Origin of the sequence: Streptomyces sp. NBC_01775 (assembly GCF_035917675.1) — a bacterium.
Taxonomy (GTDB): Bacteria; Actinomycetota; Actinomycetes; order Streptomycetales; family Streptomycetaceae; genus Streptomyces.
Window position 1 is genome coordinate 3,864,046 of the sequence record NZ_CP109104.1, and the last position, 56,440, is coordinate 3,920,485.

Annotated in this window: 53 protein-coding genes, 3 tRNA genes and 1 pseudogene (2 of these 57 running past the window's edge); 17 read left to right on the forward strand and 40 right to left on the reverse strand. The window is 68.7% G+C overall.

Annotated features, from left to right (window positions below; genetic code table 11):
• The 9 genes in view from rplP to rpsJ are tightly spaced (at most 47 nt apart) and all read right to left on the reverse strand, a layout consistent with a single transcriptional unit that may run on beyond the window.
• Positions 1–32, reverse strand: partial view of a 50S ribosomal protein L16 gene (gene rplP, locus OHB04_RS17185; protein WP_326688574.1) — the start only. 388 nt of this gene lie to the left of the window's left edge; the window shows 32 of its 420 coding nt (coding positions 1–32); it begins with the start codon at positions 30–32; its stop codon lies off the left edge, out of view.
• Positions 33–35: 3 nt separating this feature from the next.
• Complete coding sequence (gene rpsC / locus OHB04_RS17190) at positions 36–857, reverse strand: 30S ribosomal protein S3 (protein WP_326807754.1); 822 nt, start codon at positions 855–857, stop codon at positions 36–38.
• Positions 857–1,204, reverse strand: coding sequence for a 50S ribosomal protein L22 (gene rplV, locus OHB04_RS17195; RefSeq protein ID WP_326692778.1), 348 nt, complete (start codon positions 1,202–1,204; stop codon positions 857–859). Before rplV ends, rpsC begins: the two co-directional genes overlap by 1 nt.
• Before the next feature lie 42 nt (positions 1,205–1,246).
• On the reverse strand, positions 1,247–1,528 hold the full coding sequence (gene rpsS / locus OHB04_RS17200) for a 30S ribosomal protein S19 (RefSeq protein ID WP_326688576.1): 282 nt from the start codon (positions 1,526–1,528) through the stop codon (positions 1,247–1,249).
• A gap of 15 nt (positions 1,529–1,543) precedes the next feature.
• Positions 1,544–2,380, reverse strand: coding sequence for a 50S ribosomal protein L2 (rplB, locus tag OHB04_RS17205; protein ID WP_326688577.1), 837 nt, complete (start codon positions 2,378–2,380; stop codon positions 1,544–1,546).
• Between the two features lie 47 nt (positions 2,381–2,427).
• Positions 2,428–2,850, reverse strand: coding sequence for a 50S ribosomal protein L23 (gene rplW, locus OHB04_RS17210; RefSeq protein ID WP_326688578.1), 423 nt, complete (start codon positions 2,848–2,850; stop codon positions 2,428–2,430).
• Positions 2,850–3,497 (reverse strand): 50S ribosomal protein L4, encoded by a 648-nt coding sequence (rplD, locus tag OHB04_RS17215; protein ID WP_326688579.1) that lies wholly within the window; start codon positions 3,495–3,497, stop codon positions 2,850–2,852. Before rplD ends, rplW begins: the two co-directional genes overlap by 1 nt.
• Before the next feature lie 7 nt (positions 3,498–3,504).
• Complete coding sequence (rplC, locus tag OHB04_RS17220) at positions 3,505–4,149, reverse strand: 50S ribosomal protein L3 (RefSeq protein ID WP_326688580.1); 645 nt, start codon at positions 4,147–4,149, stop codon at positions 3,505–3,507.
• Between the two features lie 14 nt (positions 4,150–4,163).
• On the reverse strand, positions 4,164–4,472 hold the full coding sequence (gene rpsJ, locus OHB04_RS17225) for a 30S ribosomal protein S10 (RefSeq protein ID WP_016909683.1): 309 nt from the start codon (positions 4,470–4,472) through the stop codon (positions 4,164–4,166).
• Positions 4,473–5,014: 542 nt separating this feature from the next.
• Between rpsJ and OHB04_RS17230 the strand changes: the two genes are divergently transcribed.
• The 5 genes from OHB04_RS17230 to OHB04_RS41835 all read left to right on the forward strand — a co-directional run bounded on the left by OHB04_RS17230 (position 5,015) and on the right by OHB04_RS41835 (position 11,575).
• Entirely contained in the window at positions 5,015–5,413 is a 399-nt protein-coding gene (locus tag OHB04_RS17230) for a hypothetical protein (RefSeq protein WP_326688581.1), read from the forward strand.
• Positions 5,413–6,072 (forward strand): hypothetical protein, encoded by a 660-nt coding sequence (locus OHB04_RS17235; RefSeq protein WP_326688582.1) that lies wholly within the window; start codon positions 5,413–5,415, stop codon positions 6,070–6,072. Before OHB04_RS17230 ends, OHB04_RS17235 begins: the two co-directional genes overlap by 1 nt.
• A complete protein-coding gene (locus tag OHB04_RS17240; RefSeq protein ID WP_326688583.1) occupies positions 6,072–10,613 on the forward strand; it encodes a putative T7SS-secreted protein in 4,542 nt (1,513 codons plus the stop codon). Before OHB04_RS17235 ends, OHB04_RS17240 begins: the two co-directional genes overlap by 1 nt.
• Positions 10,585–11,163 (forward strand): hypothetical protein, encoded by a 579-nt coding sequence (locus OHB04_RS17245; protein WP_326688584.1) that lies wholly within the window; start codon positions 10,585–10,587, stop codon positions 11,161–11,163. The genes OHB04_RS17240 and OHB04_RS17245 overlap by 29 nt, the downstream gene beginning before the upstream one ends.
• 220 nt (positions 11,164–11,383) lie before the next feature.
• A complete protein-coding gene (locus OHB04_RS41835) occupies positions 11,384–11,575 on the forward strand; it encodes a S1 RNA-binding domain-containing protein (RefSeq protein ID WP_442815094.1) in 192 nt (63 codons plus the stop codon).
• Between the two features lie 102 nt (positions 11,576–11,677).
• Here the strand turns inward: OHB04_RS41835 and OHB04_RS17250 are convergent, their stop codons facing one another.
• Positions 11,678–12,439, reverse strand: a complete 762-nt coding sequence (locus OHB04_RS17250; protein ID WP_326688585.1) for an alpha/beta fold hydrolase — start codon at positions 12,437–12,439, stop codon at positions 11,678–11,680.
• Between the two features lie 131 nt (positions 12,440–12,570).
• Positions 12,571–14,457 carry an MFS transporter gene (locus OHB04_RS17255; protein WP_326807755.1) on the reverse strand — a complete coding sequence of 629 codons (1,887 nt, stop codon included), beginning with the start codon at positions 14,455–14,457 and terminating at the stop codon, positions 12,571–12,573.
• 159 nt (positions 14,458–14,616) lie between these two features.
• Between OHB04_RS17255 and OHB04_RS17260 the strand changes: the two genes are divergently transcribed.
• Positions 14,617–15,636 (forward strand): Lrp/AsnC family transcriptional regulator, encoded by a 1,020-nt coding sequence (locus OHB04_RS17260; RefSeq protein WP_326807756.1) that lies wholly within the window; start codon positions 14,617–14,619, stop codon positions 15,634–15,636.
• Between the two features lie 74 nt (positions 15,637–15,710).
• Here the strand turns inward: OHB04_RS17260 and OHB04_RS17265 are convergent, their stop codons facing one another.
• The 4 genes from OHB04_RS17265 to OHB04_RS17280 all read right to left on the reverse strand — a co-directional run bounded on the left by OHB04_RS17265 (position 15,711) and on the right by OHB04_RS17280 (position 18,153).
• On the reverse strand, positions 15,711–15,920 hold the full coding sequence (locus OHB04_RS17265) for a DUF397 domain-containing protein (protein ID WP_326807757.1): 210 nt from the start codon (positions 15,918–15,920) through the stop codon (positions 15,711–15,713).
• Entirely contained in the window at positions 15,917–16,759 is an 843-nt protein-coding gene (locus OHB04_RS17270) for a helix-turn-helix domain-containing protein (protein WP_326807758.1), read from the reverse strand. The genes OHB04_RS17265 and OHB04_RS17270 overlap by 4 nt, the downstream gene beginning before the upstream one ends.
• Before the next feature lie 208 nt (positions 16,760–16,967).
• Positions 16,968–17,519 carry a hypothetical protein gene (locus OHB04_RS17275; protein ID WP_326688589.1) on the reverse strand — a complete coding sequence of 184 codons (552 nt, stop codon included), beginning with the start codon at positions 17,517–17,519 and terminating at the stop codon, positions 16,968–16,970.
• Entirely contained in the window at positions 17,512–18,153 is a 642-nt protein-coding gene (locus OHB04_RS17280; RefSeq protein WP_326807759.1) for a hypothetical protein, read from the reverse strand. Before OHB04_RS17280 ends, OHB04_RS17275 begins: the two co-directional genes overlap by 8 nt.
• A 180-nt stretch (positions 18,154–18,333) precedes the next feature.
• Here OHB04_RS17280 and OHB04_RS17285 point away from each other — a divergent pair, with 180 nt between their 5' ends.
• Together OHB04_RS17285 and OHB04_RS17290 are read left to right on the forward strand one after the other, a co-directional pair.
• Complete coding sequence (locus OHB04_RS17285) at positions 18,334–19,446, forward strand: sensor histidine kinase (RefSeq protein ID WP_326807760.1); 1,113 nt, start codon at positions 18,334–18,336, stop codon at positions 19,444–19,446.
• A complete protein-coding gene (locus OHB04_RS17290) occupies positions 19,443–20,123 on the forward strand; it encodes a response regulator transcription factor (protein WP_326688592.1) in 681 nt (226 codons plus the stop codon). Before OHB04_RS17285 ends, OHB04_RS17290 begins: the two co-directional genes overlap by 4 nt.
• A 430-nt stretch (positions 20,124–20,553) precedes the next feature.
• Here the strand turns inward: OHB04_RS17290 and tuf are convergent, their stop codons facing one another.
• The 15 genes from tuf to OHB04_RS17365 all read right to left on the reverse strand — a co-directional run bounded on the left by tuf (position 20,554) and on the right by OHB04_RS17365 (position 40,489).
• Positions 20,554–21,747: an elongation factor Tu gene (gene tuf / locus OHB04_RS17295; RefSeq protein ID WP_326688593.1), complete on the reverse strand. Its 1,194-nt coding sequence runs from the start codon at positions 21,745–21,747 to the stop codon at positions 20,554–20,556.
• Between the two features lie 225 nt (positions 21,748–21,972).
• Positions 21,973–24,096 (reverse strand): elongation factor G, encoded by a 2,124-nt coding sequence (gene fusA / locus OHB04_RS17300; protein ID WP_326688594.1) that lies wholly within the window; start codon positions 24,094–24,096, stop codon positions 21,973–21,975.
• 39 nt (positions 24,097–24,135) lie between these two features.
• Positions 24,136–24,606, reverse strand: a complete 471-nt coding sequence (gene rpsG, locus OHB04_RS17305) for a 30S ribosomal protein S7 (protein ID WP_326688595.1) — start codon at positions 24,604–24,606, stop codon at positions 24,136–24,138.
• A gap of 2 nt (positions 24,607–24,608) precedes the next feature.
• On the reverse strand, positions 24,609–24,980 hold the full coding sequence (rpsL, locus tag OHB04_RS17310; protein WP_003948652.1) for a 30S ribosomal protein S12: 372 nt from the start codon (positions 24,978–24,980) through the stop codon (positions 24,609–24,611).
• A 315-nt stretch (positions 24,981–25,295) separates the two neighbouring features.
• Positions 25,296–25,778 carry a DUF1707 and DUF4190 domain-containing protein gene (locus OHB04_RS17315; protein WP_326692780.1) on the reverse strand — a complete coding sequence of 161 codons (483 nt, stop codon included), beginning with the start codon at positions 25,776–25,778 and terminating at the stop codon, positions 25,296–25,298.
• 238 nt (positions 25,779–26,016) lie between these two features.
• Positions 26,017–29,916, reverse strand: a complete 3,900-nt coding sequence (locus OHB04_RS17320) for a DNA-directed RNA polymerase subunit beta' (RefSeq protein WP_326688596.1) — start codon at positions 29,914–29,916, stop codon at positions 26,017–26,019.
• A 96-nt stretch (positions 29,917–30,012) separates the two neighbouring features.
• Positions 30,013–33,495, reverse strand: a complete 3,483-nt coding sequence (gene rpoB, locus OHB04_RS17325; protein ID WP_326688597.1) for a DNA-directed RNA polymerase subunit beta — start codon at positions 33,493–33,495, stop codon at positions 30,013–30,015.
• Between the two features lie 537 nt (positions 33,496–34,032).
• Positions 34,033–34,419, reverse strand: a complete 387-nt coding sequence (gene rplL, locus OHB04_RS17330; protein ID WP_326688598.1) for a 50S ribosomal protein L7/L12 — start codon at positions 34,417–34,419, stop codon at positions 34,033–34,035.
• Between the two features lie 87 nt (positions 34,420–34,506).
• On the reverse strand, positions 34,507–35,079 hold the full coding sequence (rplJ, locus tag OHB04_RS17335; protein WP_326688599.1) for a 50S ribosomal protein L10: 573 nt from the start codon (positions 35,077–35,079) through the stop codon (positions 34,507–34,509).
• 303 nt (positions 35,080–35,382) lie between these two features.
• Entirely contained in the window at positions 35,383–36,288 is a 906-nt protein-coding gene (locus OHB04_RS17340; RefSeq protein WP_326688600.1) for a hypothetical protein, read from the reverse strand.
• A gap of 213 nt (positions 36,289–36,501) precedes the next feature.
• Positions 36,502–37,224, reverse strand: a complete 723-nt coding sequence (gene rplA / locus OHB04_RS17345) for a 50S ribosomal protein L1 (protein ID WP_326688601.1) — start codon at positions 37,222–37,224, stop codon at positions 36,502–36,504.
• Between the two features lie 86 nt (positions 37,225–37,310).
• On the reverse strand, positions 37,311–37,745 hold the full coding sequence (gene rplK, locus OHB04_RS17350; RefSeq protein ID WP_326688602.1) for a 50S ribosomal protein L11: 435 nt from the start codon (positions 37,743–37,745) through the stop codon (positions 37,311–37,313).
• 1,214 nt (positions 37,746–38,959) lie between these two features.
• On the reverse strand, positions 38,960–39,934 hold the full coding sequence (gene nusG, locus OHB04_RS17355; protein WP_326688603.1) for a transcription termination/antitermination protein NusG: 975 nt from the start codon (positions 39,932–39,934) through the stop codon (positions 38,960–38,962).
• Between the two features lie 72 nt (positions 39,935–40,006).
• Positions 40,007–40,288: a preprotein translocase subunit SecE gene (gene secE, locus OHB04_RS17360; RefSeq protein ID WP_405805051.1), complete on the reverse strand. Its 282-nt coding sequence runs from the start codon at positions 40,286–40,288 to the stop codon at positions 40,007–40,009.
• A gap of 128 nt (positions 40,289–40,416) precedes the next feature.
• Positions 40,417–40,489: transfer RNA gene (locus OHB04_RS17365), tRNA-Trp, on the reverse strand.
• Between the two features lie 179 nt (positions 40,490–40,668).
• Between OHB04_RS17365 and OHB04_RS17370 the strand changes: the two genes are divergently transcribed.
• Together OHB04_RS17370 and OHB04_RS17375 are read left to right on the forward strand one after the other, a co-directional pair.
• The gene (locus tag OHB04_RS17370) at positions 40,669–41,904 is read left to right on the forward strand and encodes a pyridoxal phosphate-dependent aminotransferase (RefSeq protein ID WP_326807761.1); all 1,236 of its coding nucleotides are present in this window, start codon (positions 40,669–40,671) and stop codon (positions 41,902–41,904) included.
• 155 nt (positions 41,905–42,059) lie between these two features.
• Positions 42,060–43,097 carry an adenosine deaminase gene (locus OHB04_RS17375; RefSeq protein WP_326688605.1) on the forward strand — a complete coding sequence of 346 codons (1,038 nt, stop codon included), beginning with the start codon at positions 42,060–42,062 and terminating at the stop codon, positions 43,095–43,097.
• On the opposite strand, the gene OHB04_RS17380 is transcribed toward OHB04_RS17375, so the two are convergent.
• Complete coding sequence (locus OHB04_RS17380; RefSeq protein ID WP_326688606.1) at positions 43,094–43,732, reverse strand: TetR/AcrR family transcriptional regulator; 639 nt, start codon at positions 43,730–43,732, stop codon at positions 43,094–43,096. The genes OHB04_RS17375 and OHB04_RS17380 overlap by 4 nt on opposite strands.
• Before the next feature lie 58 nt (positions 43,733–43,790).
• On the opposite strand from OHB04_RS17380, the gene OHB04_RS17385 reads away from it, so the two are divergent.
• A complete protein-coding gene (locus tag OHB04_RS17385) occupies positions 43,791–44,465 on the forward strand; it encodes an NAD(P)-dependent oxidoreductase (protein WP_326807762.1) in 675 nt (224 codons plus the stop codon).
• On the opposite strand, the gene OHB04_RS17390 is transcribed toward OHB04_RS17385, so the two are convergent.
• The 6 genes from OHB04_RS17390 to OHB04_RS17415 all read right to left on the reverse strand — a co-directional run bounded on the left by OHB04_RS17390 (position 44,443) and on the right by OHB04_RS17415 (position 47,145).
• Complete coding sequence (locus OHB04_RS17390) at positions 44,443–45,465, reverse strand: UDP-N-acetylmuramate dehydrogenase (RefSeq protein WP_326809465.1); 1,023 nt, start codon at positions 45,463–45,465, stop codon at positions 44,443–44,445. The two genes, OHB04_RS17385 and OHB04_RS17390, sit on opposite strands and share 23 nt — an antisense overlap.
• Positions 45,466–45,645: 180 nt before the next feature.
• Complete coding sequence (locus OHB04_RS17395) at positions 45,646–46,080, reverse strand: MaoC family dehydratase (protein ID WP_326688608.1); 435 nt, start codon at positions 46,078–46,080, stop codon at positions 45,646–45,648.
• A gap of 5 nt (positions 46,081–46,085) precedes the next feature.
• Positions 46,086–46,538 (reverse strand): MaoC family dehydratase N-terminal domain-containing protein, encoded by a 453-nt coding sequence (locus OHB04_RS17400; RefSeq protein WP_326688609.1) that lies wholly within the window; start codon positions 46,536–46,538, stop codon positions 46,086–46,088.
• A 165-nt stretch (positions 46,539–46,703) separates the two neighbouring features.
• The gene (rpmG, locus tag OHB04_RS17405; protein WP_326688610.1) at positions 46,704–46,868 is read right to left on the reverse strand and encodes a 50S ribosomal protein L33; all 165 of its coding nucleotides are present in this window, start codon (positions 46,866–46,868) and stop codon (positions 46,704–46,706) included.
• A gap of 91 nt (positions 46,869–46,959) precedes the next feature.
• Positions 46,960–47,032: transfer RNA gene (locus tag OHB04_RS17410), tRNA-Met, on the reverse strand.
• A 40-nt stretch (positions 47,033–47,072) separates the two neighbouring features.
• Positions 47,073–47,145 (reverse strand) — tRNA-Thr (locus OHB04_RS17415).
• 205 nt (positions 47,146–47,350) lie between these two features.
• On the opposite strand from OHB04_RS17415, the gene OHB04_RS17420 reads away from it, so the two are divergent.
• From OHB04_RS17420 to OHB04_RS17430, 3 genes are all read left to right on the forward strand, one after another.
• Entirely contained in the window at positions 47,351–48,679 is a 1,329-nt protein-coding gene (locus OHB04_RS17420; RefSeq protein ID WP_326688611.1) for a hydrolase, read from the forward strand.
• A gap of 41 nt (positions 48,680–48,720) precedes the next feature.
• Positions 48,721–49,389 carry an NAD(P)H-binding protein gene (locus tag OHB04_RS17425; RefSeq protein ID WP_326688612.1) on the forward strand — a complete coding sequence of 223 codons (669 nt, stop codon included), beginning with the start codon at positions 48,721–48,723 and terminating at the stop codon, positions 49,387–49,389.
• A gap of 684 nt (positions 49,390–50,073) precedes the next feature.
• On the forward strand, positions 50,074–50,844 hold the full coding sequence (locus OHB04_RS17430) for a site-specific integrase (RefSeq protein ID WP_326807763.1): 771 nt from the start codon (positions 50,074–50,076) through the stop codon (positions 50,842–50,844).
• Between the two features lie 61 nt (positions 50,845–50,905).
• Here OHB04_RS17430 and OHB04_RS17435 read toward each other — a convergent pair whose 3' ends face one another.
• Positions 50,906–52,468, reverse strand: coding sequence for an MFS transporter (locus OHB04_RS17435; protein ID WP_326688614.1), 1,563 nt, complete (start codon positions 52,466–52,468; stop codon positions 50,906–50,908).
• A gap of 116 nt (positions 52,469–52,584) precedes the next feature.
• On the opposite strand from OHB04_RS17435, the gene OHB04_RS17440 reads away from it, so the two are divergent.
• The gene (locus OHB04_RS17440) at positions 52,585–53,493 is read left to right on the forward strand and encodes a TetR/AcrR family transcriptional regulator C-terminal domain-containing protein (RefSeq protein ID WP_326807764.1); all 909 of its coding nucleotides are present in this window, start codon (positions 52,585–52,587) and stop codon (positions 53,491–53,493) included.
• 27 nt (positions 53,494–53,520) lie between these two features.
• Here OHB04_RS17440 and OHB04_RS17445 read toward each other — a convergent pair whose 3' ends face one another.
• A complete protein-coding gene (locus OHB04_RS17445) occupies positions 53,521–53,697 on the reverse strand; it encodes a hypothetical protein (RefSeq protein WP_326807765.1) in 177 nt (58 codons plus the stop codon).
• A gap of 29 nt (positions 53,698–53,726) precedes the next feature.
• Between OHB04_RS17445 and OHB04_RS17450 the strand changes: the two are divergent.
• Positions 53,727–53,994 (forward strand): annotated as a pseudogene (locus OHB04_RS17450) (anthrone oxygenase family protein); the annotation flags it as partial.
• 409 nt (positions 53,995–54,403) lie between these two features.
• A complete protein-coding gene (locus OHB04_RS17455; RefSeq protein WP_326807766.1) occupies positions 54,404–55,000 on the forward strand; it encodes a hypothetical protein in 597 nt (198 codons plus the stop codon).
• Between the two features lie 482 nt (positions 55,001–55,482).
• On the opposite strand, the gene OHB04_RS17460 is transcribed toward OHB04_RS17455, so the two are convergent.
• Positions 55,483–56,440 carry the 3' portion of a hypothetical protein gene (locus OHB04_RS17460; RefSeq protein ID WP_326688618.1) on the reverse strand. The gene runs 59 nt beyond the window's last position, so only the last 958 of its 1,017 coding nucleotides appear in the window; the start codon falls outside the window, past its right edge — the gene reads right to left on this strand; the stop codon is at positions 55,483–55,485.

The window sequence follows — 56,440 nt, forward strand, 5'->3', positions numbered from 1 at the left end:
TTGCGGTGCTTGACCCTGCGAGGGATCAGCATGGGTCAGCTCTCCTTTCCGGCAGCGCTCGGCTCAGCGGCAGCACCGGCGGGCTCGGCCGACTCCGGCTTGGGAGTCTCGGCCGCCTGCTGCGGCTTGCGGCCACGGCGCTCGCCACCGCGACGGGGGCGGTCGTTGCCGCCACCGCGCGACGGGCGGTTGCCCGCACGGGCCGCGGCGTTCTCGGCACGCACCTCGGCGATGTTCTTGACGTCGCCCTTGTAGATCCAGACCTTCACGCCGATGCGGCCGAAGGTCGTCTTGGCCTCGAAGAAGCCGTAGTCGACGTTCGCACGGAGCGTGTGCAGGGGCACACGGCCCTCGCGGTAGAACTCCGAGCGGGACATCTCGGCGCCGCCGAGACGGCCGCCGCACTGGACCTTGATGCCCTTGGCGCCGGCCTTCATCGACGTCTGCATGCTCTTGCGCATGGCGCGGCGGAAGGACACCCGGGAGGAGAGCTGCTCGGCGACCGCCTGGGCCACGAGCTGCGCGTCCGTCTCGGGGTTCTTCACCTCGAGGATGTTGAACTGGATCTGCTTGCCGGTGAGCTTCTCCAGGTTGCCCCGCAGGCGGTCGGCCTCGGCGCCGCGGCGGCCGATGACGATGCCCGGGCGGGCGGTGTGGACGTCGACACGGACGCGGTCACGCGTCCGCTCGATCTCCACCTTGGAGATGCCGGCCCGCTCCATGCCCTGAGTGAGCAGCTTGCGGATCGCGACGTCTTCCTTGACGTAGTCCTTGTAGAGCTTGTCGGCGTACCACCGCGACTTGAAGTCGGTGGTGATGCCGAGCCGGAACCCGTGCGGGTTTACCTTCTGGCCCATTACCGGGTTCCTTCCTTGCTGCTCACGACCACGGTGATGTGGCTCGTCCGCTTACGGATCCGGTAGGCGCGGCCCTGGGCACGCGGCCGGAACCGCTTCAGAGTCGGGCCCTCGTCGACGTATGCCTCGGAAATGAAGAGGCTGTCGGCGTCGGTGTGGTCGTAGTTGTGCGCGGCGTTGGCGATGGCGCTGTCCAGCACCTTGCCCACCGGCACACTCGCGGCCTGCGGGGCGAAACGCAGGACCGCCTGAGCCTCCGTGGCGCTCATGCCACGAACGAGGTCCACCACCCGGCGGGCCTTCATGGGCGTGACGCGCACATAGCGCGCGGAGGCCCTGGCTTCCATGGTTGTCCCTTCGGTGTCATTCATGTCTTCACACCCCGCCCATCAACGACGACGCGACTTGCGGTCGTCCTTGACATGGCCGCGGAAGGTGCGGGTCGGCGCGAACTCGCCGAGCTTGTGGCCGACCATCGACTCGGTGATGAACACCGGGACGTGCTTGCGGCCGTCGTGCACCGCGATCGTGTGGCCCAGCATGGCCGGGACGATCATCGAGCGGCGAGACCAGGTCTTGATGACGTTCTTGGTGCCCGCGTCGTTCTGGGCGTCCACCTTCTTCATGAGGTGGCCGTCGACGAAGGGCCCCTTCTTGAGACTGCGCGGCATCGAAAACCCCGCCTCCTAGCGCTTCTTGTTCGTCTTGCGGCGGCGGACGATGTACTTGTTGCTGGCCTTCTTCGGCGAGCGCGTACGGCCCTCCTTCTGACCCCACGGCGAGACCGGGTGGCGGCCACCGGAGGTACGACCCTCACCACCACCGTGCGGGTGGTCGATCGGGTTCATGACCACACCGCGGACGGTCGGGCGCACGCCCTTCCAGCGCATGCGGCCGGCCTTGCCCCAGTTGATGTTCGACTGCTCGGCGTTGCCGACCTCGCCGACAGTGGCGCGGCAGCGGACGTCGACCAGCCGGATCTCACCGGACGGCATGCGCAGGTGGGCCATGCGGCCCTCCTTCGCCAGCAGCTGCACCGAGGCACCGGCGGAGCGGGCGAACTTGGCGCCGCCGCCCGGACGGAGCTCGATGGCGTGGATCGTCGTACCGACCGGGATGAAGCGCAGCGGCAGGTTGTTGCCCGGCTTGATGTCGGCGCCCTGGCCGTTCTCGATCCGGTCGCCCTGCTGGATGCCGCGCGGCGCGAGGATGTAGCGCTTCTCGCCGTCGACGTAGTGCAGCAGCGCGATGCGCGCGGTGCGGTTCGGGTCGTACTCGATGTGCGCGACCTTGGCAGGCACGCCGTCCTTGTCGTGCCGACGGAAGTCGATCACGCGGTAGGCGCGCTTGTGGCCACCACCCTGGTGACGGGCGGTCACACGACCGGCGTTGTTACGGCCGCCCTTGCTGTGCAGCGGGCGGACCAGCGACTTCTCCGGCGTGGACCGCGTGATCTCGACGAAGTCGGCGACACTGGCGCCACGACGGCCCGGAGTCGTCGGCTTGTACTTGCGGATACCCATTTCTCAGTCCTCGGAAGATTCAGGACTTCTGAACGACCCCACCTCCGTCAGGAGGTCGGGCCGCCGAAGATGTCGATTCGGTCGCCCTCAGCAAGGGTCACGATCGCGCGCTTGGTGTCTGCGCGCTTGCCGTAGCCAGTGCGGGTGCGCTTGCGCTTGCCCTGGCGGTTGATCGTGTTGACCCCGGTGACCTTGACCGAGAAGACCGTCTCGACGGCCTGCTTGATCTGGGTCTTGTTCGCGCCCGGCGCGACGATGAACGTGTACTTGCCCTCGTCGAGGAGCGCGTAGCTCTTCTCCGAGACGACCGGCTTGATCAGCAGGTCGCGCGGGTCCGAGAACGTCTTGCTCGGGTCGGCCGGTGCGAGCGGCCCCGGGCCCTCGGCCGCACGGCGGGCGGCCTTGGCGACGCGGGCGGCCTTCGCGGCCTTCGCTGCCTTGGAGGCGATGCTCGGGTGTCGCGTAGCCATCAGGCGTCGCTCCCTTCGGTGTGGGCCTTGGGGCCAGACACGAAGGACTCCAGAGCGGTCTTGGTGAAGACCACGTCGTCGGAGACGAGCACGTCGTACGTGTTGAGCTGGCCCGGCTCCAGGATGTGGACCTGGGGCAGGTTGCGGGCGGACAGCCACGCGGCCTCGTCGCCGCGCTCGGCGACGAGCAGCACGTGCTTGCGCTCGCTGACCTTGCCGAGCAGCGTCTTGGCGGCCTTGGTGGAGGCCTCGCCCTCGACCACGCCGCTGACGACGTGGACACGGTTGTGGCGGGCCCGGTCCGAGAGGGCACCGCGCAGTGCGGCGGCCTTCATCTTCTTCGGGGTCCGCTGCGAGTAGTCACGCGGCTGCGGGCCGTGCACGACGCCACCGCCTGCGAACTGCGGCGCGCGGGTCGAGCCCTGACGGGCGCGGCCTGTGCCCTTCTGGCGGTACGGCTTCTTGCCACCGCCGCGGACCTCGCCGCGGGTCTTTGTCTTGTGCGTGCCCTGTCGGGCAGCGGCCAGCTGTGCGACGACGACCTGGTGGATCAGCGGAACGCTGACCTGCACGTCGAAGATCTCCGTGGGGAGCTCGACGGTCCCGGTCTTCTCGCCAGCCGGCGAAAGGATGTCAATGGTGCTCATCGGTTCCTCAAGCCCCCTTGGCCGCGGTACGGACCAGGACGAGGCCGCCGTTCGGACCGGGAACTGCGCCCTTGATGAGCAGCAGGCCCTTCTCCGCGTCAACGGCGTGGACGGTCAGATTCTGGGTGGTGACCCGCTCGTTGCCCATCCGGCCGGCCATGCGGGTGCCCTTGAAGACCCGGCCCGGGGTGGCGCAGCCACCGATGGCGCCCGGCTTGCGGTGGTTGCGGTGCGCACCGTGCGAGGCGCGGGCTCCGTGGAAGCCGTGGCGCTTCATGCCGCCGGCGAAGCCCTTGCCCTTCGACTTGCCGGTCACGTCGACCTTGACGCCGGACTCGAACGTGTCGGCGTTCAGCTCCTGGCCGAGCGTGTACTCGCTGGCGTCGGAGGTGCGCAGCTCCACGAGGTGGCGGCGCGGGGTGACGTCGGCCTTGGCGAAGTGGCCCTTGAGGGGCTTGTTCACCTTGCGCGGGTCGATCTCGCCGAAGGCGATCTGGACGGCCTCGTAGCCGTCCCTGTCTGCGGTGCGGACCTGGGTCACAACGTTCGGACCGGCCTTGACCACGGTCACCGGGACAACACGGTTGTTGTCGTCCCAGACCTGGGTCATGCCGAGCTTCTCGCCCAGGACGCCCTTGATCTGCTTAGCCATCTCTACGACACCCTTCAGAGCTTGATCTCGATGTCGACGCCGGCCGGAAGGTCCAGGCGCATCAGCGAGTCAACGGTCTTGGGAGTCGGGTCGAGGATGTCGATCAGACGCTTGTGGGTGCGCATCTCGAAGTGCTCGCGTGCGTCCTTGTACTTGTGCGGCGACTTGATGACGCAGTACACGTTCTTCTCTGTGGGCAGCGGCACCGGGCCTGCGACCGACGCGCCAGTACGCGTCACCGTCTCGACGATCTTCTTCGCCGAGTTGTCGATGACCTCGTGGTCGTAGGCCTTGAGCCGGATGCGGATCTTCTGTCCCGCCATGGCTACTTCGTAGTCCTGTCTCTCGTAACGCTCTGGTACCCCGTCGTGACTTTCGCTCGCCCCTTGTCCGACCCACGCGGTCGGGCGTGTCGTAGCCCTTCCCGTAATTCTCCACAGGAGAATTTCCTTGCTAGGAAGGATTTGGAGGAGGAAACCCACCGGGTGCCTGGCTGGAAGCCCCTCCTGCGCTTCCCGGAAGATTCCCGTACTTCCGCTCCTGACGAGGAGCGACGAATACCTGGGACTCGCTTCCAGTCCTCCCGGCGGGAGGCGCGCAGCATCGGCACTCAACCGAGCAACCTGGCTAGTGTGCCACACAGGGTTTAGGCATCGCCAATCGGCCCAGTACCACACCCCGCGGCCCACCTGTGAGCCGACCGGCCGGAGCGGCACCGGAGCGGCACCCTCCGGTGTCGCCGCCGGAAGCGCCCACTGTCCCCGTCCGCCACAGATGCCCTTTACTTAATGTCATCAACCGTTTACATGCTTGTTGACGTCTCTGCCTCGCGAGGGGCACGCCAGTGGAGCGAAGGGGTCGGGGGATGGATCTTCCGGAGGAGATAGCGGCGGCGCGTGCGGGGGCAGGGGACCCGGCGTCGTTGGTGGGGGAGTTTCGGCGTACGGCTGTGCTGGTGCCGACGGTGGGTGAGGACCAGGTCATGTCGGGGGTCTTCGGTGGGGTGCGGTGGATCTTCGCGTTCACGGATGAGGGGGCTCTGGCGCGGTTCGCGCTGATGCGTGGTGGGGCTCCGGGCCGGTCGTGGGAGTACGCGGCGGTGTTGGGGGCGCGGTTGTTGGACGCGGTGGTTCCGGCGCAGGCGGAGCCGACGGGTGTGGCGGTGGATGTGGCGGACGGGGAGGGTTCGATGTTGTTTCCGCCGGTGCGGGGGATCGTGCCGGATGGGGTGGCGGTGGATTCGACTGAGGGGGGAGGTGCCTGATGGGCGGCGGTAAGGAGGGGGATGTCAGGTGGAACAAGGAGTCGCTGGATCTGATCGAGAAGGGGCTCAAGGGGGCGATTGATGAGTTGAAGGAGTCGGGTGGTTCGTCGACGTCTTCGTTGCAGGGTGCGGGGTTTGAGGAGTTGGCGTTGTCGGGGATGGAGGCGGGGCATTCGGGGCTGGCGGGGGATTTTGAGGACTTCTGCGAGAAGTGGGAGTGGGGGGTGCGGGCTCTGGTGCAGAACGCGAACGCTTTGGCGAAGAAGTTGGGGCTGTCGGCGGGGATGTCGTATGAGGAGGATCAGTACGCGGCCGGCACGGTGAAGGTGGCGTTGAATTCGGCGTTGTTGTCGGGGAATCCGCACGCGTCGGAGGAGGAGATCGCCAAGCAGAGTTATGGCGACATTGTGATGCCGGATGCGCCGGACTGGAGCAAGGAGTCGTGGGACAAGGCGGGGGATGACATCTCCCAGGACTGGAAGGACACGGGCCGGGAGCTGACGTCCAAGGGCCGTGGGGGGATGTACATGGACTGGGCGCAGGAGGCGTCGGGGATGAGTGACGAGCAGATCGAGGCGGGCCGGGACCGTGCTTTCGGCCCGTCGCCGGAGGAGCGGGCCCAGCAGCAGGGGTCCGGCGGCGAGGGGGGTGAGGGCTGATGGGGTGGCGGGATTTTGTTCCGGATTCGGTCGAGGACGCGGGTGAGGACCTTGTCGAGGGGACCGGGGATTTCGTTGAGGGTGCGGGGAACTGGTCGGCCGACCGGATGGATGATGTCGGCTGGGAGAGCGGCGCGGACTGGACGCGGGACAAGTCGCGTTCGGCGGCGAACGCCATGGGTGCGGACACGGCGGAGTTCCAGCTGGATGAGACCGAAGATCCGAAGAAGCTGATTTTCGGCAGTCCGGGCAAGCTGCGTTCGACCGCGTCGCATCTGAAGGATTTCAAGAAGGCGTTCGACAATGTTTCCAAGGGCCTGCGGGGATTGTCGAAGGGGACGTTGAAGGGGAAAGCGGCGGAGGCTTTCTGGGAGAAGGTGGGGCTGGAGCCGGCCAAGTGGGTCAAGGCGGCGAACGCGTGTGAGAAGGCGGCCGGGGCGCTGGAGGATTTCGCCGGGACGGTGGAGTGGGCCCAGGGCCAGGCGCGGGAGGCGGCGGCGAAGTACAAGGACGACAAGAAGAAAGCCGCCCAGGACCAGCTGGACGAGGCGCGCTCGCAGCGCAACGAGGCGGCCGGGCGGGCGCAGTCGGCGGTCAAGGCCGCGCGGGACGCGGCGCCGCCCAAGCCTTCTTACAGTGATCAGGCCAGTGACGGGCTGACGGGTCTGAAGCTGGACGCCACCCACCTCACGGGCGGTGTCATCAAGGGCGTCGCTGGGCTGAACAACTTCGTGCGCAGCGTCAACCCTCTGGACCCGTACAACATCACGCACCCCGCCGAGTACGTCACCAACCTCAATTCCACTGTCACCGGTATCACCCGGGTGGCCAACGACCCCGTCGGCACGGGCAAGCAGATGTGGGACACCTTCAAAAAGGACCCGGCCGAGGGTGTGGGCCGCCTCCTTCCGGAGCTGATCGGCACCAAGGGCCTGGGCATGGCCACCAAGGCCGGGCGGGCGGGGAAGCTGGCCAAGGAGCTGTCCAGTGGGCGCAAGGCGCTGGAGGAGAAAGGGCCGGGCCAGTCCGCCCGCAAGGGCGAGGAGACCCCCTCGGGGCACACGGACCCCGTGGACCTGGCGACGGGGAAGATGTATCTGCCCCAGACCGACCTGTCGCTGCCCGGCGCGCTGCCGCTGACGTTCACGCGGCGGGTGGAGTCGGGCTACCGGCTGGGGCGTTGGTTCGGCCCTTCCTGGGCCTCGACGCTCGACCAGCGCCTGGAGATCGACCCCGAAGGTGTGGTCTTCGTCGCCGAGGACGGCCGCCTCCTCTCCTACCCCCACCCGGCGCCCGGCCTGCCCACCCTCCCCTCGGCGGGCTCGGCCCGGATGCCGCTGGAGCGCACACCCGACGGCGGCTACACCCTCACCGACCCGGAAACGGGCTGGATACGGCACTTCGCCCCGCCGGAGGGCGAACCGGACGCGCCCGAGGACGGCGCGGCCCGGATCGGGCAGATCACCGACCGCAACGGCCACGCCATCGTCTTCGAATTCGACGCGGAGACGGGTGCCCCGTCGCGCCTGGTCCACAGCGGCGGCTACGAGGTGAAACTGACGGTCGAGGACGGCCGCGTCACAGCGCTGAGCCTGGCGGGCGCGGACAGCGGCCAGGATGCAACGGTCATGCGCTACGGCTACACCGACGGCCACCTCACGCAGACCGTCAACTCCTCCGGTCTGCCACTGCGCTTCGAGTACGACGACGAGGCCCGGGTCATCTCCTGGACCGACACCAACGACCGGCGCTACGACTACGTCTACGACAACCTCCACCGCGTCATCGCCGAAGGCAGCACCGCCGGCCACCTGCAGGTGCGCATCGACTACGACGGCCTCGACGCAACCACGGGCCACAAGGTCACCACGCTGACAACGGCGGCCGGACACACCACCCGCACCCTGTTCGACAACCACGGCCACCTCGTCGGCGAAATCGACGCGCTGGGCCACCGCACCCGCACCGAACGCGACACACACAACCGCCCCCTCACCCACACCGACGCCCTCGGCCGCACCACCACATTCACCTACGACGAAGCGGGCCACCTCGCTTCGGTCACCCGTCCCGACGCGACAACGACGACGATCACCCGCAACGAACTGGGCCTACCCACCAGGACGACGGATCCGGCCGGCGCGGTCTGGCACCAGGAGTGGGACGAGCGCGGCAACCGCACCTCGCTGACCGACCCGGCCGGCCACACCACCCACTACGCCTACGACGGCCGGGGCCACCTGGCCACGGTCACCAACGCCCTGGGCGCCACAACCCAGGTGCGCTGTGACGCGGCCGGTCTGCCGGTGGAGATCACCGATCCCTTGGGCGGCACGACGACATACGCCTGCGACGCGTTCGGCCGACCGGTCCTCGTCGTGGACCCGCTCGGGGCACGCACGGAGCTGGAGTGGACCGTCGAGGGCCGCTTGGTCCGCCGCACCAACCCCGACGGCGCCGAGCAGCGGTGGACCTACGACGGCGAGGGCAACTGCACGCGCCATATCGACGCGGCAGGCGGCGAGACGACGTACGAGTACACCCACTTCGACGCCCTCACAGCCCGCACCGGCCCCGACGGCGTCCGCTACGAGTTCGCCCACGACGCGGAACTGCGCCTGACCCAGGTCGCCAACGCCCAGGGCCTGACCTGGGACTACACCTACGACCCGGCTGGCCGCCTGACAGTCGAGACGGACTTCGACAACCGGACGCACAGCTATGACCTGGACGCGACGGGCCAGCTCATCAGCCGCACCACCCCATTGGGCGAACAGATCACTTACGAGCGGGACGCGCTGGGCCGCCCTGTACGCAAGAACGCGGCGGGCGCCGTCACGACGTATACGTACGACCCGGCAGGCCGCCTCACCGAAGCGGTCGGCCCGGACACCGACCTCCGCTACCAGCGCGACAAGCTGGGCCGCGTCAAAACTGAGCTGGTCAACGGCCGCGCGCTCACCCACACCTACGACGCGCTGGGCCGCCGCACGCGCCGTGTCACCCCGACGGGCGCCGTCTCGCGCTCCACGTACGACGCGGCCGGCAACCGCACCTCGCTGACCGCCTCCGGCCACACGCTCGACTTCACCCACGACGCAGTCGGCCGCGAGACGGAACGCCGCATCGGCGACGCGGGTCTCGCCCTGACCCGGATATGGGACCCGGCCGGCCGCCTGCAGACTCAGTCGCTAGCCGGTGCGGACACCCTCCAGCAACGCACCTACACCTACCGGGCGGACGGCTACCTGACCGGCATCGACGACCTCATGTCGGGCCGCAGCACCTTCGACCTGGACGCGGCGGGTCGCGTCACCGCCGTCCACGCCCAAGGCTGGACGGAGCGCTACGCCTACGACGAGGCGGGCAACCAGACGGACGCGAGCTGGCCAACGACGCACACCGCCCCGGAAGCGATCGGCCCGCGTACCTACTCCGGAACGGCGATCAAAACGGCGGGCAAGGTCCGCTACGAACACGACGCGGCCGGCCGCATCACCCTCCGCCAGAAGACCCGCCTGTCGAAGAAACCCGACACCTGGCGCTACATGTGGGACGCGGAGGACCGACTCGTCCAGGTCGTCACTCCGGACGGCACAACATGGCGCTACGAATACGACCCGCTGGGCCGCCGCACGACGAAGAACCGCACGGCCAAGCACCGCATGGTGAACGACACCGTGGTGGAGCGAACACTGTTCGCCTGGGACGGCCCTACCCTCGTAGAACAGACCACCACGGCCCCGGCTCTCCCCCACCCGGTAACCCTCACCTGGGACCACCAGGGCTTCACACCCCTCGCCCAGACAGAACGCCTCACCGACGAGTCGACCCAGCAGGAAATAGACTCCCGCTTCTACGCGATCGTCACCGACCTGGTCGGCACCCCCACAGAACTGGTCGACGAATTCGGCACCATCGCCTGGCGCACCCAGTCCACGCTCTGGGGCACCACCACCTGGCACACCGACAGCACCGCCTACACCCCACTCCGCTTCCCCGGCCAGTACTACGACCCGGAAACCGGCCTCCATTACAACTACTTCCGCCACTACGACCCCACGACAGCCCGCTATCTGACGCCGGACCCACTGGGACTGGCGCCGGGGCCGAATCCGATCGGGTACGTCGAGAATCCCCACTTCTGCAGTGATCCCTTGGGGCTGGCCCCCTATGAGAACCAGATGCCTGAAGATCTGGCGAAAGAACTGGCAGACGCCGAACGCGTGGGAGTCAAACCTTTGAGGGTGGGCGACGAAGGGTTCGACGCTGCCATCAACAACGGAACCATCAAATGGGCGGTGACCGAAGGGAACGAACTTGTCATCATTCCCAAACACGCTGGAGGTATCGAGCTCAAGCATCCTGTCCTGACGGGGGGAAAGCCAGTTCTGACGGCTGGCGAGGCCGAGATCGCGGGAGGGGGAGGAAAATATTTTGGTCTTGAACTCAACAACAACAGCGGGCATTTCAAACCCTCCCTGGAAAGCCTCGAAACAGGAAGGAAAGCATTTGAACGAGCGGGAATCCCGTTCCCCTAGTGGTCGCCGGGACGAGGACGAGGAAACCGAAGAACGGGGACCGGGCAATACGGAACTCATCCAGGCCGAGGGGAGCATCGACACTCTGGACCACGCCGGACTGGAGGCACTCCGCGACAAAGCCGTCGGCCGGATGCAGAGTCCTGGATCGGCACTCGCCCAGAGGATGCGGTGGGGCCTCGTCGCCACGGAAGCAAGCCGCCTGAAACACAAGCGGGCGGACACCGATCCACGAGTTGCGGTGACCGAGAACGCGTGGATCAGGTCCTACGCCATTCAGGAGTTCGGAGCTGCGGAAGGCGACTCGTTGAGGGATCCGATCGCGCTCTGCGAAGACGTGCTCGGCGCCATCGGCATCCCATCCGAAGAGATCATCAGGAGGGCGGCGACATGGCGGGAGTCCTCCCCGCCGGAGATGCTCGATCTGCGACGGGTGAAAAACCTCCTCCAACCTCTGGAGAACATCCAGCAGGCGTTGGAGGAGAGCAAACGGCCGGACTACGTGAAGAGAGTCCGTGCCTGGCTGGATATCCGGGCAGATCTCCCCTGATACGCAGCCCTTTCTGACCTTCTCACGTGCCAGTAAAGCGGAGAGCGCGCAGAGCTGAGTCCGATCTTCCCGGCATCCTGCGCGCCCTGCAGGGGAAAATGGACCACCCCGACACACCCGAGTCTGCGGGAAGGCATCTCCTCTTCGGTGCCCCCTGTCGCTCAAGGAACTCCAGCACGACCCTTTCCTGGATTTCGCACGTACGCGACTCGGTGCGGCGCTGACCGGCACCGTACAAAAGGTCGCGCCCTTCGGGATCTTCCTTGAGGTCGAGAAGGACATTGTCGGACTCCTGCCCGCCGCCGAACTCCAGGATGACCCGAATTCCGCGACGCTCGGCGAGACTTACCCCGTGGTCGTCTCAACCATCAACCTGAACCAGCGGCGGGTCATCCTTGCTCTCACCGAATGAGGGCGCTGTCCGGTGACAAGCGAAAGGGAGGTGGCGGGGCGCCATGGTCGCCGCCGAGGCATCCCGGCACAACGGCCCCCATGGCAGAGCGGCTCCGTACGCTCAGCCCTCGGCCGAGGCGGAGGCCACAGCGGAGGCGGGGGCCACGGCGGAGCCGATCCCGCCGAGGAGAGCCGCCAGTTCGGCAGGCGCGGACAGGAATGGTGAGTGGCCGGTGTCCAGTCGCTCGACGTGTGCGGCACGGGCGGACATCCGCTCCTGCAACTCGGGCGGGAGTGCCCTGTCGCGCTCGCAGAGCACGTAGGTGGAGGGCACCGTTCGCCATGCCGCCCGGGTCACCCCCTGCTGGAACGACCGTCGGCTTTGCGCGACCAGCCGGCCGACGGCGTCCTCGGCCCGGTCGTCGGGCAGATCCCCGAACAGCGAGGTGCGGGGGTCGTCGAAGACGACGGGGGCTGTGCCGCTGAGATCCTCGTCCTCGGGCGCGGTGCTGCCCCGGCCGTGGACGCTGAGCAGGGAGTCCCCCTCCGCCGGCAGATACGCCGCCAGGTAGACGAGGTGAGCGGCGGCAGGATGGCCAGTGGCGGGCTCACCGGCGGCGGCCTGGGTCACCGGGAGACCCCCGTAGGAATGGCCGACGACGATCACGCGGCCCTCCGTCCGCCGCAGATGCGCGGCTATCGCGTCGGCGTCGTCGTACATCCCGGCGGCGGGCGTGCGCTGCGGCCCGGCGCTGGGAAGGTCGACCGTCCGGGCCGTCCAGCCGTCGGCCGCGAGCGCCTCCCGCACGAGGCTCCAGCACCCGGACCGGTGCCAGGCCCCGTGGACCAGGAGGAATGAGGGGCGGGGTGCGTTGGTGGGCATGGGAGGGCTCCTGAAGGTATGGGGAAACGTACGGCCCAGCCGAGGGGCGCGGTGGGGTGGAACGCGGGGCACCCCCGGCTCTGCCCTGTATGCGGCTCACGGGTTGGCAGGGCGGGCCTACCCCTGCCGCGTCACGCCCGCCTCCGGCCGGCGGCTGCCGCCGTGCGCACGCCGTCGCGGTCACTCGCGCTGTCACTGTCACTCGCGCTGCCGCCGTGCGCCACGCCGTCGCGGTCACCCGCGCTGTCACTGTCACTCGCGCCGTCGCGGCCACTCGCGCTGCCGCCGTGCGTCACGCCGTCACTGTCACTCGCACCGTGACCGTCACCCGCGCCGTCACCGTCCCCGTCACCCGCGCCCTCTCCCCCACCGGCCGAGCCCCCGTGCCCGGGAACGGCGGCAGCGCGAACCGTGGCGGCACCCCCAGCGGCGGACCGGCCGGGTGGCCGTACCAGGGCCAGGACGATCAAGCCCCCGACGGCCGCCGCGAGGGCCGACACCAGGAACACCCAGTCGAGCCCGGTCGCGAACGCCTCGCGCACCAGCTGGTGCGCCGCGTCCCGGTGCCCGGAGGGTGCCGCGTCCATCACGTGCTGGGCCTGCCCGGCGGCCAGCGCCGAGGCACCCTTGTCCGGGTCGGGCACCGTGCCGGGCCCGGCGAGCGCGGTGGCCGTCCGGCTGGTGAAGACCGTGCCGAGGACGGCGATGGCCAAGGTCATGCCCAGTTGACGGAATGTGTTGACCGCCCCGCCTGCCATCCCCGCCTGCCGCTGCGGCACGGTGGAGGTGGCAGCCGAGACCAGCACCGGCGTGGCCAGGCCGACGCCGATCCCGGCGACAACGAGGCCCCCCATGAGGGCAGTCTGTCCCGTGTCGGCCGTCATCCCCGCGCGCAGCAACAGCATGCCCGCCGCGACGAACAGGAGTCCGACTCCGATCGGCAGGCGCGGCGCGAGCCGCTGGATGTGACGGCCGGCCACGGCGGCCACGAGGAACGAAGCGCCGGCCATCGGGGTCAGCGCGAGCCCCGCACCGACCGGGCTGAGGCCCAGCACGGACTGCAACCACAAGGAGACCAGCACCAGGCATCCGAAGGCGCCACCCTGTAGCAGCAGAGCCCCGCTCATCAACGCGGCGAACGAGGGGCGGCGCAGCAGCGCCAGGTCCAGCATCGGGGCGCCCCCGCGCCGCGCCGTACGGTGCTCGATCACCACGAACGCGACGAGCGCCAAGGCGGTGACGGCGAAGGTCGCCAGGATCTCGGCCGAGGTCCAGCCCACCTCCCCACCGCGGATGAGCCCGTAGGTGAGCGTGGCCGCTGCGACGGTGAAGGCCGTCGCGCCGGGGATGTCGACGCGGGCCGGGGTCCCGCCGGGCCGTGCACCGTGGCCGGGCGACCCGACGGGCTGGTCCGCGGACGACCCGACGGGCTGGCCGGCGGGCGACCCGACGGGCTGGTCCGCGGGCTGGTCGGCGCGCACCACCCGCAGCGTCATGGCGATGGCGACAGCGGCGATCGGCAGGTTGATCCAAAAGATCGTCGGCCAGCTGAAGTGCTCGGTGAGCAGCCCGCCGAGCAGAGGGCCCGCCGCCGCGGCGGCCCCGTTGGCCGCGCCCCACACGCCGAAGGCCGTACCCCGGTCCCTGCCCTTGTAGGAGGTGAGCAGCAGGGCGGGGGCGGTGGCGAACATCGCGGCGCCGCCGGCGCCCTGCACCACGCGGGCGGCGATCAGCACCTCCGCGTTGGGGGCGAGGCCGCACACCAGCGAGGCCAGGCCGAAGACGCCCAGGCCGTAGATGTAGAACCGCCGGTGACCGAAACGGTCCGCGAGGGAACCAGAGGCCAGCAGCAGAGCGGCGAGGGCCAGCGCGTACGCGTCGATCACCCATTGCAAGGAGCTGAAGGAGGCGTCGAGGTCGTCGGCCATGCTGGGCAGCGCGACGTTCACGATCGTCACGTCCACCAGCAGGATGAAGGCACCGAGGCAGACCGCTGTCAGGGGCCACCACTTGCGCATGTCAGATACTCCGTTCGGATCGAGCGTGCCGTCCGGGACCGGAACCGATAGCGAGCCGAGAGCCCCAGTGGGCGGTCCCTGTGAGGGAGTCTTGAGCCTCCACAGGCGATTTCATAAGCCAGAGCGCTCACCACGCGCGGATCCGACATCATGGGCTCCATGACGACCTATCTCGACACCCACAGCCAGGCGTACCGTGGACTGTCGGACGAGGACATGGGGCTCGTGCACGCCCTTCAGGTCAACGGACGGGCCTCGTTCCGGGAGATCGCCGACGTCCTCGGGATCTCCGACCAGACCGCCGCGCGCCGTTGGGCACGGCTGCGGTCCGCCGGGAGGCTCCGGGTCCTGGGCCTCACCGACCCCCTACGGCTGGGGGATTCCATCTGGGTCGTCCGCGTACGGTGCACGCCCGACGCGGCGGCCTACCTCGGGGAGGCGATGGCGCGGCGCACGGACACCACCTGGGTCAACCTCAGTTCGGGCGGCACCGAGATCTCCTGCTCGGTACGCACCCGTGGTCCCGGGCCGGAGGAGTCCCCGCTGCTACAGAAGCTGCCGCGCACGCCACAGGTCGTGGACGTGTCGGCACACTGCTCACTGCACGTCTTCTTCGGCCAGGACCTCAGCCCGATCAACAAGCGCGGACCTCTGACGGCCGCGCAGGTCACGGCACTCACTTCCCCGGACGCACCGGCGCGGGCCCCGGACGCCGCTCCTCCGGTGACGCTGGACGACAGCGACCGGCAGCTGCTCGACCTGCTGGCCCGGGACGGCAGGGCCGCGCCCGGAGAGCTGGCCACCGCGACCGGCCTGTCCCCCTCCACCGTGCGCCGCCGCATCACCGAACTCAGATCGGCCGGCGTCCTGTACTTCGACGTCGAGTACCACCCGGACGTCCTTCAGCGGAACTTCCGGGCCGCCCTGTGGCTGGAGATCGACCCGTCGCGCCTGGCCGAGGCAGGAGCGGCACTCGCCGCACACCCCGAGGTCGCCTTCGCCACGGCCACGACGGGCACGGCGAACCTCTACGCCAGCATCGACGTCCCGACCGCTCAGCTCTTCTACCGCTACCTCACCGAGTCGGTGGCCACCCTCCCCGGCCTCCGCCACACAGCGACCGCCCCCATCCAACGCACCCTGAAGGGCCCCGGCCCCTACCTTCCCGAGCGGGCCTGAACCCCAGGTGGTGCGCTCCCCGCGCGCTCCGCAGCCCGCCGACGAGAAGAGCCGGGGCACGACAGGGGGGAACGTCAGCGCGTGGCTGCGTACGACACGAAGTCCGCCCACACGCCAGGCCCGAAACCGAGCTGAGGGCCCGCCGCGTCCTTCGAATCACGGACGTGCACCGTGCCGGGCGTTGAGGCGACCTCAACACAGTCCGGGCCATCGTTGTCGCTGTAACTGCTCTTCATCCACTCCAGGCCGACACCGTCTCCGGAGGACCCCTTCAACACCGTCATGTCTCTCCCAGCACTTTCTCGATGAACGCCAAAGACTCACGCGGAGTGAGCGCCTGTGAGCGGATCATCCCATAGCGAAGCTCAAGGGTCTGCACCTCTTTTGGGTCAGCGATCAGGCGGCTGGTGAGCTGCGCATTCGTAGCCCCCACCGCCTTGCCGTCGTTGAGCTTCAACACCCGAAGCTCGCCCCCCATACCAGCATGCTCCTCACACTCCAGCGGCATCACCTGGAGGGTCACATGCCTCAACTGCCCGATCTCCAGCAGACGTTCGAGCTGACGCCGCAACACCATTCTGCCGCCGAGCGGCCTTCGTAGCGTCGCCTCTTCCTGGACGAATGTCAGCGTGGGCGCCGGACACCGCTCGAAGATCTCCTGGCGGGCCATCCGGGCGGTGACATGGCGGTCGATCTCGTCCTCACTGAACGCGGGCCGCCGCATGGCGAACAGGGCTCGCGCGTAGTCCTCTGTCTGCAACAACCCATCGAGGTTGTGGTCACCATAGGCACCCCGTTCGACGAGCTTCGCCTCCAACTTCGCCAGGTCCCGGACCTTCTTCGGGTACCGAGCCTGCTTGACGTCTTCCTTCATCGCGGAGAGCTTGCCGCCCGCACCCAGCACTCCGTCGGCGTTGTCGAGGAACTCCGGCTTGGGGAGCCGCCTTCCACGTTCGACGGCCGAGACCATCTCCTCGCCGTACCCGATCGCCGCGCCCAACTCCGCCTGCTTGAGCCCGGCCGCCAGCCGCCACAGCTTGATCTGGCGACTGACCGCCTGCAGTACCGCGTCGGAGTCGTCCTCCAGGCCCGAGTCCCACTCGTCACCGTCGTTCTCAGCCATGCGCACTCACCTCTGTCGCACTCAATACGCAACACGGTACGCACGCACAACCACCCTGTGTCACAAATGCCGGAGCCCGCCCCGGTTACGGCGTACAAGCCGTACAATTCCGCGCCGTTGAACAGGAGCCGCCCACTGGAGCGTGGCCCCCCACGTCCCGGTGCGCCACGACCGATCCGGGAGGTCCAGGACCTGCGGACGGCGGGACTCAGCAGCCCCGACCCCGATGCCGGCGGCGGTAGTAGGCCGCCGTGACTACCGCGAGCAGCGGGCCCCAGGCCAGCAGGGGGAGATAGCAGGCGGTCATCAGCCAGTAGTGGCCGCCTTCGGGGGATCCGGCGGCACTCATGTTGTCCGCGTCGTTCCAGGTGAACGCACCGGCGACCGTAATGAGGATGACGAGCGCCGCGCCGAGCGAGGCGGGTATCACCGCCGCCATTACGGGGATTGTCCGGCCGCCCAGGGCCGGTACCCAGTGCGGGAATTCCTCGCCCCAGCTGTGGACCAGGCCCAGGGTGAGCAGTCCGAGTGCCTCGGCCAGCAGGCTGAGGCCGATGAGGTAGAAGGACCCGGCGCCGGGGAAGTTTCCCGGGCGAAGGAACTCGTCGGTGAATCCGGAGTCCCAGCCCAGGGCGATGGCGATGCGCCACAGCCCGGAAGGCACCAGGGTCAGCGCGGCGGCGTACGCCGCCAGGCGGACGGAACGGGGGACTTGGGGTGCGGCCGTGACGAGCGTCCCGGCGACCAGGGTGTCAGCCACGGCGGATCGCCGCCTCGGGCTGCGCGGGAGACTTGGTGATCTCGGCGTGGACCACCTTGAAGCCGCCCTTGACCACGGTCGTGAACGGTGCGGGAGCCATGCACGTACCGGCCTGCGGCCTTACGGGCCGGCCGTTCTCATCAACGTTCCCTGGGTCGACGTTCACCACCCCCCAGGAGAAGCCGAGCCGGTCCGGCTCGCCCTTGCCGCCCTGCTGGACACTGATGCCCAGCCGGGCGCCGACGTCCTCGACGTTCGACTTCGTCACGATCGCGGTCAGGGTCGCCGTCCGGCCGCTGGTGACCAGGCAGTCCACCCGCGCCTCCGCCCACCCCGTGGCTCCGCCCCGGGGGGTGTGGGAGAACTTCAGCGTGCCCCGGGCATCTGTGGACAGTCCCTCGGGGGCCTTGGGGGGCACCGGCCGGGTGAACGGCGTCTGTTCAGCATGGATGGTGAAGCGGATGTCGTCGTTGATCGACTCTATGTAGGAGATTCGCGCTTTCCCATGGACGCTCGCGGTCTTCGTCGGCTTCTTCTCGACTGACGCGGCCCGGGCTGTGGGAGCGGGCCCGGAAGTGACCAGCCCGGCGAGGACGGCGACGGCTGCCGTAGCGCCGATTGCGGTGTTGCGCATGGTGAACTCCCGTGTTCTGGAGGGTGTTTGTGTTGCCGGTCGGTTGAACGGCTCAAGCTTCACCCCTGGCGCCCCCGCGATCCCATCCGCCGATCGGCACAAAGATCGCGCCGCCGCCCGGCCCTTCTGTGCCGTTCGGCGGAGAGCCCCGCCACATCGCACACTCGTACGCTGATCACCATGTGGGAATCAACCGGCCCGGCCGTCACAGCGCTTGGCGCTCTGCCGTCGCTCGCGGCCACGGGCACGCTGCTGTGGGCCGTTGCCCGCCCCCGTGCCGCGGTTCGTCAGCGGCTCGGCCGCCTCGCCCGCCCGACCACGGTCTGCGCGGTCCTCTCCCTGATCACCAGCTTCGCCCTGCCGAAGGCTGGTTCCGGCTCCGGCTGGAAGCTGGCGGAGACCGCCGTCCTGCTGCTCCTCCTGGCCATGGTCACCCGCTGGTCACCCCTGCGCGAACTCAAGTCGGCCCTCCCACTGACCGCCCTCGCGGTGACCCTCTGGCCACTGCCGCTGGTCGCCGGTGAGTCCTTCCTGGAATCCATCGGAATAGCCACCTTCTGGCTGCTTCCCGTAGCCGCCGCGGTGGCGGCCGGCGCCTACCCCCGCCGCCAGGAACTGCGTCGCCGGAGCGCGGTGGCCGAGGCCCGCAGCGCCCAGCGTCTTCAGCTGTCCCGCGACCTGCACGACTTCGTCGCCCATGACATCAGCGGGATCGTCGTCCAGGCCCAGGCGGCCCGCTTCGTCGCCGCCACCGACCCCTCCCAGGCGGTGCTCGCCCTGGAACGCATCGAGAAGGCGGGCCTGAGCGCCCTGGCCGCGATGGACCGGACGGTACAGATGCTGCACGGTCCGAAGGCACCCGCCACCGAGCCGCTCCCCGATGTGTCCCAACTGCGGTCCCTGATAGAGAACTTCACCTCGGCGGGAGCCACCAAGGCGCATCTGGACCTGCCTCCCCTGGTCACGGAGTCGCTCTCCCGTGAGGCGGGCTCCGCCGCGTATCGCATCGTCGTCGAGGCGCTGACCAACATCCGCCGGCACGCCCCCGACGCCTCCCGCGCCACCGTCGCGTTCATGCCCACTGCCACCACTGTGGAGATCCGGGTCACCAACGACCGCGGTACCCGCCCCGCCCCGGCCCGCCGCCGCGTCTCCCGGGGCGGCCTCGGCCTCCCCGCTCTCACCGAGCACGCCCAGGCCCTCGGCGGAACCCTCTCGGCGGGGCCGCACGGCGACGGCGGCTGGCAGCTCACCGCCGTCCTGCCTGCCACGCTCCCGGAAGAGACCCCATGACGACGCCGCTCGGCCCGACCCGCATCCTGATCGCCGACGACCAGGAGGACGTACGCAGCGGCTTCCGCCTGATTCTCGGCTCGCAGCCCGACATGACCGTGGTCGGCGAGGCGGCGGACGGCCTCACCGCCGTTGACCTCGCCCGCACCCTGCGCCCTGACCTGATCCTCGCCGACATCCGGATGCCGGGCTTGGACGGCCTCGAACTCACCCGGCGCCTCGCGGGCCCCGGCGTACCCGACCCGATGCGTGTCCTCGTCGTCACCACCTTCGACCACGACGACTACGTACGCACGGCACTGCACGACGGCGCCTGCGGGTTCCTGCTCAAGCGCTCGGGTCCCGGGCTGCTGATCGAGGGGGTCAGGGCGGCGATGGCCGGGGACATCCTCATCAGCCCTCAGATCACGGTCCGGCTGCTCCAGACCCTCGCCCCTGCCCCCGCCCCGGCAGCGCCCACGGCCCAGTCGCCTCTCACCGCCCGGGAGGGCGAGATCGCCCGGCTGGTCGCCGAGGGCCTCACCAACGCCGAGATCGGCGAGAAGCTCTTCATCTCGGCCGGCACCGCCAAGACCCACATCGCCAACGTCCAGGCGAAGCTGAAGGCCCGTAACCGGGTGGGTATCGCCGCCTGGGCCTGGGAGAACGGACTGGCCGGTCCGGTCCCACGGGAGTAGGGCGCAGAGGGAGGACTATTCGTTGTGCAGCACCTTGGCGAGGGGGTGAGGCGCGCTGCCGACCTCACCGGGATCAGCGCGCCGAGGACTGCGATCGTGACGCCCGCCAGGACCAGAACAGCAAGCTGCCGTACGTGCCAGACCTTCCCTGTTCGCCCTGCGGCCGATCCCAGCCTGACCCTGGGCACTCGACCGTGCCGCAGGCGTGGACAGAAAATTGGCGTCAGACCTGACCCGGTCCGCGCCGCCCAAGGCCCGCGGCCAAAATGGTGCACGCCGCCCAAGGCCCGCGGCCCAAAATGGCCCACACAAAAGAGCGCACGCAAAGAGGGCCCGCACGGCAGCAAAGCCGTACGGACCCTCTTCCAGCCGGAGCGCCGGTGCCGAAGCACCGAGCGCCGAAGCTGAACGCGTTACGCGCAGCGACAGGTCACTTGGTGATCTTGGTGACCTGGCCGGCGCCCACGGTGCGGCCACCCTCACGGATGGCGAACTTGAGGCCCTCTTCCATGGCGACCGGCTGGATGAGCTGGACGCTCATCTCGGTGTTGTCGCCCGGCATGACCATCTCGGTGCCCTCGGGGAGGGTCACGACGCCGGTCACGTCGGTGGTGCGGAAGTAGAACTGCGGGCGGTAGTTGTTGAAGAAGGGGGTGTGACGGCCACCCTCGTCCTTCGACAGGATGTACGCCTGCGCCTCGAACTCCGTGTGCGGGGTGACCGAGCCCGGCTTGATGATGACCTGGCCGCGCTCGACGTCCTCGCGCTTGATGCCGCGAAGCAGCAGACCGACGTTCTCACCGGCCTGACCCTCATCCAGCAGCTTCCGGAACATCTCGATGCCGGTCACCGTGGTGGTGGTCTTGGTGTCCTTGATGCCGATGATGTCGACGGTCTCGTTGACCTTCAGCACACCGCGCTCGATACGGCCGGTGACGACCGTGCCGCGACCGGTGATCGTGAAGACGTCCTCGATCGGCATGAGGAAGGGCTTCTCAACGTCGCGCTCCGGCTGCGGGATCGCGTCGTCGACGGCGGACATGAGCTTGACGATGGACTCGCCCCACTCCTTGTCGCCCTCGAGCGCCTTGAGCGCCGAGACCTTGACGACCGGAACCTCGTCGCCCGGGAACTCGTACTCCGAGAGAAGCTCACGGACCTCGAGCTCGACGAGCTCCATGATCTCCTCGTCGTCCACCATGTCGGCCTTGTTCAGCGCGACGACGATGTACGGGACGCCGACCTGGCGGGCCAGGAGCACGTGCTCCTTGGTCTGCGGCATCGGGCCGTCGGTGGCGGCGACCACGAGGATGGCGCCGTCCATCTGGGCAGCACCGGTGATCATGTTCTTGATGTAGTCCGCGTGACCCGGGCAGTCGACGTGGGCGTAGTGACGGTTCTCCGTCTGGTATTCGACGTGCGCGATGGAAATCGTGATGCCGCGCTGGCGCTCTTCGGGCGCCTTGTCGATGTTCTCGAAGGCCGAAGCCTCGTTCAGGTCCGGGTACGCGTCGTGCAGCACCTTGGTAATCGCCGCGGTAAGAGTGGTCTTGCCGTGGTCGATGTGACCGATGGTGCCGATGTTGACGTGCGGCTTAGTCCGCTCGAACTTCGCCTTCGCCACTGGGGTCCTCCTGTGGACTGGTGCTGTACACCCTCCACAGTTTGCGGAGGGGTTCAGGTGGTCGTACCGAACAGATCAGGACCCCGAGGGGGATGCCCTTGACCTGTTCGCTGGGATGGGCGGGCGGCCGGGGCGGCCCCGGCACAGCCGCACGGATGTCCGTACGGTCTGTGCCGGAGTGCCCCGAATGCCTTTGCTCCAGCCTAAAGGGTGAGTGTGGGTCTGTTACTCGCCCTTGGCCTTCGCGATGATCTCCTCGGCGACGGTCCTGGGAACCTCCGCGTAGGAGTCGAACTGCATGGAGTAGTTGGCGCGACCGGAGGTCTTGCTGCGCAGGTCTCCGACGTAGCCGAACATCTCCGACAGCGGTACCAGGCCGATGACGAGCTTGGCGTTGCCGCGGTCCTCCATCGCCTGGATCTGGCCGCGGCGGGAGTTGATGTCCCCGATCACGTCGCCCATGTAGTCCTCGGGCGTCGTCACCTCGACCTTCATCATCGGCTCCAGCAGGGCCGGGCTGGCCTTCCGGGCGGCTTCCTTGAACGCGATCGAACCCGCGATCTTGAACGCCATCTCGGAGGAGTCGACATCGTGGAAGGCACCGTCGAGCAGCGTCACACGGACGCCGGTCAGCGGGTAGCCCGCCAGTACGCCGAACTCCATGGCCTCCTGGCAGCCGGCGTCCACGGACGGGATGTACTCCCGCGGGATACGGCCACCGGTCACCTGGTTGACGAACTCGTAGCCGTCACCCTCAAGAGGCTCGACAGAGATCTGCACCTTCGCGAACTGACCGGAACCACCGGTCTGCTTCTTGTGGGTGTAATCGACCTTGTCGACCTTCTTGCGGAGCGACTCGCGGTAGGCCACCTGCGGCTTACCGACGTTCGCCTCGACCTTGAACTCGCGCTTCATACGGTCGACGAACACATCGAGGTGCAGCTCGCCCATACCCGAGATGATCGTCTGGCCGGTCTCTTCGTCGGTCTTGACCTGGAAGGACGGGTCCTCCTCGGACAGCCGCTGGATCGCGACGCCCAGCTTCTCCTGGTCGCCCTTGGACTTCGGCTCGATGGCGACCTCGATCACCGGGGCCGGGAAGTCCATGGACTCGAGGATCACCGGGTTCGACGAGTCCGAGAGCGTCTCACCCGTGGTGGTCTGCTTCAGACCCATGACGGCGACGATGTCGCCGGCACCCACCGACTCGATCTCCTCACGCTTGTTCGCGTGCATGCGGTAGATCTTGCCGATGCGCTCCTTGCGGCCCTTCACGGAGTTCAGCACCTGGGTGCCGGTCTCCAGACGGCCGGAGTAGACGCGCAGGAAGGTGAGCTTGCCGAGGTGCGGGTCGCTGGCGATCTTGAATGCCAGCGCCGACATCGGCTCGTCCTCGGAGGGCCGACGCTTGATGATCTCGTCGGCGTTTTTCGGGGACTGGCCCTCGACGGCCTCGACGTCGATCGGAGCCGGGAGGTACCGGGCGATCGCGTCCAGGAGGGGCTGCACGCCCTTGTTCTTGAACGCGGTGCCGCAGAACACCGGGGTGACGGTGATCGTGCCCTCGGCGCCGGTGGAGGCGAGGGTGACGCGACGGATCGCCGCCATGAGCTGGTCCTGGGTGGGCTCCTGGCCCTCCAGGTACAGCTCCATCATCTCCTCGTCGTTCTCCGCCACGGATTCGAGCAGCTTGCCGCGCCACTCCTCGGCCGCCTCGGCGTGGGTGTCCGGGATGTCGACGGTGTCGTACATCTCGCCCATCTTCGCCTCGGGGGACCAGACGAGTGCCTTCATCTGCACCAGGTCGACGACGCCCTTGAAGTCCGCCTCGGTGCCGATCGGCAGCTGCATGACCAGCGGCACCGCACCCAGGCGGTCCACGATCATGTCGACGCAGCGGTGGAACTCGGCGCCGGTGCGGTCCAGCTTGTTGACGAAGCAGATGCGCGGGACGCCGTAACGGTCGGCCTGCCGCCACACAGTCTCGGACTGCGGTTCGACGCCGGCCACCCCGTCGAACACCGTCACAGCACCGTCGAGCACGCGAAGCGCACGCTCCACCTCGACGGTGAAGTCGACGTGGCCAGGGGTGTCGATGATGTTGATGGTGTAGTCGACGTCGTTGAGCGGCCAGTGAGTGGTCGTCGCGGCAGACGTGATCGTGATGCCGCGCTCCTGCTCCTGCTCCATCCAGTCCATCGTGGCTGCGCCGTCGTGGACCTCACCGATCTTGTAGCTACGACCGGTGTAGAAAAGGATCCGCTCGGTGGTCGTCGTCTTGCCCGCGTCGATGTGGGCCATGATCCCGATGTTGCGGACCTTGGCCAGGTCAAGTGAAGTGGTAGCCATAAGGCTTCAGTCTTCTCTCGGTCTCGATGGGGTCTGCGACTACCAGCGGTAGTGCGCGAAGGCCTTGTTGGACTCGGCCATCTTGTGCGTGTCCTCACGCTTCTTGACGGCTGCGCCCAGGCCGTTGGAGGCGTCGAGCAGCTCGTTCATGAGGCGTTCGGTCATGGTCTTCTCGCGGCGGGCGCGGGAGTACCCGACGAGCCAGCGCAGCGCGAGAGTGGCGGCGCGGCCGGGCTTGACCTCGACCGGCACCTGGTAGGTGGCACCGCCGACACGGCGGGACTTGACCTCAAGGGTCGGCTTGATGTTCTCCAGCGCGCGCTTGAGCGTGATGACCGGGTCGTTGCCGGTCTTCTCGCGCAGGCCCTCCATGGCGCCGTAAACGATGCGCTCAGCGGTGGAGCGCTTGCCGTTCAGGAGCACCTTGTTGATGAGGGACGTCACCAAAGGAGTGCCGTAGACCGGGTCGATGATGACCGGGCGCTTCGGGGCGGGGCCCTTACGAGGCATGCTTACTTCTCCTTCTTGGCGCCGTAGCGGCTGCGAGCCTGCTTGCGGTTCTTGACGCCCTGCGTGTCGAGGGAGCCGCGGATGATCTTGTACCGAACACCCGGCAGGTCCTTCACACGGCCACCACGCACGAGCACGATGGAGTGCTCCTGGAGGTTGTGGCCCTCACCCGGAATGTAGGCGGTGACCTCGATCCCGCTGGTCAGACGCACACGCGCGACCTTACGCAGGGCCGAGTTCGGCTTCTTCGGGGTGGTCGTGAACACACGCGTGCAGACGCCACGGCGCTGGGGCGAACCCTCAAGTGCGGGCGTCTTGTTCTTCTCGACCTTGTCCTGCCGGCCCTTCCGGACCAGCTGCTGGATCGTAGGCACCGTTTCTCCGGTTTCTGTGTGCCGTCTCGGTAAAGCTAACCTGGGCCACAGTCCGACCCACGAGGTCGGGTGTGTCGAAGACTGCAGGTCTCCGCCGAAGGCGGAAGACTTCTCCGTGGTGAGAAGCATGCAGATCCCGGTATCACCAGCTGCGCGGACATTCACCGCTCTCGCGGGGAGACAACAGCGCAGGGGACACCCCAGGCACAAGGTCTGAGGGTACCTACCTCACCGGCTGGGGTCAAAACAAATGGACCGGCCACCATAGCGCCCCCGACCTGCGAGAAGAAGAGCGCCAGGGGCGCACGTCGTCGGTCAGGCCGACGCGACGCCCACCACGAGGATGAGCATGAGGGCGAATCCGATGGCCAGCCACCCCAGCACCAGGCCCGCCGTCGCCAGCCCCGCGCCCTCCTCGCCGTTCTTGTTGATCTCCGCCCTCGCCTTGTGCCCCAGGATGACCGCGGGGATGGCCGTAAGCCCGTACACGGGCGTCAGGATCCCGCAGACCAGCGCGCCGATGGCGGTCCCGTTGGTCCTCGGCGGAGGCTGCGCGGGCAGGAACGTACGCGCCACAGGCGGGTACTGGGTCTGCGGCTGAAGCTGCTGTTGCGGCCGAGGCATCGCCATCGGCCCCTGCGGCAGATCCGCGATGAGCACATTCAGCTCCGCGTACGTCAGCGCCTGCGTCGCCCTCGACAACCGCTGCTCGTACTCGGGCTGCCCCAGCCTGCCCTCGCTGAATCCGGCCTTGAGCACATCGATCGTCCGTTCCCGGTCCGAGTGCGACGCACGCATGGCACCGAGCTGCTGATCCCCCTGGGTCGGAACCCCTTCGGGGTTCCACGGTCCGAACGCCACTGCCCCCCACCTCCCGGCTCGCTTGCCCTTAGCTCTCCATCATCCATGACGCAGGCGCTTCGTGGCCGGTTCAGTGCGAGCGAAAACGGCCAAAGGGCGGCCACCCGCGAAGGGTGGCCGCCCCAAGTACGAATCCGAGGACCCGTCAGGCGTCATGCCGTCGAGCGTACAGCTGTCAGGCGTTGTACGGACCGTAGTCGTAGTCCTCCAGCGGAACCGCCTGGCCGGAGCCCGTGCCGAAGGGCGAGTAGTCGATGTCGTCGTATCCGACGGCCGAGTACATCGCGGCCTTGGCCTCCTCGGTCGGCTCGACCCGGATGTTGCGGTAGCGGGACAGGCCCGTACCGGCCGGGATGAGCTTACCGATGATGACGTTCTCCTTGAGGCCGATCAGGGAGTCCGACTTGGCGTTGATCGCCGCGTCGGTCAGGACCCTGGTCGTCTCCTGGAAGGACGCCGCCGACAGCCACGACTCGGTGGCCAGCGACGCCTTGGTGATACCCATGAGCTGCGGGCGTCCGGAGGCCGGGTGGCCGCCTTCCTGCACCACGCGCCGGTTCTCACCCTCGAACTTCGTCCGCTCCACCAGCTCGCCCGGCAGCAGCTCCGCGTCGCCGGACTCGATGATCGTCACGCGGCGCAGCATCTGCCGGATGATGATCTCGATGTGCTTGTCGTGGATCGACACGCCCTGCGAGTTGTAGACCTTCTGGACCTCGCCCACCAGGTGCACCTGGACGGCGCGCTGACCGAGGATGCGGAGCACGTCGTGCGGGTTCTCCGTACCCATCGTGAGGCGCTCGCCGACGGCGACGCGGTCGCCCTCCTTGAGCAGCAGCCGGGCGCGCTTGGAGACGCTGTAGGAGGTCTCGTCCGAACCGTCGTCCGGGGTGACGACGACCTTCTTGGTCTTCTCCGTCTCCTCGATACGGACCCGGCCGGCCGACTCCGAGATCGGCGCGACGCCCTTGGGCGTACGGGCCTCGAACAGCTCGACCACACGCGGCAGACCCTGCGTGATGTCGTCACCGGCCACACCACCGGTGTGGAAGGTACGCATCGTCAGCTGGGTGCCGGGCTCACCGATCGACTGGGCCGCGATGATGCCGACGGCCTCGCCGATGTCGACCAGCTTGCCGGTGGCCAGCGAGCGCCCGTAGCACATGGCGCAGGTGCCGACCTGCGACTCGCAGGTGAGGATCGAACGGGTCTTGACAGTCTCGACGCCGTGGCGGACCAGCTCGTCGATGAGCACGTCGCCCAGGTCGGTACCGGCCGGGGCCAGCACCTTGCTGTCGACGACGATGTCCTCGGCGAGGCAGCGCGCGTACACGCTGGTCTCGACGTCCTCGTCCTTGCGCAGGATGCCGTCGGCGCCCTTGGTCGCGATCGACAGCTTGAGGCCGCGGTCGGTGCCGCAGTCCTCCTCGCGGATGATCACGTCCTGGGAGACGTCGACCAGACGACGGGTCAGGTAACCCGAGTCCGCGGTACGCAGGGCGGTGTCCGCGAGACCCTTACGGGCACCGTGCGTGGCGATGAAGTACTCCAGCACGGAGAGACCCTCACGGAACGACGCCTTGATCGGCCGCGGGATGGTCTCGTTCTTCGCGTTGGACACCAGACCGCGCATACCGGCGATCTGACGCATCTGCATCATGTTCCCTCGGGCGCCCGAGTCCACCATCATGAAGATCGGGTTCGTCTTCGGGAAGTTGGCGTTCATCGCCTCGGAGACCTCGTTGGTCGCCTTGGTCCAGATGTTGATCAGTTCCTGCGTACGCTCGTCCTTGGTGATCAGACCGCGCTCGTACTGCTTCTGGACCTTCTCGTCCTGCGCCTCGTAGCCGGCGATGATCTCCGGCTTGGAGTCGGGAACGATGACGTCGGAGATCGCGATGGTCACACCCGAACGGGTCGCCCAGAAGTAACCGGCCGACTTCAGGTTGTCCAGCGCCGCCGCGACGACGACCTTGGGGTAGCGCTCGGCCAGGTCGTTGACGATCTGGGAGAGCTGCTTCTTGCCCACGGTGTAGTCGACGTACGGGTACTCCTCGGGCAGCAGCTCGTTGAAGAGCGCGCTGCCCAGCGAGGTGCGCAGCCGGAAGCCGTCGCCCGGCTGCCACTCCGGCTCGCCCTCCTCCGGCACCGGCGGCGTCCAGCCCAGGGGCGGGGTGGTGCCGACCGGGAAGCGGATGTCGATCTTCGCCTGGAGAGACAGCTCCCCGGCGTCGAACGCCATGATCGCTTCCGCGGTGGAGTTGAACGAGCGCCCGTCGCCGAACGTCTCGCGCTGCTCCTCGTCGGTGGTGAGGAAGAACAGCCCGAGCACCATGTCCTGCGTCGGCATCGTCACGGGACGGCCGTCGGCGGGCTTGAGGATGTTGTTCGAGGACAGCATCAGGATGCGGGCCTCGGCCTGCGCCTCCGCGGACAGCGGCAGGTGCACGGCCATCTGGTCACCGTCGAAGTCCGCGTTGAACGCGGTGCACACGAGCGGGTGGATCTGAATGGCCTTGCCTTCGACCAGCTGCGGCTCGAAGGCCTGGATGCCGAGGCGGTGCAGGGTCGGTGCGCGGTTGAGAAGCACCGGGTGCTCCGCGATGACCTCTTCGAGGACGTCGTAGACGACCGTGCGACCGCGCTCGACCATGCGCTTGGCCGACTTGATGTTCTGCGCGTGGTTCAGGTCCACCAGGCGCTTCATCACGAACGGCTTGAACAGCTCCAGCGCCATGGCCTTCGGCAGCCCGCACTGGTGCAGCTTGAGCTGCGGGCCGACGACGATCACGGAACGGGCCGAGTAGTCGACGCGCTTGCCGAGCAGGTTCTGCCGGAAGCGGCCCTGCTTGCCCTTGAGCATGTCGGACAGCGACTTCAGCGGACGGTTGCCAGGCCCGGTGACCGGACGGCCGCGGCGGCCGTTGTCGAACAGGGCGTCGACGGCCTCCTGGAGCATCCGCTTCTCGTTGTTCACGATGATCTCGGGCGCACCGAGGTCCAGCAGACGCTTCAGACGGTTGTTCCGGTTGATGACCCGGCGGTACAGGTCGTTCAGGTCGGAGGTCGCGAAGCGGCCACCGTCCAGCTGCACCATCGGACGCAGGTCCGGCGGGATGACCGGCACGCAGTCCAGCACCATGCCCTTGGGGCTGTTGCTGGTCTGCAAGAACGCGGAGACGACCTTGAGGCGCTTGAGCGCGCGGGTCTTCTTCTGGCCCTTGCCGGTGCGGATGACCTCGCGGAGCTTCTCGGCCTCCTCGTCCAGGTCGAAGGTCTCCAGGCGCTTCTGCAGAGCAGCGGCGCCCATGGAGCCGTCGAAGTAGGTGCCGAAGCGGTCGCGCAGCTCGCGGTAGAGCAGCTCGTCGCCCTCCAGGTCCTGGACCTTGAGGTTCTTGAAGCGGCTCCACACCTCGTCGAGGCGGTCGATCTCACGCTGGGCGCGGTCGCGGAGCTGCTTCATCTCGCGCTCGGCGCCCTCGCGCACCTTGCGGCGCACGTCCGCCTTGGCGCCCTCGGCCTCCAGCTCGGCCAGGTCGCTCTCCTGCTTCTTGGCGCGGGCTTCGAGGTCGGCGTCGCGGCGCTGCTCGATCTGCTGACGCTCCACGCCGACGTGCGCCTCCAGGGAGGGCAGGTCGCGCGTACGGCGCTCCTCGTCGACGTACGTGATCATGTACGCCGCGAAGTAGATGACCTTCTCCAGGTCCTTCGGGGCGAGGTCCAGCAGGTAGCCCAGCCGGGAGGGAACGCCCTTGAAGTACCAGATGTGGGTGACAGGCGCGGCAAGCTCGATGTGGCCCATCCGCTCACGGCGCACCTTGGCGCGGGTGACCTCGACACCGCAGCGCTCACAGATGATGCCCTTGAAGCGGACGCGCTTGTACTTGCCGCAGTAGCACTCCCAGTCCCGGGTGGGGCCGAAGATCTTCTCGCAGAAGAGTCCGTCCTTCTCGGGCTTGAGGGTGCGGTAGTTGATGGTCTCCGGCTTCTTGACCTCGCCGTGGGACCACTGACGGATGTCGTCAGCGGTGGCCAGGCCGATTCGCAGTTCGTCGAAGAAGTTGACGTCGAGCACTCTCGTCAATCCCTCTCAGGGTTGTGTGTCAATGGGGTCTGAACGGGGTCGCGGGAGGGACGGGAGCCGCTGGTCAGCGGCCCCCGGCCGGACCCGTCAGACCTCTTCGACGCTGCTCGGCTCGCGCCGGGACAGGTCGATGCCGAGCTCCTCCGCCGCGCGGAAGACGTCCTCGTCGGTGTCACGCATCTCGATCGACATGCCGTCCGAGGACAGCACCTCGACATTGAGGCAGAGCGACTGCATCTCCTTGATGAGCACCTTGAAGGACTCGGGGATGCCGGGCTCGGGGATGTTCTCGCCCTTGACGATGGCCTCGTAGACCTTCACGCGGCCGGTGACGTCGTCGGACTTGATGGTGAGCAGCTCCTGGAGGGCGTAAGCGGCGCCGTACGCCTCCAGCGCCCACACCTCCATCTCGCCGAAGCGCTGCCCGCCGAACTGGGCCTTACCACCCAGCGGCTGCTGGGTGATCATGGAGTACGGACCGGTCGAGCGCGCGTGCAGCTTGTCGTCGACCAGGTGGTGAAGCTTGAGGATGTACATGTAGCCGACGGAGATCGGAGCCGGGAACGGCTCCCCGGAGCGGCCGTCGAACAGGTGGGCCTTCCCGGAGGGCTGCACCATCCGCTCGCCGTCGCGGTTCGGGACCGTGGACTCGAAGAGTCCGGAGATCTCGTCCTCACGGGCACCGTCGAAGACGGGCGTGGCGACGTTGGTCCCGGGGGCGACCTCGTCCGCGCCGATCTCGGCCAGACGCTCCATCCACTCCTCGGAGCCCTCGACCTTCCAGCCCTGGGAGGCCAGCCAGCCGAGGTGGACCTCCAGGACCTGGCCCGGGTTCATCCGGGACGGGACACCCAGCGGGTTGAGGATGACGTCGACCGGGGTGCCGTCCTCCATGAACGGCATGTCCTCGACCGGCAGGATCTTGGAGATGACGCCCTTGTTGCCGTGCCGGCCAGCGAGCTTGTCACCGTCGGTGATCTTGCGCTTCTGCGCGACGTAGACCCGCACGAGCTGGTTGACGCCCGGGGGAAGCTCGTCGCCCTCCTCGCGGTCGAAGACGCGGACGCCGATGACCTTGCCGGTCTCGCCGTGCGGCACCTTCAGCGAGGTGTCCCGGACCTCGCGCGCCTTCTCACCGAAGATCGCGCGCAGCAGCCGCTCCTCGGGGGTCAGCTCGGTCTCACCCTTCGGGGTGACCTTGCCGACGAGGATGTCGCCCGCCTCGACCTCGGCGCCGATACGGATGATGCCGCGCTCGTCCAGGTCGGCGAGGACCTCTTCGGAGACGTTCGGGATGTCCCGGGTGATCTCCTCCGGGCCGAGCTTGGTGTCGCGGGCGTCGACCTCGTGCTCCTCGATGTGGATCGAGGAGAGGACGTCGTCCTGCACCAGGCGCTGGCTGAGGATGATCGCGTCCTCGTAGTTGTAGCCCTCCCACGGCATGAACGCCACGAGCAGGTTCTTGCCGAGCGCCATCTCACCTTCGTCGGTGGACGGGCCGTCGGCCAGCACCTGACCCTCGACGACGCGGGCGCCCTCGTCCACGAGCACCTTCTGGTTGAAGGAGGTGCCCTGGTTGGAGCGGGTGAACTTGGCGACGCGGTAGGTGTTGTACGTGCCGTCGTCGTTGGCCACCGTGACGTAGTCGGCGGAGACCTCCTGGACGACACCGTCCTTCTCGGCCTTGATCACGTCGCCGGCGTCGACCGCACAGCGGTACTCCATACCGGTGCCGACCAGCGGAGACTCGCTCTTGATGAGCGGCACGGCCTGCCGCATCATGTTCGAGCCCATCAGCGCGCGGTTGGCGTCGTCGTGCTCCAGGAAGGGGATCATGGCGGTCGCGACCGACACCATCTGGCGCGGCGAGACGTCCATGTAGTCCACGTCGTCGCCCGGGATCAGGTCGACCTCGCCGCCACGGCGGCGGATCAGCACCCGGTCCTCGGCGAAGCGCATCTCCTCGGTGAGGGGCGCGTTCGCCTGGGCGATCACGAAGCGGTCCTCTTCGTCGGCCGTGAGGTAGTTCACCTCGTCGGTGACGACACCCTCGGTCACCTTGCGGTACGGCGTCTCGACGAAGCCGAACGCGTTGACCCGCCCGTAGGAGGCCAGCGAGCCGATCAGACCGATGTTCGGTCCTTCCGGCGTCTCGATCGGACACATGCGGCCGTAGTGCGAGGGGTGCACGTCACGGACCTCGAAGCCCGCCCGCTCACGGCTCAGACCACCCGGGCCGAGCGCGTTGAGACGGCGCTTGTGGGTGAGCCCGGAGATCGGGTTCGTCTGGTCCATGAACTGGGACAGCTGGCTGGTGCCGAAGAACTCCTTGATGGAGGCGACGACCGGCCGGATGTTGATCAGCGTCTGCGGCGTGATCGCCTCGACGTCCTGGGTGGTCATCCGCTCACGGACGACGCGCTCCATACGGGCGAGACCCGTACGGACCTGGTTTTGGATCAGCTCGCCGACGTTGCGCAGGCGGCGGTTGCCGAAGTGGTCGATGTCGTCGGTCTCGATGACGATCGTGTCGCCCTCGGCGGAGGTGGACTCCGTCTCACCGGCGTGCAGCTTGACCAGGTACTTGATCGTCGCGATGACGTCGGCGGTCGTGAGCACGCCCGAGTTCAGCGGCTCGTCGCCGCCGAGCTTCTTGTTGACCTTGTGCCGGCCGACCTTGGCCAGGTCGTACCGCTTCGGGTTGAAGTAGAGGTTTTCCAGCAGCGTCTGCGCGGCCTCACGGGTCGGGGGCTCACCCGGACGCAGCTTGCGGTAGATGTCGAGCAGCGCGTCGTCCTGCCCCTGGGTGTGGTCCTTCTCCAGGGTGGCGCGCATGGACTCGTACTGGCCGAACTCCTCGAGGATCTGCTCGGTCGTCCACCCGAGCGCCTTGAGCAGTACGGTCACGGACTGCTTGCGCTTACGGTCGATGCGCACGCCGACCATGTCGCGCTTGTCGACCTCCATCTCCAGCCAGGCGCCCCGGGACGGGATGATCTTGGCGGAGTAGATGTCCTTGTCGGACGTCTTGTCGATGGAGCTGTCGAAGTAGACACCCGGCGAGCGGACGAGCTGTGTGACGACGACACGCTCGGTGCCGTTGACCACGAAGGTGCCCTTGTTGGTCATGAGCGGGAAGTCGCCCATGAAGACCGTCTGGGACTTGATCTCGCCGGTCTCGTTGTTGGTGAATTCGGCGGTGACGAAGAGCGGAGCCGCGTACGTGAAGTCGCGCTCCTTGCACTCGTCGATGGAGTTCTTGGGGGGCTCGAAGCGGTGGTCGCGGAAGGTCAGCGACATCGACCCGGAGAAGTCCTCGATCGGGGAGATCTCCTCGAAGATCTCTTCCAGACCGGACTTGGTGGGGACGTCCTGTCCGCTGTCCAGCGCGGCCTCGACGCGACCCTTCCAGGCGTCGTTCCCGAGCAGCCAGTCAAAGCTCTCGGTCTGGAGCGCGAGAAGGTTCGGAACCTCGAGGGGCTCCTTGATCTTCGCAAAAGAGATACGCAGCGGGGCAGTGCTGGCGCCGTTGTTCGAATTGGCAGTCGAGGCGGTGCGCGAGGCGGCCAAGAGGGGGTCCTTCCGAGGGCTCGGACTCTCTACACGCATACCGGTGCCCCTGGTGACGGGCAGGGGGCAGCTAAAAGGCAGCGCAAAGGGTCAGTGTAGCCACAAGGCCCACTGATGTCCAGAGCGGATTTCAGGAAACCGGCTCACGCCCCGGTCTCCACCTCCTGCGGTTGTTCTTCTCGTTTCCACCACCGTCCCAACGGCCTCGATACGCCGGGGCGGACCACGCTCGACTGCGGCACTTCTCGCCTGCCGCAACACTTCCCGCTTCGCTCTCGATCCATGCCTCGAATCCAGGATCGATGTGACGACGCGTCCCGAGAATTGCGCGCTGCGTGCCGTTCGTCAAGGCCCCCAGGGGCAACGAAGATCACCATACCCGCCAGTGCCTGCGGACGGCGCAAGCGTCACAGCGACGCCGAAGGGCGACCACCCGTGTGGGTGATCGCCCTTCGCTGCTCCCCCACCCTCTCGGGGTAGGAGCGCGTGACCCGGTGACTCAGGAAGTCATCGCGTCGGTGACTCGGTGAGCCAGGTTCACTTGACCTCGACGGAGGCACCGGCAGCCTCGAGGGACTCCTTGGCCTTCTCGGCGGCGTCCTTGGCGACCTTCTCGAGGACCGGCTTCGGGGTGCCGTCCACGAGCTCCTTGGCCTCCTTCAGACCCAGCGAGGTCAGCTCACGCACGACCTTGATGACCTGGATCTTCTTGTCGCCGGCGCCGGTGAGGACGACGTCGAACTCGTCCTGCTCCTCGACGGCCTCGGTCGCGGCGGGGCCACCCGGGGCCTGGACGACGGCGGCGGCCGGCGCGGCGGCCTCGACGTCGAACTTCTCCTCGAACTTCTTCACGAAGTCGGACAGCTCGACGAGGGTCATCTCCTCGAACTGGGCAAGCAGGTCATCCTGGCTGAGCTTCGCCATGGTGCTGGTCCTTCCAATAAGTCGGCGGGTGCCGGATCAATATGTCGGCGGGCTTACGGGCCCGCTGCGACCGGGTGCGCGAGTTGGTTACTCGGACTCGGCCTCGGCGGGAGCCGGAGTGTCGGCACCGCCCTGCTCTTCGACCTTGCTGCGAAGCGCGTCCGCGGTGCGGACGAACTTCGTGAGCGGGGCCTGGAAGGTCGCCGCGGCCTTGGCCATGGACGCCTTCATGCCACCGGCCAGCTTGGAGAGCAGCACCTCGCGGGACTCGAGGTCCGCGAGCTTCTTCAGGTCGTCGGCGCCGTACAGCGCGCCGTCGACGATGCCGCCCTTGATCACGAGGGCGGGGTTGTCCTTGGCGAAGTCACGAAGACCCTTCGCCGCCTCGACCGGGTCACCGGTCACGAAGGCGACAGCCGAAGAGCCCGTGAGGAACTCGTCCAGCTCGTTGATCCCGGCCTCGTTGGCCGCAATCTTGGTCAGCGTGTTCTTCACCACACGGTACTGAGCGTTCTCACCGAGCGAGCGGCGCAGCTGCTTGAGCTGGGCCACGGACAGCCCGGTGTACGCGGTGACCACAGCGGCGCTGGAGTTACGGAACTTGTCCGTAATCTCACCAACGGCGTCGATCTTGTCGGGCGCGACCTGATCCCTTGCCATGAGCCTCGGCCTCCTTCCGGGTGATGAGGACCGCTCGGAAGGGGCTGAACACAACAAACGCCCCAGCGCAGGCGCATGGGGCGTCAGCTCGACCGAAGTGCGTGGAGCACCAGGGGAGTTCTTCCTCAGTCACCTGCGCGGGCCGTCCGCGGTGAGCGGATCCTTCGGTCACCGTGCACTCCGTATGCGCACGACGACGACCAGCGGTCTTTGGCTTCCCGTTGAGAGTACGCGAACGGCCCCTTGAGCGGCAAATCCACCCAGGGGCCGTCGGCTCCGGCTCGGTTCAGCCTCGGGAGCGGGTCAGCTCTGGCCGCCGGTCAGCTCGGTGAAGTCCATGGCGTCGGAGGAGGAGGGGTCCTCGACGTTGACCTCGGTGCCGTAGTCCGAGTAGTAGACCGTGGAGTCCAGGTCGCCCTGGCCCTTGGTGCTCTTGGCGGTCTCCCGCTTCTTGACCAGCAGGTCCTGGTCGTCGACCCACAGGTCGATCTTCTCGGTGGTCATGCCGGTCTGCTCCAGCTGCTGCTGCAACTGCTGGAGTTCCTTCTCGCTCAGGTCCTTGGACTGCATCTTGGCCAGCTCGGAGACCTTGACGGTGCCGGAGTAGTGGGTGGCCTTCTTGCCGCGCACCTGCTCGCTGCCGACCTGCTTGACCTTCTTGCTGGCCAGGAGCAGCTGGACGGAGCGGGCGGGGTTGTTGTTCTGGAGCTGGTCCTTCATGAACGCGCCGGAGGCACCCGCCTTCTCGGCGAGCACGTCGTAGTCGTACTTGATCCAGTGCTTGCCCTTGCCGGCGGTGGAGGCGAACTCGTCGCCCATGTTCACGTACATGGCGTCCTTGGCGTAGCGCACCGTCATGGGCTTGTTGCCCATCGGGGAGCCCTTGGTGGCGCTGCCGGACTGGGTGACCTCGATGTCGCCGGTCACTCCGCCCTCGGACCAGTCCATGACGCCCTTGAGGTCGGAGCTCATGTCGCCCTGGGGCGTGGTCTGCTTCTGTACGCCGTCGACCTTCGCGGACTGCTGCTTCTCGGTCGCAGTGGACGCCTTGCGCAGCTCTACGAGCGTGCCCTGGAGGGGCGAGCCGCCCGCCTTCGATCCACCGCCGCCGCTGCCGCCGTCTCCCCCGCTGTCGCTGCCGCCACAGGCCGTGAGGCCCGCCGTCAGCACCACGCCCGCTGCCGCCGCCGCTATTCGTGTCTTCTGCACGGGAATGCCCCCGATTCCGAACTGGACTCTGACCCCAAGGTTTCTTCAGCCGCACCTTACGCAACGTGCAAGACGAAATACCCCGTGGGCCGGGTTCCACCCAGCCGGGCGGCGCGCACCCCGCGGAAACGGCGAAGGCCGGTGCCCGCCCCCTGATGAGGAGCGGGCACCGGCCCTGATGCCATCCGGCCGGCCGACGGATCGGCCTTCGGATCAGACCGCCGCCGGGTCCTCCTCGGTGAGGAGGTTGCGGGTGCGGTTGCCGTCGACCGGGATGCCCGGGCCCATGGTGGTGGTGAAGGTGGCCTTCTTGACGTACCGGCCCTTCGCCGCCGCGGGCTTCAGCCTGTTGATCTCCTCAAGGGCCGCGCCGTAGTTCTCGACGAGCTGCGTCTCGTCGAAGGACGCCTTGCCGATGATGAAGTGCAGGTTGGCGTGCTTGTCGACGCGGAACTCGATCTTGCCGCCCTTGATGTCCGTGACGGCCTTGGTGACATCCGGGGTGACGGTGCCGGTCTTCGGGTTCGGCATCAGACCACGCGGACCGAGCACGCGGCCGAGACGGCCGACCTTGCCCATGAGGTCCGGGGTCGCGACGACGGCGTCGAAGTCGAGACGGCCGCCGGCGACCTCCTCGATCAGTTCGTCGGAGCCGACGATGTCGGCGCCAGCGGCCTCCGCTGCCGCAGCACGGTCGCCGGTCGCGAAGACCAGGACCCGGGCGGTCTTACCGGTGCCGTGCGGGAGGTTGACGGTGCCGCGGACCATCTGGTCGGCCTTGCGCGGGTCGACACCCAGGCGCAGGGCGACCTCGACGGTCGCGTCGAACTTCTTCGTGGCGGTCTCCTTGGCGAGGCGGACGGCCTCCAGGGGCGCGTACTGACGCGTCTTGTCGATCTTCGCGTCCGCTTCGCGGAGAGTCTTGCTGCGCTTCACTGCTTCTCCTGACAGTTGGAGTCGTGGTACGGGCCAGCGCTTGGCCCTGCCACGGCGATACGGGACGTGCCGGGGACCGCGAACGGTCAGCCTTCGACGGTCACACCCATGGAACGGGCGGTACCGGCGATGATCTTCTCGGCGGCGTCCATGTCGTTGGCGTTGAGGTCGGGCATCTTGGTGGTGGCGATCTCACGCACCTGGTCGCGGGTGAGCTTTGCGACCTTGTTGGTGTGCGGAACGCCGGAGCCCTTCTCGATACCGGCAGCCTTGAGGATCATCTTCGAGGCCGGCGGCGTCTTGGTGATGAAGGTGAAGGAGCGGTCCTCGTAGACCGTGATCTCCACCGGGATCACCCAGCCACGCTGCGACTCGGTCGCGGCGTTGTACGCCTTGCAGAACTCCATGATGTTGACGCCGTGCTGACCCAGCGCCGGACCGACCGGCGGAGCCGGGTTGGCGGCACCGGCCTGGATCTGGAGCTTGATCAGCCCCGCGACCTTCTTCTTCTTGGGAGGCATGTTCTCTCCGGGTCCTGGTGAGAGGTGATTCGCCCTCCACCCTTCACCCGGGCGGAGGCATACCGCACAACGATAGCCGGTACCAACGTGGGGCTTGAAACCGAGCAGGTCAGAGGGCTGGCGGAGCCTCCCCGACCTGCTCGAAAGCTGGTGTTACGGCCTGCTGCCCGCTCCCTGCCGCCGTTGGATACCGAGGGGCCGCCGTACAACCACGGTGCCGCACTCTGGCGGCCCGTACGAGGTGTCCCCCGGGCAAAAACGTCTCGCCCGCCGAGCGGCCGGAGCCGGGCGGCCACCGGCGTCCCGGAGCCGCCAGCGATCACCAGCTCCAGCTTCCGCCCCCGCTCCTCCACGCCGCTGTTCCTGGAGGAGAAACCGGTCGGCGGCCCTTTGTCGACCGGCACGAAAGCGGTTACGGGACATGCTCCGCTGCATGGGAATTCCGGTCCGAAAACAGATGCATTTCAAGACCGATGGGAGCAATACAAATTCTCCCTGAGAGGGCACACGGAAGGACGCCGCGCGGGCGGGTGCAGGACCGGGGGGCCTGACCAGCGGCGCACGGGGAAGCGGCAAGGACCTCCACGTCCTGCCGCAACCGACGGTTCTTCCACCGCAGTTGGGCCTGCTCCTCTCAATCGGAACGTATCCGGTCGGCGGCACCACAGGCTCCGTACGGAGCGATCACTTTCTCAGAAGGAAAGGAAGGGTGAAATTCCGGAGGGGCGGCGGGAATCATCGGTCAGGCCGGCACGGGCGCTCTGTCGGTCCACGACCAGATCCAGTGGAGCCGGGAGGTGGAGGGACCCGCAGGAGGCGCTGCGCGAAGCGAACGGGAGGGAGACCACGGATGTGTGTCCACCAGGCATACATGCGCTCCGGCTGCCGGTGACGCTCCGTGGTGTTCAACCCACCGACATCCGCGATACCGCGCTGAAGGTGATCATGGGCATGGGCCGGCTCCCCCAGCTCCACGACCAAGAGTTTGCTGTGAGGTATGTCGCTCTTCCAGTTGAGGGGAGCAACGACAGCGCCTGTCAGGCGAGTGGCGGAAGATGACACGCCAGCTGCAATTCACCCACGGGGCCGGGCAGCCGCCTCATACGCCCGGTTCATTCCAGAAGCCGAGTGGGCCATCGAGCCCCGTCAGAGTGGGACGTGCCTGGGCGACCTGGGCGGATCGGTGCATCCACCCAGGTCAAAGCAGCAGCGTCCTAGTTCTTCTGGATCTGGTCGAAGCTCAGCTCGACCGGGGTCTCGCGGCCGAAGATCTCGACCAGACCCTTGACCTTCTTCGAGTCGGCGTTGATCTCGTTGATCGTCGCCTGGAGGGTGGCGAAGGGGCCGTCGGTGACGGTGACCGAGTCGCCGACCTCGAAGTCGAGCACCTGGACCTCGACCTTGCGGCCGGGACCGCCCGCCGGCTTGCCCTCTTCGTCGGCCGCGGCGGCCTTGGCGGCCTTCTCCTCGGCCTCCGGCGCGAGCATCTTGACGATCTCGTCGAGGGTCAGCGGGTAGGGGTCGTAGGCGTTGCCGACGAAGCCGGTGACGCCGGGGGTGTTACGGACGACGCCCCAGGACTCGTTGGTCAGGTCCATCCGCACCAGGACGTAGCCGGGGAGCTTGTTCTGGCGGACGGTGCGGCGGTCGCCGTTCTTGATCTGGACGACCTCTTCCTGCGGCACCTCGGCCTGGAAGATGAAGTCCTCGACGTTGAGCGAGACGGCGCGCTGCTCAAGGTTGGTCTTCACACGGTTCTCGTAGCCCGCGTAGGTGTGGATGACGTACCACTCGCCGGGCAGGAAGCGCAGTTCCTCGCGGAGCTGGGCGACGGGGTCGACCGGCTCTTCTTCCTCTTCGGCGGGGGCTTCCCCGTCGGCCTCGGCAGCTTCATCGGCTTCGGCCGCCTCGGCGTCCTCGTCGACGGCGCCTTCGACGTCCTCGGTCACCGTGCCCTCGGCGTCCTCGGCGACGGTGTCCTCAGCGGCGGCCTGGGCCTGGGCGTCCTCGGCGGTCTCGGCGACGGCGTCGGACTCGACGCCCATGGCCGCCTCCTCGGCGGGCAGGCCCGCGGCGGCGTCAGCAGCTTCGGCCTGGTCGACGCTGCTGTCCGCCGCCTCGACGATGTCACGCGCCGTGTCGTCACCCTCCTCGGGCTCGACGGCATCGTTCAGGTTCGGCTCAGACACGGTGGCTGCTTCTTCCTGGCTTCAAGGGGTCGTACATGCGGAAAGCCCCGCGAGCGGGGCTCCGCGGGAGGGTCAGCTGAAGATGTACTTCATTGCTTCTGACAACCCATAGTCAATCACGAACACCAAAGCGATGATGATGACGACAAAAACGATCACCACGGAGGTGTACGTGGAGAGCTGCTGCCGAGTCGGCCAGACAACCTTGCGAAGCTCCGCGACGATCTGGCGGTAGAAAAGCGCAAGGCGAGCCAGTGGCCCCTTTTTCGCCCGCTTTCCGCCCTTACGAGGCTTGTTGCCCTCGGACGACCCTCCGGGCTCAGGGACCTCGGTGGTGTCCGTGATCTCCGTCACTCGTCCTCACCTGATCCGGGTCGTGGCCCTGCGGCGTCCGGCCCGGCCGCACGGCGGTGCAATTCAGTGCATTTCGGAACGTACGCAGAGATGCGTACGCAGGCACACACCTCGCGACGTGTGTGTAGCAGGGTCGGAGGGACTCGAACCCACAACCGCTGGTTTTGGAGACCAGTGCTCTGCCAATTGAGCTACGACCCTTTGTGGTTCCTTCAACCTACCGCATACAGACAGTCGCATGGCGCGCGCGCTCTGAGTGATGAGTGAAGGCCAACGACGTGTGAGTGTACGTGCTCAGCGCGCGGGCGTCGAACAGGATGCTGCGGTGCCGTGCCCGAACCCCGGTGCCCCCGGCTCCGGCGGTCTGGGAACATGCGTGTATGACCGCTGCGACCCCCTCTGCACAGTCCCCCTCCGAGCGACGTCTCTCGGCCCGTATCAGCGCGATCTCCGAGTCCGCGACGCTGGCCGTCGACGCCAAGGCGAAGGCGCTCAAGGCCGCCGGGCGCCCCGTGATCGGGTTCGGAGCCGGCGAGCCGGACTTCCCGACACCCGACTACATCGTCGAGGCCGCCGTCGCCGCCGCGCGGGACCCCAAGAACCACAGGTACTCCCCGGCAGGCGGACTGCCCGAACTGAAGTCCGCCATCGCCGCGAAGACGCTGCGGGATTCCGGATACGAGGTCGAGGCGTCCCAGGTGCTCGTCACCAACGGTGGCAAGCAGGCCATCTACGAGGCGTTCGCCGCGCTGCTCGACCCGGGCGACGAGGTCATCGTCCCGGCGCCGTACTGGACCACCTACCCGGAGTCGATCCGGCTGGCCGGCGGCGTCCCCGTGCCGGTCGTGGCGGACGAGACGACCGGATACCGGCTGACGGTCGAGCAGTTGGAGGCCGCGCGCACGGAGAAGACCAAGGTGCTGGTCTTCGTGTCCCCCTCCAACCCGACCGGCGCCGTCTACCCGCGCGAGCAGGTCGAGGAGATCGGCCGCTGGGCCGTCGAGCACGGGCTGTGGGTGCTCACCGACGAGATCTACGAGCACCTGGTGTACGGGGACGCCGAGTTCACCTCGATGCCGGCCGTGGTGCCCGAGCTGCGCGACAGGTGCGTGGTCGTCAACGGCGTGGCGAAGACGTACGCCATGACGGGCTGGCGGGTGGGCTGGATCCTGGGCCCGCAGGACGTGGTCAAGGCGGCTTCCAACCTCCAGTCGCACGCCACCTCGAACGTCAGCAACGTCTCGCAGGTCGCCGCGCTGGCCGCCGTATCCGGCGACCTGGAGGCGGTCGCCGCGATGCGCGAGGCGTTCGACCGGCGGCGGCGCACCATCGTCCGGATGCTCAACGAGATCGACGGGGTGCTCTGCCCCGAGCCCGAGGGCGCCTTCTACGCCTACCCCTCGGTCAAGGCCCTGCTGGGCAAGGAGATCCGGGGCAAGCGGCCCGCCACCAGCGTGGAGCTGGCCGCGCTGATCCTGGAGGAGGTCGAGGTCGCGGTCGTACCGGGCGAGGCGTTCGGCACCCCGGGCTATCTGCGGCTCTCCTACGCGCTGGGTGACGAGGACCTGGTGGAGGGCGTCTCGCGCGTCCAGAAGCTGCTGGCCGAAGCGCGCTAGCGGCGGCGCGCACCTTCCGTTTCCCCTGCCGTTCCGCGGTCGCGGCACTCCACGAGCGGGCCCGGGCACTCCCCCGGGCCCGCTCGTGCTTTCGGGGCCTCCCCCTTGTGGGGACCCGCTACCTCTTCGTCACCCGGATGCGGCAGGATCTTGGGATGTTGCACTCTTCCTCAGAGCGGGATCTGCGGACGCTTCCGAAGGCCCATCTGCATCTGCACTTCACGGGTTCGATGCGCTCGGGGACCCTGCTCGAACTGGCTGACAAGTACGGCGTACATCTGCCCGAGGCACTGAGCGGGGGCGAGCCTCCGCAGCTGCGCGCCACCGATGAGCGCGGGTGGTTCCGCTTCCAGCGGCTGTACGACATCGCACGGTCGTGTCTGCGGGAGCCCGAGGACATCCAGCGGCTGGTGCGCGAGGCCGCCGAGGAGGATGTCCGCGACGGTTCGCGCTGGCTGGAGATCCAGGTCGATCCCACCTCGTACGCGCCCCGGCTGGGCGGCCTCTCGCCCGCGTTGGAGATCATCCTGGACGCGGTGGAGACCGCCTCCCGTGAGACGGGCCTGGGCATGCGGGTGCTGGTGGCGGCGAACCGGATGAAGCATCCGCTGGACGCCCGTACGCTGGCGCGGCTCGCGGTGCGCTTCAAGGACAAGGGCATCATCGGCTTCGGGCTGTCCAACGACGAACGGCGCGGCTTCGCACGCGACTTCGACCGGGCCTTCGCCATCGCGCGGGAGGGCGGCCTGCTGGCCGCGCCGCACGGGGGCGAGCTGTCGGGGCCGCGCAGCGTGCGCGACTGCCTGGAGGACCTGCGGGCCACCCGGGTGGGACACGGGGTGCGTGCCGCCGAGGACCCGTGGCTGCTGGAGCGGCTGGCCGAGCGGGGCGTCACGTGCGAGGTGTGCCCGGCCTCCAACGTGGCATTGGGCGTCTATGAGAAGGCCGAGGACGTGCCGCTGCGGGCGCTGTGGAACGCCGGCGTGCCGATGGCGCTGGGCGCCGACGACCCGCTGCTGTTCGGCTCGCGGCTGGCGGCCCAGTACGAGATCGTGCGGGAGGCGCACGGGTTCTCGGACGCGGAACTGGCCGAGCTGGCACGCCAGTCGGTGCGCGGCGCCTCGATGCCCGAGGACGTGCGGACCGGCGTGCTGGCGGACATCGACGCCTGGGCGGCGGCCGTTCCGGTCTAGTGCCGCCCGGCTCCGCCCGCCTCCGTGGGCACCAGGGCGTGCATGAGGGTGCGTACGAGGCTCGCGGCGAACTCGGCGAGCGGCTGTTCCGGGCGCTCGCCCCCGGCGAAGTCGTAGAGGAACGCGCGCTGCGCGCACGCGCCCAGGAGCAGGGCCGCCGCCGCGTCGACGTCGGCGTCGGCCCGCACGGCGCCGCGCTCGCGCTCGCGGCGCAGGTAGTCGGCCAGGGCGGCCAGGGGTGTGCGGGGTCCCTGGCCGAGGGTGCGTACGCCCTCGAAGTGGCGGCGCTGGAGGGTCGGTTCGGCGTAGAGCGAGGCGGCGATCGGGAAGCTCTGCTCGTAGAAGAGGGCGGCGTGCTCGGCGATCTCGATGAGGTTGCGCTCCACGCCACGCTCCCCCGGGTCCTCGCTCAGCTCGCGCAACAGGGGGTTGAGCCGGGGCAGCCGCTCTTGCAGGACCTGGACGAAGATCTCTTCCTTGCCCCTGAAGTGCTTGTAGAGCGCCGCCTCCGAGCATCCGGCCTCGCGGGCGATCTCCTTGGTGGTCGTACGGGCGAGTCCGATGGTGCGCAGCAGGTGCTCGGCGGCGTCGATGATGCGCTCGCGGGTGGGACGCGTTGACTTCGGGGTGGGCATTCACTCACCCTAAGGGTGAGTGAACACTTACCCACCTACCGGGAAGGGACCCATCACCATGCGACTCACAGTCTTCGGAGCGACCGGTGGCGCCGGCCGGGAGGTGGTACGGCAGGCGGTGGAGGCCGGGCACGAGGTGACGGCCGTGGTGCGGGACCCGGCCCGGCTGCCGGTGCGGAACGACCTGCTGAGGGTGGTCACCGCCGACGTACGCGACGACGAGGCGCTGCGTCCCCTGGTGGCGGGCGCCGACGCGGGCCTGTCGGCACTCGGCTCCCCCACCAACAAGGGCGTGGGCATCGCCTCGGCGGGAACACGCGCGATCCTGCGCGCCCTTCAGAAAGCGGGCGTGGAGCGCTACCTGGCCGTCAGCGCGGCTCCGGTCGGCGAGCAGCCCGAGGAGGAAAGCCCGCTCTTCCGGGTGGTGGGGACACCGCTGGTACGCAGGGTGTTCAAGGCCGTTTACGCGGATCTGGCCCTGATGGAGGAGGAGATCCGGGGCAGCGGGCTGAAGTGGACGCTGCTGCGTCCCCCGCAGCTCACGGACAAGCCGGGCACCGGGGAGTGGGTGCTGCGCGAGGGCACCGCCGTGCCCCGGCGGCACAGCATCACGCGCGCCGACCTGGCGAGCGCGATGCTGGCCATGACCGGCGACGACGCCACGGCGCGCAAGGTCTACGGGGTCGCGAACGGGCCCCGCTCCCCCCGCGCTACAGCGCGCAGCCGACCGTGACCGGCTCGTTGTGGAGGGTGACGCCGAACGCGCTCTCGACCCCGTCGCGCACCTCGCGGGCCAGTGCCAGCAGGTCGGCCGTGGTCGCCGAGCCCCGGTTGGTGAGGGCCAGGGTGTGCTTGGTGGAGATACGGGCCGGGCCGGTGCCGTAGCCCTTGGTGAAGCCGGCCTTGTCGATGAGCCAGGCGGCGGACGTCTTGGTGCGCCCCTCCGCCGCGGGGAAGGCGGGCGGCGCGACGTCCGGGCCGAGGCGCTCGCGCACCCGTGCGACAAAGGTGGCGAACGCGGCCTCGTCCAGGACCGGGTTGGTGAAGAACGACCCGGCCGACCAGGTGTCGTGGTCCTCCGGATCGAGGACCATGCCCTTGCCCGCGCGGAGCTTGAGGACCGTCTCGCGCGCGAGGACCGCGGGCACCCGCTCGCCGGTCTCCACGCCCAGCAGTCGGGCCGTCTCGGCGTACTTCAGCGGAGCCGAGAGGCCGCCGGCGTCCTCCAGCGCGAAGCGCACCCGCAGGACGACATGGCGCGAGGGGTCTGCTTTGAAGCGGCTGTGCCGGTAGGAGAAGCCGCACTCCGCGTTCGGGACGGTGACGGTCTCGCGGGTGTGCCGGTCGTAGGCGACGACCTCGGTGAGGGTGCTGGAGACCTCCTGGCCGTAGGCGCCCACGTTCTGGATCGGGGTCGCGCCGGCCGAGCCCGGGATGCCCGCCAGGCATTCGACACCGGCCAGGCCCGCCTCGACGGTGCGGGCCACGGCCTGAGACCAGTTCTCACCGGCCGCCAGCTCCAGCCGCGTGCCGGAGAGCGAGAAACCGCTGGTCGCGATGCGCAGCACCGTGCCCGGGAAGCCCTCGTCGGCGATGACGAGGTTGCTGCCGCCCGCGACGATCAGCAGCGGGGTGCCGCTGTCGTCGGCCTCGCGGACCGCCTCGATCACCTCGTCGTCGGTGGTCGCCGTGATGAGCCGGGCGGCGGGCCCGCCCAGGCGCAGCGTCGTCAGCGGCGCGAGCGGGGCGGGTGCCGGGGAGGAGGCGCCGAAGCGTCCGGAGCCGGCGGGGTCAGTGGGGTCAGCGTGAAGTTCCTGCACGCGCTCAAGAGTACGAGAGCGGGCGCCCGCGGCCGGGAGCGGTGCGCCTCCGGACGGGACGGGGGTGGCGCTCCGGCCGGACGGGGGTGGCGCTCAGGCCAGCTTGACCACGGCGCGGGACATGCTGAGCACCTTCTGGCCGGCACTGGTGACCGTGAGGTCGACCTGGACCGTGCGGGCCTCGTCGTCCAGCTTGGCCGCGACCTTCGCCGCCACCTCGATGAGCGCGCCCTGCCCGTCGTCCGGTACGACGACCGGCTTGGTGAAGCGCACGAAGTAGTCCACGAGCGCGCCCGGGTCACCCGTCCAGTCGGTGACGACCCGCGCGGCCTCGGCCATGGTGAACATGCCGTGCGCGATGACGTCGGGGAGCCCGACCTCCTTGGCGAAGCGCTCGTTCCAGTGAATGGGGTTGAAGTCCCCGGAGGCACCGGCATAGCGCACCAGCCGGTCACGGTCCACGGGGAAGGTACGGACGGGCAGTTCGGTGCCGGCCTCGACATCCGCGTAGGCGACCTTGGCTGTCATCGACGTCACTCCCCTTCCACCGCGCGCGCCACCAGCTTGGTGTGCACGGTCACCACCGGACGGCCCTCGGCGTCGGTCACCTCGCCACGGATGTCCAGCACCTCGTTGCCCGCCAGGGACTTGATCGACTCGATCGTGGAGGTGACCGAGAGCAGGTCACCCGCCACGAGGGGGCGCGTGTAGGCGAACTTCTGGTCCCTGTGCACCACGCGGGCGTAGTCCAGCCCCAGCTTGGGGTCCTGCACCACGCGCTGCGCCTCGCCGAAGCTGATGGAGAAGACGAAGGTCGGCGGCGCGATCACATCCGCGTGCCCCAGCGCCCTGGCGGCCTCGGCGTCCGTGTAGGCGGGGTGGGCGTCACCGATGGCCTCCGCGAACTCGCGGATCTTCTCCCTGCCGACCTCGTAGGGACGGCTGGGCGGATACGTCCTCCCGACGAAGGACTGGTCGAGTGCCATCGGCGGCGCCTCCTGCGGCGATGGTGGGTGTACGGCGAGAGGACGGGGCGCCGGCCCGGGACCGCACCGGCGCCCGGGAGACCCGAGGGCCGGAGAAGACCTGGGTGCTGACACAGCGCGAGGCCGACCCCGGCGAGCGGGGACGGCCTCGGAGTACGAGACGATTCAGCGGGTCTCGCGGTGCACGGTGTGCTTTTTGTCGCGCGGACAGAACTTCTTCATCTCAAGCCTGTCCGGGTTGTTGCGCCGGTTCTTCTTCGTGATGTAGTTCCGCTCCTTGCACTCCACGCAGGCCAGCGTGATCTTCGGGCGGACGTCTGTGGCAGCCACGTGAGTGCTCCTTGACGAACGGACGGGGTTTCAACGCAGAAAGAATAGCCGATCGGAGGACCGAGCCCACAACCGGCTACTGTCAGTGAAGTAGCGGTGACCGGACTTGAACCGGTGACACAGCGATTATGAGCCGCTTGCTCTACCGACTGAGCTACACCGCCACGATGCGGCGATCTTCCGGCGGAAGATCCCTCACATCAGAGCCCCAAAACGGAATCGAACCGTTGACCTTCTCCTTACCATGGAGACGCTCTGCCGACTGAGCTATTGGGGCGAGCGATGAAGACATTACACGCCTGGCCGCCAAACGTGAAATCCGTATCGGCCCTGCCCGCGCCCCCGTCCGACCCCTGTCCCAACAGGCCCTGACACCACACCGATACGGCCCCGGGCACCACACCAGTACGACTATTCGCCTCCTCCCCGCTGCCGCTCACCAGGCGTCCTACTCTCATCTCCACATGCGACGTGGGAGCAAGATGACCGACGATGAGCCGCAGGAGCCGGGGAATTCCGGACGGGAATTCCGCGACGCCGCTGCCCCGCATCCTCCGCGCCCCCCTCACTCGCTCGTCCTGTGCGGAGCCCGCCTCGTCGACGGCCGCACGGTCGACGTCCGGCTGGTGTCCGACCGTATCGAGGCCGTCGGCACCGCGGGCAGCCTCCGCCCCGCGCAGGACGGCGGCACCCGGGTCGACCTGTCCGGCTATCTGCTGCTTCCCGCCCCCGCCGAGCCGCACGCGCACTACGACACCGCGCTGACCGCCGACCCCCCGCCCGAGGCCGCTGGGCGGAACGCAGCCGGGCAGAAGGCCGCTCGGCAGAAGGCGGAGGCCACCGGCGAGGACGTCCAGCGGCGCACGACCGAGGCCGCGCTGCTCCAGCTCGGCCAGGGCGCCACCGCGCTGCGCACCCATGTGCACATCGGCGGCGTCGCGGGGCTGCGCTCGCTGGAGGCGGTGCTCCAGGCGCGCAGGTCGCTGCGCGGGCTGGTGGACCTGAGCGCGGTGGCCGTACCCCGGCTGCTGACCGGAGCGGCCGGCGCCGAGGAGCTGGCCATACTGCGGGACGCCGTGAAGATGGGTGCGAGCGCGGTCGGCGGCTGCCCCGATCTGGACCCGGACCCCGGCGGCTATGTGGAGGCCGTGCTGGAGGTCGCGGCCGAGCACGGCTGCCACGTCGACCTGCACACCGACGGGAGCGACCCCGCGCGGCTGACGCGGCTCGCCTCGGCGGCCGGCGGCCTGCGGCCCGGGGTCTCGATCGGGCCGTGCGCCGGACTGGCCCGGCTGCCGCACCAGGTGGCGCTGCGCACCGCCGACCAGCTCGCGGCTGCCGGGGTCACGGTGGTCTGTCTGCCGCAGGGCAACTGCGGAATGCTGGAGCGCCCTTCGCCCGCCTCGCCCTCCCGCGTGGCGCCCGCGCGGGTGCTGGCGGCGGCCGGGGTCTCGGTGGCGGCCGGCAGCGGGGCGCTGCGCGACGCGTCCAACCAGGTCGGCAGGGGCGATCCGCTGGAGGCCGCCTACCTGCTGGCCTCCCACGGCGAGGCCCGCCCCGAGAGCGCTTACGACGCGATCAGCGCCCTTGCCCGCGCCGCCATGGGGCTGCCCGAGGTACGCGTCGAGGCGGGCTTTCCCGCCGAGTTGCTCGCGGTGCGCGGCTCGCAGCTGGCCGGTGCGCTCTCGCTCGCCTACAGCCGCATCGTGGTGCACCGCGGCCGGGTGGTGGCCCGCACGAGCGCGGTGCGCGAGTACTGCGACCTGGCGGCGGCTCCCGAGCTGGGCCTGCCGCGTCAGTCCCAGGGCTGAGGTCCGCCGCGCTGTGATCCGCGGGGCGTACGGTCAGGGGTATGCGCACAGTTATCGCTGGTGGACATGGTCAGATCGCGCTGCGGCTGGAGCGGCTGCTCGCCGGGCGCGGGGACGAGGTGGCGGGCATCGTGCGCCGCCCTCAGCAGGCGAGCGATCTGCTCGGGGCGGGCGCCGAGCCCGTCGTGTGCGACCTTGAGTCGGCGACGGCCGACGAGGTCGCCCGGCACCTGGAGGGCGCCGACGCCGCGGTCTTCGCGGCGGGCGCGGGCCCCGGAAGCGGCAGCGAGCGCAAGCAGACCGTCGACCACCACTCGGCGGTGCTGTTCGCCGACGCGGCCGAGAACGCGGGCGTGCGCCGCTTCCTGATGGTCTCGGCGATGGCCGCCGACGCCTCGCTGTCCGGGACGCCCGAGGGCATGGACCCGGTCTTCGCCGACTACCTGCGCGCCAAGGGCGCCGCCGACGACGACGTACGCTCCCGCGCGGCCCTGGACTGGACGGTGCTGCGCCCCGGACGGCTGACGAACGGCACCGGCACCGGCCGCGTGCACCTCGCTGAGCGGACCGGGCGCGGCGAGGTGACCAGGGACGACGTGGCCGCCGTACTGGTCGCCCTGCTGGACGCGCCGGGGACGGCCGGGCTCACGCTGGAGCTGGTGGGCGGCGAGACGCCGATCCCGAAGGCGATCGAGGCCATCGGCACGTGAGGGGACCCGTCCGCGGGCGCGAGCCCGTTCAGGGGCGAGGGGTGAGGGGCTGAGGGGCTGAGAGCGCGCCTGACCTGCGGTGTCCGGCCGCGCGGCCGGACACCCGCGCCTGCAAGCGCCGCCGCCTCGGCGGCCGTGCCCGGGCTGAAGTCATCGCGGGAGTCAACGGCGCAGCGGATGGCGGCAGCCGTTCCGTTTCCGAGTCGATCTATCGCACTTCTGTCGCCTGGTGGGCCGTCAGGGTGGTGCCGCGGTAAATACCGGATTTACTGCGGCGGAGCCTATCGTGATCATCGCGACCTGCGGCGGGACATTCCAGCCGCGAGGACGAGGTGTACGCATTTACTGCGGCAGTGCTGGAAAGGTGGGGCGGGGGCGTGACGATCGGAACCAGTCGGGATCGGGAGCGCGCTCCGGCTGCCGCGCGCCCGGGTGGTGCCCCTGTCCGCCCGCCGTCGTCGTACACCGCGGCGGTCGAGCGGCACCTCACCGGGGCGGGCATCGCGAAGTCGTCCGCGCGGATCTACCGGATCTCGCTGACGACGTGGGGGTGGATGCTCACCGGCGAACCGGCACCGACCGGACACGCCCGTCGGGGGCGCCCGCCGGGGGGCGAAGCCCCCCGACTCCTCCGTCGCCACGATCGACGACCCGGCCCTGCCGGAGGTACTGGCGGATCTGGCGGTGGCGCGACAGGCGGACGAGATGGATGCCGACAACGTCAACCGGGAGCTGTCCATCGCGCGGAAGGCGATCGGCTGGTGGCAGCGCCAGGGCTGGATCGAAGGCGATCCGACGATCGGCATCGAGAGGCGGCCGGCACCGCCGGACCGCACCAAGGCCCTGGCCGAGAACCAGATCACCTCCCTTTGGCACCTGGACGTCGGGCTCCGGGGAAAGACGCAGTGGAAGGTGCTCGACGAGTCCGCCGCACGGGCCGACGAGGTGCTGTGCCTGAACGTCGAGGACCTGTACCCGCAGGACAAGCGCGGCAGGATCACCGCCAAGGGCGGGGCGACCGAGTGGATTCACTGGCAGTCCGGCACCGCCCAGCTGCTGCCCCGCCTGATCGCCCGTCGGACCCGCGGCCCGCTGTTCCTCACCGGCCACAAGGCCCCCGCCGGAACGCCGACGCTCGACGTGTGCCCGGAGACCGGCCGGGCCCGCCTCTCCTACCGGCGTGCTGAGGAGCTCTTCGAGGGGAACACCCGGCTACTGGCCGACCCGCTCGCCCCACCCGAGGACATCGACGAGGACCTGGACGGCTGGACGCTCCACCGGCTCCGCCACAGTGCGCTCACGCATGACGCCGAGGACGGTACCTCCGCCCCGATGCTGCTGGCCCGCTCCCGCCACGCCTCGGTCCGCTCCGTGGAGCGATACGCCCGCCCGGGCGTCGACGCCGTGGCCCGGCACGTCGCAGGACGCGACCCCACCGCCAGCCGCCGCAGGTGAGCCTCAAGAACTGACCTCGCGGTTACTTGCTACCTGGTGTCCGAACCAGGACTACAGGCCATCACGACGCGAGGGGCGCGGGCCGTGGGTCGGCAGGTGATTCCGTCGTGCGCGTCGTCTTGCCCGCGCCCCTCAGCCACGTGAACGAGAAGAGGGCGGCACCGGCCATGACGACGGCCGCGCCTACAGCTGCGAAGCTCATCCCGTGTGTGAAGGCGTCACGCGCGCCCGCCAGTACGGCATCTGCGGTCCCGTCCGGCAGCTGGGCCGCGGCGGCCGTCGCACCGCCCAGCGTTTCGCGGACGGCTTCGGCCTGCGGTACTCCCGAGGGCAGTGCTCCGGCCATGTCCCGGGTGTATACCGCTGCCCCGATGGATCCGAGGATCGCCATGCCCAACGCTCCGCCGAGCTCCTGGCCCGACTCCAGCACGGCCGCGGCTGATCCCGCGCGCTCCGGCGGGGCCGCGCCGAGGGCGAGTTCGTTGGCAAGGGTCATGGCGGCGACCAGGCCGCCCGCGTACAGGGAGGCGCCGGCGAGGGTGAACCAGAGTGCCGAGTCGGTGCGCACCTGGGTCAGCCAGAGGAACCCGCAGGCGGAGAGGAGGAAGCCGCCGCCCATGACGTACGCGCGGTCCATGCGCTGTGCGAGCGCCGCTGCGGCCGGGGCCATGACGGCCACTCCGGCGGCCGGTACCAGGCTCCACAGTGCGGCGTTGAACGGGCTCAGGCCGAGGACGGACTGCAGGTACTGGGTGAGGAAGACGGCCATCCCGACCGTGGCGAACATCGCGAGGAGGTTGGCGAACACCGGGCCGCCGAAGGTGCGCCGGCCGAGCAGGCCGAGGTCGATCATCGGATATGCGAGGTGTTTCTGCCGGCGCACAAAGACGAAGCCGAGCACGAGCCCCACACTGATGGCGAGGGCGGGCAGCGGCTCGTACCCGTGCCGGGCCCATTCCTTGATGCCGTAAATGACCAGCAGCACAGCGCCGAGTGACAGCACCGCGCTCAGCAGGTCGAAGCGCTCTCGCTTCGCCGGCTTGAACTCCGGCACCAGGAACGGCACCAGCACGAGCAGCAGCACCATCGCGGGCAGGTTGATCAGGAAGACCGCGCCCCACCAGAAGTGCTCCAGCAGCAGACCGCTGACCACGGGCCCCAGCGAGATGCCCGTCGTCATGACGGCGGTCCACAGGGTCACCGCCTTGCCGCGCTGCTTCTCGTCGTGGAAGAGGTTGCGGATCAGGGCGAGAGTCGAGGGCATCAAGGCGGCGCCGCCGAGACCCAGCAGCGCGCGCACGGCGATGAGCAGTTCAGCCGTGTGCGCGTACGCCGCGGCGACCGAGGCCGCTCCGAAGAGCACCGCTCCCGCGAGCACCAGCGTGCGCCGGCCGATCCGGTCGCCGAGCGCCCCCATCGTGATGAGGAGCCCGGCGAGGACGAAGCCGTACATGTCGAGGATCCACAACTGCTGCGTCGCGCTGGGCTGCAGGTCCTGGCTGACGTAGGGAATCGCGAAGTACAGGACCGAGACGTCCATCGAGACGAGGAGCAGGGGCAGCATCAGGACGCCCAGGGCGGTCCATTCCTTGCGCCCCGCGCGAGGGTTGGGTGTGTTCTCCATGAGCGGCAGGGAACCGGGAGCGTGGCGTACGCCGCAAACAGGTACCTAGTGCACCCCGCCATTACTCGGCTTTGAGCAGCCTGAATGCCCTGTGAGTGCACTAGTACAGTGCGGTCATGGCCATGGAACCGCCCTATCTCCGCATCGCCGGCGCCATCCGTCGGCGTATCGACTCGGGTGAGCTTGAGCCCGGTGCCCGTATCCCTTCCACCCGGAGCATCACCCAGGAGTGGGGCGTCGCCATGGCGACCGCGACGAAGGTGCTCGCCACTCTGAAGCAGGAGGGTCTGGTGCGGGCCGTGCCCGGCGTCGGCACCGTGGTCGCCGAGTCAGGACGAGAACGGCCGTCGACTCCCCACCACGGACTCACCCGGGATCGCATCGTCCGCACCGCGATCGCTCTCGTCGACGCCGAAGGTCTCGCCGCGCTCTCCATGCGCCGAGTCGCAACCGAGTTCGGCGTCTCCACCATGGCGCTCTACCGCCACGTTCCGAGCAAGGGCGAGCTCGTACGGCTGATGTCGGAGACCGCTTTCAACGGAGAACCGCTGGGGTCGCGACCGGCCGGCTGGCGCGCGCAACTGGAACGGGAGGCACGCTGGCTGTGGGGCCTGTACCAGCGCCATCCCTGGCTGGCACGAGCCATGGCTGCCCTCACCCGGCCGATGGCCTCGCCCCACGCGATGCGATACACCGAGCGGGTCCTCAATGCCCTGAACGGCCTGGGGCTGACGCCAACCCAGATGATCCACGTCCACCTCGCGCTTCTCGGGTACGCGCAGGGCGTCGCGGCGGCGGTCGAGCTGGAGTCGCAAGCGCGGCAGGACACCGGCATGACACCCGAGGAGTGGATGGCATCCAACGAACCGCGGATGGAGACGATCCAGACCGCTGGGTCCTATCCGATCCTGTCCACTCTCTTCGACCAGGAGGGGTTCGACCTCGAACTCGACACCCTCTTCGAGTTCGGGCTCGCACGGATGCTGGACGGAGTCGAATCACTCATCGGGCAACCCGGAGGCTAGGACTACTGAGATCGCACCTGGAGTTCGTCACGTTCGGGCCGCAGCCGGTACGGCCTCGGGGATGCGCGGCCCGGGTACGACGGCCGCCCGGACTGCCAGGTCCAGGTCGAGGCGGCTGTCCATGTCCAGCTCGAACCGACCATAGGGATTCACATGCGTCCAGAACAGCGGGGACAGGGCCCGCCGGTCCGCGTCGGTGAGCATGTCGGCCCACTTCGTATCGGCGAGGCACCTCGCTCGTCCTCGTCGCGGTCTGGGCCATCGCCGGATGGCACCCACCACGGCACCGGCCTCGTCATCACCGCCGGCGCGCTGCTGATCCTCAGCGTGATCATGTCGCTTCTGCTGCTCGTCCCGATCAACAACCGGGGCAAGACGTGGACCCCCGGGAACCGGCCCGAGGACTGGAAGGAGCAGATGAACCGCTGGGACCGCTTCCACGATGTCCGCGTCGCCGTCATCATCGCTGCCTTCGCCCTGCTGGTCGCCGCCCTCGCCTGAGCCCGCGGGCCCGGGAATGCAGCTGCCGCCAGAGCCCGCGACTGCGATCCCGACGAGCACGTCCCTCGATGACCTATGCGGCTCTCGACTCCGGTTCGGGTGAGGTCTTTGATCCAGATCACCGAGGCACGCAGGTGAAGCCCGGCGAGGTAGCTTTCCGGGGCCTTGTCGTCAGTTCCACCAGGAGTCGTCAGTTCCACCAGGAGGGGGCGAACGGGCAATCCTGAGCGGCTTCCGGCAGAGGGCTTCGTGACGGCTCCACGCTGCCTGCCGTAATCCTTTGGTGGCACCTCTCCGTCGACCGTGCGGCGGAGCCGAGTCCGCCCGCAGAGCGATTCCCAACGACCCCGCGACTGGGATCTTCATTTCCGAACGGGTCAGCCGCCGCCCACGGAACCGAGGACCGAACATGCAGTCGCTCCAGCACGCCGAAGAACCCTCTGCTGTCCGCCCCGGACGGCTCCGCGCCGCATGGCGGACGGCACACGAGCCCGTCGGCGGAGTTTCTCGACGAATAAAACTCGCCGCCTACGCCGTGCCGTTCACCGTCCTGCCCGCCGGCATCTGGCGGCTCCCGGCCGCATTCGACGACGGGATCGGGATCGGCGAGCGGGCGTACATCGTCTTCCTGTCGGTCCTGTCCGAAGTCCTCGCATTTACCGCGTTCGGCCTGATCGCCCGCTGGGGCGAGGTGTTCCCGCACTGGATTCCGTTCCTGCGCGGTCGCCGGGTCCCGACGAGGGCGGCGGTCATCCCGGCCACCATCGGGGCCACGATCCTCACCCTCTTGTTCACCCTTTTGTTCATCGTCTCCGAGATCAGGGGCACCACGATCCGAGGCGACGCCATGTCGGCCGACTACCCGAGCCGAGCCGGTGGCTGGGAGTCTGCCTGGTTCTATTTCTGCTACGCGCCGCTGGTCTTGTGGGGGCCGTTGCTGGCCGTACTGACCGTCGCGTACTGGAATCGCCGTCGTGCGGCCGGGAACGTGCCCGCGGTCGCCTGAGCGCCGGAAGACGATCACGCCCCGCCAACCCAGGAACGGGATGCTGGTCATGCCGCAGATGCCGAAGGCCGAGCTGTACCGCGGCGATCCGGCGTGACCATCGCGGCGGCATGTCGATGCGGGAGCTTGAGCGCAAGCACGGCGTGACCTGGCGGACGGTACGGCGTGACCTGGCGGACGATACGGAAGGCGTTGGACTCGTCCTGGCCGGAGCCGCGTAAGAAGCTGCCGCCCCGAGCCACCACGCTGAACCCGGACAAGCCGGTGATCTACGAGATCCTGCGGTCGCATCCGGACGCGACGCGCAAGCAGCAGCGGTACACCGTCAACCGTCGCGCGGATCATTCATCGACTGGTCGGAGGAGCATGGGGGGGCGTCTCCTACGGGGTGGTGCGCTGTTACGTCGCCGCGGAAGCCCGAGACCCTGGTCGTGGAAGCCCGAGACCCTGGCCGGATGGCCGCAGGCGGTCACGTGGCTTTGTCACACACCTGGTTGGCGGCGTGTCCGGAACCAGTACGAGCGGGCGGCGACGGTCAGCGCGAGGCCGTACACGCCGAACGCGATGATCCCGACCCAGCTGACCTGGAGTGCATCGTGCACGGAGGGGAAGTCTCCGCTCCGCATCGTCAGCGCGCCCGCCGAGACCAGCGTCAGATAGCCGGCTCCGACCACCCCGTACGGAGCGAGAGTGGCGGCGCCGATCAGGGCCGGGATCAGGGGGAGCCAGCGAGGGACGCGGCGGCCCCGCAGGACCGAAGTCCAGCGCGGGAAGACCTGCCCCCACGGGCGGACCAGACCCCAGAGCAGGAACACGCCGAGTGCGGCGAGCAGTGTGGTGGCGTCCAGGCCCCACGACGCCAGGGTGAGCCAGCTGCCCGAGGCGCCGTTGCGCTGGGAGGTCGCGAGGATCTCGTCTCCGGACGTCCCTGCGAAGGTGCCGCCGAGCGCCCAGTTCAGCTTCATCGCCGCGTACGGCACGAAGGCCACCGTGCCCGCCCAGGCGGCGCATTGGACCTGTGGGGCGGCGGACGATGCCGGGGGGTAGGCGGTAGCGGACGACGGGCGGCGATCGGCGCGGGCAGTGGCCGCGAGCAGCACCGCACCGGCCGCCGCGAGGGCGTGGTTCGTGGCTGAGGCCCAACTGTCCACACCCTGGGCGAACATCAGCGTGATGACGTCCATCAACAGGCTGAAGGCGGCGATCCCCGCAAGGCCGCACATCACCCATAGCGCCGTCCGCAGCAGTGGCCGCAGCCCGTACCGCACGCTCGCCCCGGACAGCAGCGCCGACAGTACGCCCGTCGCCACGACAGCCCACCCCAGCCGGGAGGCTTGCGCACCGCCCTTGTGGAACGGCGAAATCCCGTTCAGTACGCATACCAGGCCGAAGCCCGCGTACATCACCGCCCAGATCATCGCGGCCCAGCCCACCCAGCAC

Excerpts from the sequence above, each read along its gene's own strand:
- rplL (WP_326688598.1), bottom strand. The coding sequence starts at position 34,419 with ATGGCGAAGCTCAGCCAGGATGACCTGCTTGCCCAGTTCGAGGAGATG.
- OHB04_RS17265 (WP_326807757.1), bottom strand. The coding sequence starts at position 15,920 with ATGACGGTGTTGAAGGGGTCCTCCGGAGACGGTGTCGGCCTGGAGTGG.
- rplC (WP_326688580.1), bottom strand. The coding sequence starts at position 4,149 with ATGGCTAAGCAGATCAAGGGCGTCCTGGGCGAGAAGCTCGGCATGACC.
- OHB04_RS17420 (WP_326688611.1), top strand. The coding sequence starts at position 47,351 with ATGACCGACGATGAGCCGCAGGAGCCGGGGAATTCCGGACGGGAATTC.
- OHB04_RS17455 (WP_326807766.1), top strand. The coding sequence starts at position 54,404 with ATGCAGTCGCTCCAGCACGCCGAAGAACCCTCTGCTGTCCGCCCCGGA.
- OHB04_RS17230 (WP_326688581.1), top strand. The coding sequence starts at position 5,015 with ATGGATCTTCCGGAGGAGATAGCGGCGGCGCGTGCGGGGGCAGGGGAC.
- OHB04_RS17255 (WP_326807755.1), bottom strand. The coding sequence starts at position 14,457 with ATGCGCAAGTGGTGGCCCCTGACAGCGGTCTGCCTCGGTGCCTTCATC.
- OHB04_RS17440 (WP_326807764.1), top strand. The coding sequence starts at position 52,585 with ATGGCCATGGAACCGCCCTATCTCCGCATCGCCGGCGCCATCCGTCGG.
- rplV (WP_326692778.1), bottom strand. The coding sequence starts at position 1,204 with ATGGAAGCCAGGGCCTCCGCGCGCTATGTGCGCGTCACGCCCATGAAG.
- OHB04_RS17315 (WP_326692780.1), bottom strand. The coding sequence starts at position 25,778 with ATGCGTGCGTCGCACTCGGACCGGGAACGGACGATCGATGTGCTCAAG.
- OHB04_RS17445 (WP_326807765.1), bottom strand. The coding sequence starts at position 53,697 with ATGCTCACCGACGCGGACCGGCGGGCCCTGTCCCCGCTGTTCTGGACG.
- fusA (WP_326688594.1), bottom strand. The coding sequence starts at position 24,096 with ATGGCTACCACTTCACTTGACCTGGCCAAGGTCCGCAACATCGGGATC.
- OHB04_RS17380 (WP_326688606.1), bottom strand. The coding sequence starts at position 43,732 with ATGCCCACCCCGAAGTCAACGCGTCCCACCCGCGAGCGCATCATCGAC.
- rplK (WP_326688602.1), bottom strand. The coding sequence starts at position 37,745 with ATGCCTCCCAAGAAGAAGAAGGTCGCGGGGCTGATCAAGCTCCAGATC.
- OHB04_RS17235 (WP_326688582.1), top strand. The coding sequence starts at position 5,413 with ATGGGCGGCGGTAAGGAGGGGGATGTCAGGTGGAACAAGGAGTCGCTG.
- OHB04_RS17280 (WP_326807759.1), bottom strand. The coding sequence starts at position 18,153 with ATGCGCAACACCGCAATCGGCGCTACGGCAGCCGTCGCCGTCCTCGCC.
- OHB04_RS17260 (WP_326807756.1), top strand. The coding sequence starts at position 14,617 with ATGACGACCTATCTCGACACCCACAGCCAGGCGTACCGTGGACTGTCG.
- rpsJ (WP_016909683.1), bottom strand. The coding sequence starts at position 4,472 with ATGGCGGGACAGAAGATCCGCATCCGGCTCAAGGCCTACGACCACGAG.
- OHB04_RS17425 (WP_326688612.1), top strand. The coding sequence starts at position 48,721 with ATGCGCACAGTTATCGCTGGTGGACATGGTCAGATCGCGCTGCGGCTG.
- rplD (WP_326688579.1), bottom strand. The coding sequence starts at position 3,497 with ATGAGCACCATTGACATCCTTTCGCCGGCTGGCGAGAAGACCGGGACC.
- OHB04_RS17385 (WP_326807762.1), top strand. The coding sequence starts at position 43,791 with ATGCGACTCACAGTCTTCGGAGCGACCGGTGGCGCCGGCCGGGAGGTG.
- OHB04_RS17375 (WP_326688605.1), top strand. The coding sequence starts at position 42,060 with ATGTTGCACTCTTCCTCAGAGCGGGATCTGCGGACGCTTCCGAAGGCC.
- OHB04_RS17400 (WP_326688609.1), bottom strand. The coding sequence starts at position 46,538 with ATGGCACTCGACCAGTCCTTCGTCGGGAGGACGTATCCGCCCAGCCGT.
- OHB04_RS17370 (WP_326807761.1), top strand. The coding sequence starts at position 40,669 with ATGACCGCTGCGACCCCCTCTGCACAGTCCCCCTCCGAGCGACGTCTC.
- OHB04_RS17250 (WP_326688585.1), bottom strand. The coding sequence starts at position 12,439 with ATGCCCACCAACGCACCCCGCCCCTCATTCCTCCTGGTCCACGGGGCC.
- rpsS (WP_326688576.1), bottom strand. The coding sequence starts at position 1,528 with ATGCCGCGCAGTCTCAAGAAGGGGCCCTTCGTCGACGGCCACCTCATG.
- rplJ (WP_326688599.1), bottom strand. The coding sequence starts at position 35,079 with ATGGCAAGGGATCAGGTCGCGCCCGACAAGATCGACGCCGTTGGTGAG.
- OHB04_RS17290 (WP_326688592.1), top strand. The coding sequence starts at position 19,443 with ATGACGACGCCGCTCGGCCCGACCCGCATCCTGATCGCCGACGACCAG.
- OHB04_RS17270 (WP_326807758.1), bottom strand. The coding sequence starts at position 16,759 with ATGGCTGAGAACGACGGTGACGAGTGGGACTCGGGCCTGGAGGACGAC.
- OHB04_RS17395 (WP_326688608.1), bottom strand. The coding sequence starts at position 46,080 with ATGACAGCCAAGGTCGCCTACGCGGATGTCGAGGCCGGCACCGAACTG.
- rpsC (WP_326807754.1), bottom strand. The coding sequence starts at position 857 with ATGGGCCAGAAGGTAAACCCGCACGGGTTCCGGCTCGGCATCACCACC.
- OHB04_RS17435 (WP_326688614.1), bottom strand. The coding sequence starts at position 52,468 with ATGGAGAACACACCCAACCCTCGCGCGGGGCGCAAGGAATGGACCGCC.
- rpsG (WP_326688595.1), bottom strand. The coding sequence starts at position 24,606 with ATGCCTCGTAAGGGCCCCGCCCCGAAGCGCCCGGTCATCATCGACCCG.
- OHB04_RS17240 (WP_326688583.1), top strand. The coding sequence starts at position 6,072 with ATGGGGTGGCGGGATTTTGTTCCGGATTCGGTCGAGGACGCGGGTGAG.
- rplW (WP_326688578.1), bottom strand. The coding sequence starts at position 2,850 with ATGGCTACGCGACACCCGAGCATCGCCTCCAAGGCAGCGAAGGCCGCG.
- OHB04_RS17285 (WP_326807760.1), top strand. The coding sequence starts at position 18,334 with ATGTGGGAATCAACCGGCCCGGCCGTCACAGCGCTTGGCGCTCTGCCG.
- rplB (WP_326688577.1), bottom strand. The coding sequence starts at position 2,380 with ATGGGTATCCGCAAGTACAAGCCGACGACTCCGGGCCGTCGTGGCGCC.